Below are 57551 nucleotides of genomic sequence, written 5' to 3' on the forward strand. Positions count from 1 at the left end.
TCATCTCGGCGTCCGTGTCGCTCGGATACGACGTACATCAGGCGAAGGTTGAGGGGCTGTTGATCGAAGCCGCAAAAGCCGCGGGCCTGAAAGAGCCCTTCGTGCGCGTGATGGAGCTGGGCGACTTTTCTGTGAGCTATCGTGTGGCCGGGTTGCTGGAGGAGGTGAAGCAGCTCGTGAGCAAACGTTCCGATCTACATATCGAAACGCTGAATACGCTGCACCAGGCAGGGATCGAGATCCTGTCGCCATCCGCCATGATGCAGCGCCCGTTGAAAGACGGGCAGCGAATCATGCCGCAGCAGGACGTGGTCGCTCCTCCCTCGATGAAGCGGGATGACTCGCCTGAGGAGAGAATCTTCGACAAGGCCGAAGAAGCGGAGGCGTTGGAGAAGCTTGCGTTCGAGCGCACGCGCTTGGCGAAGGAGAAGGAGACTTTGCAGTCTCAGCTGTCCACTGCGAGCGAGCAAGAGAAGTCGACGATCGATCGAGAAATCCAGAAGTTGGATACGGAAATCGATCGCTTGGAAGCTCATCGCAAAGCGGTCGAAGGAGACGAGCAGCCGAGCTCCTAGGTTTGCTCGTCAAGGACGAGCGGTCCAGAGCTGCTCATTCCTGTGTGGTATCCGCCTCTTCGTTCGGGTCGGTCGACTCCTCGTAGGTATAGGCTTCCGCTTCGGCTTCGTATCGAAGGATGTTGTCCATCATCGCGTGAGCCGGTTCCAGTTCGTCGTCCCAGGACAGAGCGTATAGCAGTTCGTTTTTCGCTTCCTCGTAGTTTTGGTTGAAGAAGTAGACGTAGCCCAGAACGAAGTGAGCTTTGAAGTCCCGCGGGTAGCGCTCCACCCATTCCTCGAGTTCGTTCGCATGTCGGGCGAAGGAGTCGCTGTCGGAGTAGATCTCGGAGAGACTCAGTCGGAGGTCCACCCATCCGGGAATGATTTCCATGCCTTTCTTGAGATCGTCGAATGCTTCTCGATAGTCGCCGATCGCGATGTAGGCCTGAGCTCGCGCGAGATAGAGCAAGCCATTGTCTGGATCGGCGATAATGGCCCGCTTGAAGTGCATAATGGAGTCGTAATATCGGTTCTGGGCGAAGGAGACATAGGCTTGGGAAATAGGGGTCTTCGAATAGAAGATATCCACTGGAGAACCGCCTGCCAGAAACTCGTCATAAGCCCAGTCCGGGAAGTGACGGTTGCGGTAGTCGCCAAGGTCGATGAAGAAGAAAAGGCTATCGGACTGGCCGATTCTGTAGTAGGAACGAGGATACGTGAACCATCGGCCTGAGACGTAGTAGTGGCCGCAATCGTTTCCGTGAACATGGCCGTCGCCGTTCACCACGAGCCAACTGGATCCGTCGTAGACGTGGCCGCAGGTCTCAGAGTGGTAGTGGCGTTGTGGGAAGTCGTTCCAGCGCCCGTCGTAGAAATAGTGGCCGCAGTGCTCGTGGTGGTGGTGGTAGCGCGGGCGGTTGTGCCAATATCCATCATAGAAGTAGTGGCCGCAACCGATGTGATGACGATGGCGGCTTCCCGAGTAGGAGAGCCAGATGCCGCCATCTTGAAAGTGGCCGCAGCCGGGTCCATGGATATGGCCGAGGGTGAAGGAAATCCAGATCCCGTTCACCAATGAATGCCCGCAATGGGCGTGGTGGCGATGAGTGCGAGGAAAGTCGTGCCATCGTCCGTCGAAGTAGTGGTGACCGCAACCGTGGCCGTGACGGTGGTGAAAGCTCTTCTTGGAATTGTGGTCGTGATGATGCGAAAAGTGCCGCCGGGCTCGATCGTAGCGTTCGCGAGAGGAATGACGCGCTTCGTCGCGTCGGTCGCGGTAGTGCTTGCGGGCAGTTTCGGAGTCGTAACGGAAGAGCTGGCGTCCGTAGTGGGATGTATCCACCACGGTGTGACGATAGCCTCTTCGGACCTCGTCTAGACTGGCTCGATGGTCATCTCGTCCCCTCCAGGAGCGCGTATCATGATCGCGATCGCGTTGGTGATCCCGATGGTGATGATTTTCCCGGTCCCGATGCCCGTCCCGGTCCCGATGTTCATCTCGGTGTCCGTCGTGATCCCGTCGATCGGGGCGGTTGATCTCGACCGGGTGTCGATTGGGTATTGGGGGGCCTGCGACCACTGCATTGCGGCGGGACTCAACCGATGGTCCGGAGATGCGTGGACGCTGGTTGCCGTTGTTGAATTGCGGCTGGCGCTCGTGGTTCTGGTTGCGATGGTCTTGGCGGTTTTGATCGAACCGCCGGTTTTGCGGGAAAGTCGGACCGCTAAGCTGGCGTGAGCTGGGGCGCGTCTGCTCGGCTGGCGGACTGGGTCTCTGGATTCGCTGAACGGTCGGCGTCTGCTGGTTGGAGGGAACGCCATGCCGCGTGATTTGGTGAGGTTGAGGGATTCTCGTCGGCGCGCTGACGTTTGCTGGCTGTCGAGATTGCGGCGTCTGAACCTGGGGTCGAGGGGGGAGCGTTCGATGCGGTTGGCTAGGAGGCGAAGGTGGACGCGGCTGAGCGCGCTCGACAGCGGGGCGGGAAGACGGAGTCTGCCGTGGCGGCTGGGACTGGGTAGTGGCGCGAGTGTGCGAGGACGGTCGCTGCACATCGGTACGGGTTTGCCCTTGGTTGTGTCGTTCCGGTCGGGCGTCGAGCGGCGCGGAGGGAGTCGCCGCTAGCAGAAGTCCAAGCGCCCATACGCTAGCGGTTTTGAGCATCTTGCTCAGTGGGTAGATTCGCTCTTGCTTCATGGCGGGGTCCTTGGGTTGAAGTGGGCTCGATTTTCGGGCAGGTCGACTTGGGCGCGAATGCGGGCCGCGTGACCTTGGGACGAGCGTGTTCAGCTAAGTATTCATTTGTTTTAGGAAGATTGCGAACGGTTTGCGTCGTCGGACGCGGAAAGCTGCGTCGAAGTCGTCTTCAAGTAAGTACGTTTGAACTGCAGCACCTGGTTTGCTAGTTGTTGGACGAATTCGGCGTCTACCGTTTTTCCGTAGCGTTGCGAGGCGAGCTGTCGGCGCAGGGTTTCGATGCTTGCGGAATCGCTCGTTTGGTTGCGAGCCAGGGACTCCGTCTGAGCCAGCAAGCGTCCGGCGCGAGCTCTAAGCCGAAGTTCAGCGCTTTGGGGAGCTTTGTTTTTTACGTTTCGCAGGAACGTGATGAAGGGATGGATCAATGCCAAGCCCAGCAGGAGCAGGATCCAGGCGTGACTTGGGCGCAGACGTCCCGGCTGCTTGGCTGGCTCGTGCGCGAGGGAAGGCTCGACCGGGGCGGGACGCTGCTCTATCGTCGCCTCCGTTCGCTGACTGTTTGGGAGCGAAACGGGCGCTGGGTCTCGCCCTGAATCGGAGCCCGACGCCCTTTCTTGGGGATCCTGGCTGGATTGCGTGACTGCCTCGGGGCGCGTTTCCTGCGGTTCTTCTGGGGCGACGGGGTTCGTGGACGCGACGGGAGAAGTCGTCGATGGTTTGGCTTGGCTCATGCCCTCCTTGATCGAAGCGAGCTGACTTAGCTGATCGAGTTCGGAGCTCTGCTCGCTCGACAGGGAAGGTTCGGGCGATTCGTTGAGCCTTGGCGCTGCGGCGTCCTCGCTCGTCGCTGGCGCCTTCGATAGTTCGTCCCGATGCAAGGATTCGGCCGTTTCGAGCTGGGCCAGTGTTTGCCGGTTTTCGACCTGGTCGCCTTGAGCGTCGCGATTGAGCTGCGCCTCGAAAACGGGAGGCGTGGGATCGAAGCGTATCCATCGATTGGATTCGTCTAGGTACTCAACCCAGGCGTGAGCGTTGAGCTGACGGAAAACGTAGCGTCGCTTGTCGGGCTCGTATTCGCTGCTTGCGAAGCCGGTAACCACTCGCGCAGGTATTCCGCGCGATCGGGCGAGCATAACGAACGCCGCAGCATAGTTCTCGCACAGGCCGGGACTTTCGCTTTGCAGCCAACGTACCACGATGTGCCCGGAGCCAGGACGGATGTCCGTCTCGTATGCGTAGGGATGGGTTTGCGAAAAGTAGCGGGCGGCGTTTCGAGCGAAGATCTGGCGCGAGGCGTCGCCATTTGCGAGCCGCTTGCTGAGTCGTTTCAGAAAGGCGCGGTCCCTGGCGGCGATAGGGAGCTCGGTGAACGCGGCCTGCTGCTGTTCGCTAAGCTGGCAGGGCAGGCGCTCCTGACTCGTCACGGTGAAATCGGCGCCGCGTACTTTATAGCTGATCGGCTGATCCGAGCGGGGAGCGGCGATGGTGCGGCGCTCGGGATTTGCTCGCAGGACGTCGTGGTCGATGATCCGGGCGGATTGGAAGGACTCGGGAAGCGGCAGAGAGGAAAGGCGTTGCGGCACAGCGGTGAGGGTGAGGCTGGCTGAGGCGTCGCGACTGGTCTGGAAGGCGTTCATCCTTACGAAGGCGCCGGATTGAGAGGCAGTCGTTTCTGTATTGGAGAGATCGTTACGCTGAGATAGGCCATTGCTTGTGATTGTATCGAGAAAGTCGAGACGGAGGTAGAGACGCTGGGGCAGGGTACGGGCGGAGTCGATCGTTGCGGTAAGCAGTGGAGCGCTGCTGGTGATCTGTTGCGTATTGCTATGTTGGAGGTCCATCGACCGTCCTTCGTAAAAAGGCTGCGCCGATTCGGTCCCGGCCCAAGTGTCGTCGTTACTTGCTGAGGCCGGAGACGATGGCGTCGAGCGGATGGCATCGACCACCTGATCGATGACGCTTGGGCGGCTCTCGTCTTGGCCTCGGCTTGGCGGCGTATCGTAGCTTCCGGGACTCTCCAAGGTGGTGTGCAGTCCAGCCTTTTCCTGAGGAACATCCGTTTTGTATTCGCTTGTTTCCGACGGGCGTGAGGGGCTGATGGTGATCAGGGAATTGATATCGTCGTTTCGGTAGCGAGCTCCCGAGGCTAGGGGGCTGTCGACTTGGGGAACCTTGAAGCGGATTCCCGAGCCCTCCGCGGAACCTGACGCAGGCGCGGGCTGGTCGACCTGGCTGGATTTGGCCCTCGCGGGCTCCGTGCGGGCCACGGTTTGCTGAAGGTCCTCTCGGGTTGAGCTTGGTGCCTGGTTTTGGGACCCGAACGATGGGAATCTCTCCTCTATGAAGCGTGTATCCAAATCTCCACTATGAGAAAGCTCTCGCGCTGACTGCGCCATCTGTCGAACATGAAATGGGGCGTTTCGAGCGAGGTCGCCCCAGAACGGCGTTTTCAGGAGAACCATGAAGAGAAGCGCGCCGAATAGAACGGCCAGCGCGGCGAAGGGAATGGAGCTTCGCAGAAAGGACCCGTAGGACGGCGAGGGCGTAGACTCTGGCGATTCGTGAAGGGAGCTGTAGTTCTCCCCATGCAGCCCTTTCGAACGTTGGTGCGACTCGATGGCGAAACCAAGGATCGGCAGAGCTCCGAGCAAGGTGGCGAGCGGTGCGGATTCGATTTGGAAGCTGGCGAAGATCGCCAGAAGCAGGGCGAATGGAAACTCGATGGCTTCCGCCTGGTCGCTCGTCGCCTTTCGGCGGCTGCGCAGTATTTCGATGAATGCGATGAAGGGAGCGAGCTCAAGTATCTCGCGATAGGGAGGGATGAACTCGTAGCTGATGATCAGATTTCGAAAGAACAGAAGGGTGGCGATGACGACGAAGATGGTGATGGCTCTGCCAGCGCCCAGTCGCGCGCTGAGCGAGGCCGCGAGCGTCGAGGTGGAAACGATGATCGCCCATGGGATCCAGTGGTACTCGTAAAGCGAATACGGCCAGAGCGGGATGAGGAAGAAGAGGTAGAGGCCGACGATGAAACCCCAACGCGCGTAGGCGCTAGCGGTCGCTCGCGCTTTGGAGCGACTGTATGAAAGCGCTTTCAGAAACGAGAAGAGAATTGCCGTGGAGAAGGCGAGAACGGCATTGCTGCTGATGATGGCGAAGGAGATGGTGGCCGAGCTGAGTATCAGCCAGCTCGAAAGTTCCGCATTCGAAAGCGGGGTGGGTCGGTTTAGAATGCGCTTCATCTATCGGGCGTGGGCGAGGTCCTTGCTGAGGCGTTTTATGACGATGCCCAGAGTCGGATCGGGAAGCACCGAAAGAAAGCGCTGGCCTTCCTCGTCGGGAGGTTGGGGAGCGGTATCGGACAGCTGCGCGAGCGCCAGGGCGTCGTAGACCTTGATCGAGTCAGCGGGGTTCGAGAGCGGGAAGTAGCTGTCGTCGATCGCCAGGCCGATGAGGCGTCTTTGCTTGAGTAGGTCTGGCAGGATAGCGACCAGGCGGGAGAGAGCTCGCTCGAATGCGACATCGGTTCTCCAGACTGCGCGAGCGGTGGTGAAGCGAAGCTCGAAGCGCGGCTCTTTCTGGGCCTTGCTTTCGATCACCATCGGCTTGTCCGCTTTGGCGGTGAGCTTCCAGTTGATGAGCCGTCGCGGATCGCCTGTCTGGTAGTCGCGAATGAGGGCGCTGTCGGTGTCGTCGGGATGGCGGCTCTGTTGACCTGACTGCGGCTCCTTGCGAGTGGGTTGATAGCGAAGCACCGCTTGGAGGGAAGTCGGCAAGGCCCGAGGCCAAACGAGGATCGGGTCGCTGACGCGTTCGAGGAGTCGGGTGGCATGGTAGAAGCCGAAGGGGAAAAAGCAGTGAAGCGTCGCGAGACAGAGCCGATTTTCGCCGCGTTTTTGGAAGGTGAATCTCGACGGTAGCGTGACGGTGGCTTGGGGCAGGATCGCTCCTTTGTAGTGGATCTTGTGGATACGGTGGTCCTCCGGTTCCTTCACGTCCAAGGTCGGGTAGAAGATCGGGAAGATGCGGCTCCGATTGCTGAGGGAGACCTGGATTGGCGTTTCCTCCCCGCAGCGAGCTCGGTCGCTGGGCAGGGAGATGCGTGTATCGAGATTTTTGAGACCGCGTTTGGCGAGCAGCCGGGCGAAGAGGCAGACTGAAAGCAGCAGGCAGGCCAGGATGGCCAGTATGTCGACGCGAACGATGAGGAAGCCGAAAAGGGCCAACCAGCCCAGCTGCCAGACGAATCGTCCAGCGTCGGTTGTCTCCAGCGCGACTTTGGCGGTTGCGGGCACGGCTCAGTCCTTCAGATGCGGGGCGGGTTGGGCGTTGAGGATTTCTTCGATCAGGTGGGCGGCGTTTTGCCAGCCGTACTCGAAATCGTAGCGCTCGCGCAGGCGCAGCCGGTGGGCGAGGCAGGGAACGGCGAATCGGCGGATGTCGTTTGGTTCCACGAAGCTGCGACCGTCGACCAGCGCCGCCGCTTGCAGAGCGGCTTTGAAGGCAAGGGCGCCGCGCGGACTGATGCCCACCTCGATCTGCGGATGCTGACGGGTTCGGGTCACGATGGAGTGGATGTAGTCGTAGATCGACTCCTCCATGAACACTTCGCGCGCTTGGGATTGCAGGTCCGCGATATCGCCCTTTTCCGCGACTGATTGGATTTCCATGTCGTCGTAGTGCAGGGCTCCGTGGCGCAGCATGTCGCGCTCGCTTTGGTCGTCGGGGTATCCCAGCGAAATGCGCATGAGAAAGCGGTCCAGCTGGGCGCTGGGCAGCGGAAAGGTGCTCTCGAAGTCGACCGGGTTTTGGGTGGCGATGACCATGAAGGGCCGATCGATCGGATGCGAGACGCCATCGCTAGTGACCAGCCCGCGCTCCATGGCTTCCAGCAGAGCCGACTGGGCTTTGGGCGAGGCCCGATTGATTTCGTCGGCTAGCACGATGTTGGCGAAGACAGGTCCAGGAAGAAACTCGAACTGGGAGCGATCCTTCTGGTAGACGGATACGCCCACGATGTCGGAGGGAATGATATCCGAGGTGAACTGGACGCGGTTGAAATCGCAGTGGATGGCTCGCGACAGGGCGTAGGCCAAGGTGGTTTTTCCCACCCCTGGCACGTCTTCGATCAGCAGGTGCCCGCCAGCGATGAGGCAGGTCAGGGTGGCGTCGATGGCGGCGGGCTTTCCGTGGATGTGTTCAGCCAGAGCGTCTCGGATGGCGTTGATGCGTTGCTGCGGCATGGCGGTGAGGGCAGGGTGGCTGAAGAAGCGGCCGGAGTCGAGGTCAAGGCGTCCTTCTGCGGTCGGCGGAAGGCCATCTGCCGTGCTGTCCGGCTACTGCAGGGCGGTGAAGAATCGCTCGAAGCGCGGCTGGTACTTGTCGAGAATGTCGAACGACAGGAGCACCGCTCGAGCCTCTCCAATGATTGACTCCCGATCGGCGAATCCGAATGCGCGCGAATCGTGGCTGTTGTCGCGATTGTCGCCCATAATGAAATATTTGCCCTCGGGCACCACGATCTTCGAAAATGAGCGAGCGCGAGCTGGCAGCTCGGGGGTGGCCATCACCGCGTGGGCTCGGTCGGGCAGCTGTTCCTGAGCGAAGGCGGAGCGGCTTTTCAGCGGCTCGGGCATGCTGTGGATCGCTGGATCGGAGAGCGGAGCGTAGGCGATGCTACGCCCGTTTAGAAGCAGCCGGTTTTGTCGCATTTCGATCTCGTCGCCCGGAACGCCGATAACGCGTTTCACGAGGCGCGTTTCGTCTTCCGGAGAAAACAGCACCACGATGTCGCCCCGCTGCGGATCGGCCCAGCGATCGAGCCGCTTAAGGGTCAGGGGGACGCGCAGGTCGTAGGCTAGCTTGTTCACGAACACCAGATCGCCTTCCAAAATGGTGGGGTTCATCGAGCCGCTCGGCACCCAGTTCCAGTCTGCGAAGCTCGATTTGATGGGGATGACGACGAAGAGAATGAAGGCGATGGCGCCGCGCCATTCTCGCCAGTGTCGATGCAGGGCTGATCGAAGTGCGGAACTCATGAGGCGTTAGGGTTGAGCGGTGATGTCGCATTCTACAACCCGGGCCTTGCCGACTTGTTCCCATATAAAAAGAGGCGAGCGGAGGATTCATCCTCCGCTCGCCAAGCGACCCGTCCTCGACGGATCGTTTCCCCTCCTATTTTTTCTCAGAAATCGATTTGCGTTCAGCTGGCTTCGGCGAGCTGCTCCTCGCTCGGCTCCGGCAGGGAAAACTCCTTGCCGAATGCGGCGTGCAGCTTCTTGCGAGCCCGGTGGGTATGGCTGAGCACGGTGCCGCGGGGCATGCCGGTGCGGGCCGAAATCTCCTTGGCGGTGTAGCCTTCGATGTAGTTGAGGTACACGCATTGGCGTTCGACTGGTGTGAGGATGCTCAGCACGGAGTCGAGATCGTGCGACGTGCCAAAGCTCTCGCTGGCTCCGATCGAGTAGTCGTGAGACTCGAGAGCCTCGAAGCGCACGATCTTGGCTCGCCGGCTGGAGTCGATGAAGAGGTTGCGAATGGCCCGAAAGAGCAAACCGCGATCCTTTACCTGCTGGTACTTGATCTTGAGCTTCATCCAGGCCTGCTGGGCGAGGTCCTCCGCGTCGTGCATGTCGCGGGTGAAGGAATAGGCGTAGTTGCGACCCTGCTGGATCAGCTCGCTGTCAGTCAAAGGATGTGAGGTGGTGTTCATGATCAGTGTCGGTTTGGTTGGATTTAGGCTGTCGCTGAGTAAAGGAACGACCGGTCGGTCGGATTGATTGATAAAAAAATGTAGTTACGCAAGAAGAGAGTGGCCGGGGCTGAGGTTTATTCCCGAAACGGAGCGGAATCGATCCCACGGCTTTGGCCTGGCGGCGGTCGCGCTATCAGTCTTCTAGGGCGTGTAGAGCCAGCTGCTGCGATTTCGGCGACCGCCTTCCGGCAACTAACATTTGCAACGTTGCAAATGTTAGTTGCTCCAGCGTGGCCTGCTGCGGATCCCGAGAGGGGGGATGGGGAGCGAGGAGGCGAGGGACTTTTTGGTGGGAGGGTGTGGGAGCGAGCTGAAGCGTTGAGGGACAAAAAAGCCGCCGCGAGGAGTGTATCGCGGCGGCGGGGGAGTAAATCGGGTACTTTTCGGAAGCGCTGGGCTTTGCTGGTTAGCTCTTGGCGAGACCTTTCAGCGTTTCCGCGGTGAGGGTGGCTGGGTGGCCGGTCCAGATGACGGTGCCTTGGGGGTTCATCACCACGGCGTGGGGAATGGCGCGAACTTTGAAATGTTTCATCAAACGGGCTTCGGTGTCGATGGCGCTCGGGTAGTTTATGTTGGCTCGCTTGAAGCCGCGCACGGTGGCTTCGTCTTCGTTTGACAGGGCCATGACCACGAAATCCTCGCCCAGCTCTTTGCTCAGCTCGTTCATGTGCGGGATGCTTCTAACGCAGGGGCCGCACCAGGTGGCCCAGAAGTCGATCACCACGTATTTGTTTTCCAGATCGGGCTGCTCCGAGAGCCATTTTTCGACTTGGATTTTAGGGCCTTGTTTTCCGACGAATTCGTCCGCTTCGATGGCGGGCGAGATCGCGACGATAAGGGCGGTGGCGAAGAAGGTGAGTAGTCGTTTTGCGGTGAGCATAGGTTTTGCGGGGTCGATATTTTGAAGTTGGGCTCAGAGTCAGGTGACTGGGGCGAAGCGGAAAAGGTTCCGAGTTCGCGTTCAATGCAAGGTGGCGCCGATGGCCTGAGCGACCTGCTTTCGGGCGGTGTCGATGGGCCAGAATTCGCGGAAATTTTGGCTCTCGATCATGGCTGCTTCGAAGAGCAGAAACACGATGCGCGAGAGGTGGAGCTGCTCTTCGGGGTCCTTCTCCGGGAAGATCTGCTCCACGCGCTGGAGGATGAAGTCCACCATGCCCTGCTTGTGGTTCTTGATTTCCGCTCGCATGGGGCTGTCCGCGTCAGGCGTTTCCGTTAGAGTGTTGATGAACGGGCAGCCGCGAAAATCGGATTTGCGCATCCACTCTTCGAGAGAGGTGAAGAGCGCCAGCAGTTGCTCTTTTGGCGTGGTGCCGGGGCGAGCGATCTCCTCCTGGCGCCAGCGCGACCAGTCGTTGTGACGCCGCTTCAGCCAGGCCAAGCCAAGCTCCTCCTTCGATTTGAAGTGACAGTAGAAGGTGCCTTTGGCGATGCCAGCTTCGTCGATGATCTGCTTGATGCCGGTGGCGTTGTACCCTTGGCAAAAGAAGAGTTTGGCGGCGACGTCGATGATCTGATCTTTTTTACTTTCGCTACAGTTGCGGTTCATACGGGTGGAGACAGGGGAACGCTGTTTTTGACCATCCAATCGGTCAAGTGGATAGCGTCCATAAGGCAAATCACGAACAAGACCGGTCCACGACTGCGGTCACGCCACCGCTTTCGCTTTGACCTCGAGGCGTGGCGACCGACGATGTCGCCCGTAAGTTGCTGACTATGGGAGAGGAAGAAAAAGCGAGTCGGGTGTGGATCGTGGTGGCGTTCGCAACGCTTTACGTAATCTGGGGCTCGACCTACCTGGCGATCAAGGTGGCGATCGAAACCATGCCGCCCTTCCTCATGGCGACGGCTCGCTTCGTTTTGGCCGGAGCGGTGCTCTACGCGATCGCGCGGCTCACCGGGGCCCGCCGACCGAGTCGTGAAAACTGGAAGCACGCCGCGATCGTGGGTTCGATGCTGATGGCGGGAGGAAACGGCGTGGTCAGTCTCGCCGAACGCTGGATCGACTCGGGCTTGGCGGCGCTGATCATTGGTAGCAGCCCCATTCTGATGACACTGTTCGGCTGGTGGGCGAATCTGGAGAGACGCCCTGATCTTGGCGTTTGGGCCAGCTTGCTGGGTGGATTTACAGGCGTGGCGTTTCTGGTGGCCTCCAGTTCTGGCGTGGAATCGGAGGGCGGCTTGTTAGGCTCTCTGCTCGTGGTGCTCGCTATGATCTCGTGGACTTTGGGCTGCGTTTTTTCAAAGCGCCATCCGCAACGGATCAACCTTTGGCTGCAATCGGGCATGCAGATGTTTTGCGGCGGGCTGACCTGCTTGCTGATCGGGGCGCTCCTGGGCGAGTTTGACGGATTTTATGTATCCGAAATTTCGATGCGCTCGTGGATGGCGTTCGGCTACTTGATCGTGTTCGGCTCCTTTGCCGGGTTCACTTCCTACGTTTATGTATTGAAGCACTGCGCTCCATCTGCGGTGGCCTCGCACGCTTACGTCAACCCAGCGGTGGCGGTTTTCCTTGGCTGGCTGATTCTGGGAGAGACCATGAGCGCTAGCGGCATCGCTGGCTCGATCCTTATTTTAGCTTCGGTTTACGCCTTGCTGAAACGCAAGGCGAAGGAAGCCCCTGTCGAACGGCTGGCGACGTCACCTGAGCGGAGTGAAATATGACGGGAATTTCTTTTGAAGGGGCCTGCACTTTATCATTGGCTGGTGCGAAATGAGTTACGAGCGACACTTCGAGTATCCGCTTTCAGCGAGCAGCCGACTGACGGGAAGTCTCGCCTTAGGCGATCTGGAGACAGGCCAACGCTGCTATCGGGAGGGGCGGTTGTCAGTGGACGGCGGACGCTCGTTGCCAATCTCGCTGACCCATAGCCCGGCGACGGAGCGGCTGATGTACGGGGGCGAGGTCGAATGTATCGAACATTTGAGGACGTCGCTTCGGGAGATGGGAGTTGAGCTGCCTGGATCGGGGGGTCGCTGGCTGCCCGGGCCGTTGCTCTTGGGGAGCGAACGGACTCGGGTGACGCAGGCGGGCGTGCTGGATTGCATGCGCTCGCCGGCCTTCGAGGAGGCTCTAGCGAACCGTCAGGAGGGCGAGGTCGTGGTCCTGCCTGTCCTGCGCGAGGGCATGAAGTACGGGCTGCAGGAAGCGGTGTGCGACGTTTTGGGGGCGCATTGCGACGAAGTAGTAGTCGATGCTCATCATGTGCCGGACGAGTCGGTGCCATATCTGGGACGTCGAATGGAGTTGAGCGTCTTCAAGGATGCGGACCTGACGCTGGCTCAGCGCGAGAAGGTGAAGGTGGCCATTCTTGGCGACAGCGTGGCCAGCGGCACGGTGATCATTGGCTTGATCGAGGTGATCAAGCAGCGCTTTCCCAATGTGGAGCGGATCGAACTGGTGGCTCCGTTGGCGGCCGTGTATGGGCTGGCCCGCATCGCGGCCTTTGGGAACGAAGCGGTGCCGCTGCGGGCCCATGTGTTCGAGTCGCTGCTCAACGCATTGCCGCCGGAATACTATTTTTCGCCGTTCTTTCCTGAGGAGGAAATGCACATGGCGAAGAGGGCGTATTCAAACTATCGCGACTGGTGGGGTGTGGACAAGGCAGGGAAGCCCATCGCTGAAACGGCGTGCGCGGGCTACGGCTGGTCGGAAGCGTTTTTCAACCCGCGCAAGCAGATCGCTATGATCGACGAACAGCTGCGGGAGCGACATGGGATGGGGCTGGCTGAGGTTTTGGGGCGATACTAAAGAGGTTTTTGCTTGAGGGTGGGATGTGTTGAACGCGTCCGGAGGCCACGTTCCACCTGGTTAGCCTTCGATGCGGATGATGGAGACTGGGCAGTGGTCGGCAGCTTCCTTGAGGGCTTCGCGATCTTCCTCGAAGCCTTGGCCGATCTCGAAAGGATCGTCCGTATCCACAATCTGGTGCAGCTGGGCGAGCCCTTCTTCGTCCATCTTCCAGTAGTTGGGAGCGACCTCGGCGCAGAAGGCGCAGCCAATGCAGTCGCGTCGCTTGTGTTTGATGGTGAGCATCGCTGGAATAGAGATTTGAAATTTGAGATTTCAAATGCGGGCGGAGCCCGCATGGCTGAGGTGGAGGAAGAACTTGTCGTTTTGGCGGACCTTGGCGTCGACTTTGATTGAGAAGACTTGGCCGGATTTGACTTCGTCCACTGTAGTTGAATCGTCGAGACGCAACTCGGGAAGGGTGCCGGAGACCACGCCGGAGGTGTCGCCGATGATGAGGAATTCCTGGCCGGATTTGATGGGGCCGGTGGCGGTGATTTCCGCTACGCCGATTTTGGCGTAGTAGTGGGTCACGCGGCCGGCTTGGATTTTCTGGCGGGTGGACTTGTTGCCGTAGGCGGCGGACCAGCCTTGCTCGCGTCCGAGGTAGTAGCCGGAGGAGAGGCCGCGGTTGTAGACTTTCTCCAGATCCTGCTGGAGCTCAGAAACCAGCTCGGGAGTGAAGGTGGAGGCTTGAATGGCGTCGATGCCTTTGCGGTAGGCGGCGACGACGGTGGCGACGTATTCCGGGGCCCGTCCGCGGCCTTCGAGTTTCAGGGTGTGCACACCGGCTTCGAGGACTTGGTCGAGAAAGTCGATGGTGCAGATGTCGTTTGGCGACATGATGAAGTTGTTGTCCACCATCAGTTCCTTGCCGGATTCTTGATCGATGACCTTATATTCCTTGCGACAGTTTTGGGTGCAAGCCCCGCGGTTGGCGGAGGCGTTGTCGGTGTAGAGCGACATGCCGCAGCGGCCGGAGACCGCTATGCAAAGGGCGCCGTGGGCGAAGGCTTCGATTTCCACCGGACGCCCGGATGGGCCGCGTAGATCGTCGGCTTGGATCTGCTGGTGGATCTTGCGGATCATGGAGAGATTGAGCTCTCGGGCCAGCACGATGCGGTCGCAGAACTGGGCGTAGAATTTGAAGGACTGGTAGTTGGATACGGATAGCTGGGTGGAAAGGTGAACCTCCAGCCCGAGCTCGCGAGCTTTCAGGATGCAGGCCATGTCGGAGGCGATGACCGCGTCGACCTTTTGTTTGGCCGCTTCCTCCAGCAGGGCGAAGCAGAGCTTCAAGTCGTGATCGTAGAGAAGGGTATTGAGGGTGAGGTAGCCGCGGACGCCGGCATCGTGGCAGCGGGACATGATCTCCTCAAGGTCCTTGAGGTGAAAGGAGCGTCGCGAACGGGCCCGCATGTTGAGCTGGGCCAGGCCGAAGTAGACCGAGTCCGCTCCCGCGTCGATGGCGGCTTGCAGAGAGGCGTAGCAGCCGGCCGGTGCCAGTAGCTCGACGGGGCGGGGCGTCTGGGCGGCTTTGGGCTCGGAGGAGGTTTGTGGCTCGTTGGCGATGCTCTGGCTGCTCATGGTGACGATCGTTCTTTGGTTCGCTCGGAGAAAAACGGAGAGTTCTGTGTGTTTTTTTAGGAGCGAGTCAAGAAGGGGGTCGGAGAATGCGGGAAGCCCGGTCCGCTTTCGCCGGTTTTTCACCGATACTCCTTGGTGCTCTCGACCGATTGCCTGCCGTTTGCCCAAAGTTTTCACTACAACGTTGTAGTGAAAACTTTTTCCGTAGTGGGAAAATGGGTGTGCTAAGCGGTGTAGGTTTGTTCGAGCAGGCTGAGGAGCTGGGCGGCCATTTGGTTGCAGGGGGTGGGGATGCCGTGTTTTTGCCCGAGTCGGGCGATGACCCCGTTGCGGGCTTGCCATTCCATGGGTCGCTTGGCGGCGAGGTCGGCGTGCAGAGAGTTCATCGCTCCGGGCGGAGCGGCTGCGGCGGAGGCGATGACCTGTTCCGCGATGCTAGCCTCATCGAGTTCGGCTCCTTCGGCCCGGCCGACGGCGACGCATTCGGCGATGAGGGAGCGCATGATGGCGGCCGCTTCCGGTTTCGCGGCGACGTTTGCCGGCTGGTCGACGAGGGCGGAAATGGCTCCGGCGGCGTTGATGCAAAGCTTTTTCCAGGCTGCGGTGGTCCAGTCGCAGGTGATGTCGATGGTGACGGCGGGGTGATTGAAAAGCTGGGAGAATGCTTCGGCGGCTGGGACGTTGGGGGCGCTCATGAAAACGTCGCCGTGGCGAATGAACTTACCCGGAGCGGGGCGCTCGGCGGGGCAATCGATGATGACGGGCAAGGTGCGTTCGGGAGGGAAGGAAGGCTGGAGGTTGTCGAGGTGCTCGACGCCGTTTTGCACTACGGCGAGTTGTGTTTCCGGGCCGGTGAGGGCGGGCAGCCAGGCGGCTGCTTGGGGAACTTGGTAGGTTTTGGTGGCGAGGATGATCCAGTCGACGGGGGCAAGGGCGTCGGGGCTGGTGGCGATGGTGGGAGAGAAGGATTTGGTTTCGCTTTGATGGGTGATGGAGAGGCAATCGATGGGAGTGCGGACGCAGAGGGTGACTTGGTTGTCGGGATTTTCGAGCAGGAGGCTGGCGAGGGTGCCGCCGATGGCTCCAGGACCGATGAGGGCGATGGTGTGCATGGTGAGCGATGTCGGAAGGATAGGATCTTGTTGCCCACAGATGGCACGGATTTGCTCAGATTTGGTGGGACTGGACTTGCTTGGGTGTGAAAAAGCTCGGCGGGCGGGCCGAGCTTGTGGGGAGGGGGAGTGACGAAGGAGTGGTTGAATCAGCCGGGGGGCCAGGCCATTTGGCGGCCGGCGAGCAGATGGATGTGCAGATGGGGAACGGCTTCGCCGCCGTGGGGGCCGTGATTGATGACCGTTCGGAAACCGTCGGACCAGTCGAGCTTCTTGGCGAGTTGGCCGACGACCAGCATCATGTGGCCGAGCAGCTCGGCGTCGTCGGGAGTGGCTTCGCCGATGCGGGGTATGAGCTTTTTAGGAATGAGCAGAAGGTGCGTGGGGGCCTTGGGATCAATATCGTGGATGGCGATGCATTGGTCGTCCTCGTACTCGATTTTGCCCGGGATCTCGCGGTCGATGATTTTTTGGAAGATGGTTTTTTCCATGGAATTTAAAATCTGAGATTTGGTATTTCAGATCGGGTCGTAGCGTCTAGTAGATGACGAGGTTGAGGTGGCTGGAGGGGCGGGCGCGGGAGTGGCAGAAGGCGCGGGCGAAATCGATGGCGTCTTGGTACTCCTGCTTGCGGCGTGCGGTCCAGCGTTTGCCTTTGGGGCAGATGGCTTCTTTCAGTCCGGTGAGCACCAAGAGGGGGCGGCGAAAGCGGCAGGTTTTTTTGAGGGCTTCGAGGAGCTGGGCTCGCAGGGTGAGAATGGAAAAGCCTTCGGGGTCGCGGGCGGGAATGAGGCCGATGGCGAAGGCGTCCGGATCGTCCGCCATCTGATCGGCGAGCCGTTGGGCGGCAGCGAGAAAGGCGGCTGGGTCGTCTTGGCGGTCGGGAAGAGTGGCTTCGATGGATTCCTTGATCTGCCGGGCGTAGTAGAGGTCGTCCCCTATGGAGTCCGCGAAGAGGGCACAGATGATCTGTATCTTGGAGTAGTCTGTGCGGGTCGCGGGCATTTTTAGAGTGGGTGGTTGGCTGATGGTCGGGTGACGTTTTGTGGCTGCTACTCCTACAGGATTTTGGGGGTGTTGAGGTCGGAGATTTCGTCGAGGAATTCGTCGAGGTTTTTGAAGTCCTTGTAAACGGAGGCGAAGCGGATGTAGGCGATGGGGTCGATGGACTTGAGGTTTTCCATGACTTTCTCGCCGATGGCGTTGGAAGGGATTTCCATGCCGTGCTCGGCCTCGAGGGCGTCGATCATGTCCTCGACCAGGATGTTGATCTGTTCCGCGTCGACGGGTCGCTTTTGGCAAGCGCGGCGCAGCGAGTAGATGATTTTTGCTTTGTCGAAATCTTCGCGGCGTCCGTCACGCTTGGTCACGTAGAGGCACTCGCGCAGGATCTGCTCGGTGGTGGAATAGCGGTGGCCGCAATCGAGGCATTCGCGCCGTCGACGGATGGTCGAGCCGTCTTTGCTGACGCGCGAGTCGATGACCTTGTCGGCGGAGGATGCGCATCTGGGACACCGCATGTTCGTTCAGAGAGTAAGAAAGTTTTTGAGAATATCCATCCCGTTTTCAGTGGCGATGGACTCGGGATGAAATTGCACGCCCCAGATGGGAAGCTCGCGGTGGCGCAGGCCCATGATCTCGCCTTCGGCGGTTTCGGCGGTGATTTCCAGGCAGTCGGGAAAGCTCTCGCGCTCGACCAGCAGCGAGTGGTAGCGGGTGGTTTTTATGTCCTGCGGGATGCCGCGGAAGAGGTCTTCGCCATGGTGCTTGATGGGCGAGGTCTTGCCGTGCATGAGGCGATCGGCACGCACTACTTTTCCTCCGAAGTGCTGGCCGATGGACTGGTGGCCGAGGCAGACGCCGAAGATGGGAACCTTGCCTGCGAAGGCGTCGATGATGGCGATGGAGGCGCCTGCTTCGCTGGGCGAGCAGGGACCGGGGGAGATCAGCACGCGCTCGGGATTGAGAGCGAGGGCTTCTTCCGGGGTGATCTTGTCGTTTCGATAGACGCGCTGCTCGACGCCGAGGGTACCGAAGTACTGGACGAGGTTGAAGGTGAAGGAGTCGTAGTTGTCGATGACAAGCAGCATGTTGCGTGAAGTTATTCGAGGTTAAATAGATAGGTCCTCATGGGGTCAAGCTCGGCGCGGCGGGTGTGAATAAGTGGGTGGAATGGTGAATAATGAATGGTGAGTGGGGAATTGGGTTTGGAGGCGTAAGGGGTGGCGTCTTCGGTCAAATTTGGGATTGTGGGGCGAGGCGCTTGGGCTAGGGTGGCGGCGATTTTTATGAGCGAGCACTTTGAGTTGTTGAAAACGGATGAGCAGACGGACGCTCGCCGCGGTCGGTTGAAGACGTTGCATGGAACGATCGAGACGCCGATTTTCATGCCGGTGGGCACCCAGGCCACGGTGAAGGGGCTGACTCCGACGCAGATCCGTGAGGAGGTGGGCGCTCAGATCATTTTGGGAAACACCTACCATCTCAACCTGCGTCCGGGGTCGGAACTGATTCGCGAGGCGGGCGGGCTGCATCGCTTCATGGGCTGGGATGGACCGATCTTGACCGATAGCGGAGGGTTCCAGGCGTTTAGTTTGGCCAAGCTCAGCAAGCTTACGGACGAGGGCGTGGCGTTTCAGTCGCACCTCGATGGGGCGAAGGTGTTTTTGGGTCCCAAAGAGGTGATGTCCATCCAGGCCAATCTCGGCTCGGACATCGCCATGGTGATCGATGAATGTCCTCCGTATCCATGTCCCAAGGACGCGTGCGAGAAGGCCATCGAGCGCACCACGCGGTGGGCCAAGGCCTGTAAGCAGATAGCGTCCGACAACGGTTTTCTGGAGAGCGGTCACCACGTGTTCGCTATCGCTCAAGGCTCCGAATACGAAGACCTGCGTCGCCGCTCGGCGGAGGAGTTGGCGGAGCTGGATTTTCCCGGCTACGCCATCGGAGGGGTGAGCGTGGGCGAACCGGAACCGGAAATGATCAAGCAAGTGCGAGCGACGGCCCCGTTTCTGCCAGCCGACAAACCGCGCTACACCATGGGGCTGGGAACGCCGCCGCAAATGCTCAAGATGATCGCGGCGGGCGTGGACATGTTCGACTGCGTACTGCCCAGCCGGGTCGCTCGCAACGGAGCGTTTTTCACGCCGGATGGCATGATGACGGTACGCAATGCACGCTTCGCCAAGGATCTCGGCCCCTTGGTCGAAGGCATGGACAACTACACCTGCCGCAATTTCTCCCGGGCGTATCTGCGGCATCTGATCATGGCCAAGGAGATGCTCGGCTGCACGCTGCTGACGATCCACAATTTGCGCTTTTATCTCGATCTGATGAAGCAGGCTCGGGCTCACATCGAGGCGGGCGATTTCAAGAGCTGGAGCGAAGCGTGGATCGAGCGCTATAAAGCGGGCGAAAGCGAGTAGCTAGGTTTTGGTTGTATTGAGAAAGGCGCGACGGGGATGAATGAACGACTCGACTCGAAACTCCGTACCAATATGCGGCTGTCTGTGGTGGAGGGGCTCTTCGCCATGCCGATCTGCTTTTTCGCCCTGCCGGGAAACTTTCTTCTAGCCAGCCTTTCCACCGAAGCGCTCGGGTTGAACGAGGCGGTGTACGGGATCATCGCTTCGCTGCCTGCGTGGGCGAACGTGGCGCAGCTCTTCGCGTTGCCTTGGCTGTCTCGGCGCTTGTCGGCCAAGACGATCTGCTTATCCTTTTCCTGGATACACATCTTTTGTTGGACTGCGATCGGCTACAGCTTGCCGAAGATGGCGGGCGATGGGCCGTGGCATTCCCCGACACTGGTCGTTGGGCTTTTCGCGGCGGGAGCCTTGGCTTTCGCATTGGTGAACGTGAGCTGGACGTCGTGGGTGCAGGAGTGGCTGCCGAACCGCTCGAGGGGCAAATATCTAGGGCGACGAAATCGCATGCTGCAGGCGAGCACGGTCGGTTTTCTGATCGCCGCGTCGGCGTTTCTTGGATACTGGCGAGAGAGCCCTGTTTTCGGGTTTCAGATGCTGATTTTCGCAAGCGTGGCGATGCGGGCGGTTTCCATTGTATTGCAGGTGCGGATACTGCCAACCAAGTGCATCGTCGATGAGCGAGCGGTATCGTTGCGGGACCAGTTTTCCTCCATTCTAGCCAACAAGCCGCTGATGCGCTTCGTGATGTTCGGAGCGACCTTCGGTTTCACCGCGAATTTCTTCGGCCCGTTCTTCCCGGTCTTTTTCTACAAGGTGCTGGGAATGAGCGTAGATGAGGTGGCGAGGCTGGTGATCGTTTCCACCGCTACTGGGGCGATTTCCATGCCGCGCTGGGGTGCGATCTGCGATCGCTTCGGGTGCCGTCCGACTTTGCTGCTATCGTTGACGGTTTGGATGGGCGTTGGCTACGGCTATTTTCTGGTGACGCCTGATCGGGTGTGGGTGTTGTACGTCGTTTGGGCGATTGGTGGCATGGCCGGCGCTGGCTTTTTGTTCGGCACCTTCAATATGATCCTAAAGCTCATTCCCGTAGACGGAAAGACAGCGGCGATCAGTTTCAATCTGGCGGCCAGCTCGCTGGCGGCGGCGGTGGCCCCGATCCTGGGCGGACTGGTTTTCGCTTGGGTGGATCGAACGTTTGCCGATCGCTTGTACTCGTTTCACGTGATTTCCTGTATCCATCATACGCTTACGCTTCTGACTGGGACCATTCTGCTGGGCGTTGCGGAACCGAAGGCCGCGACCTTGACGCAGGCTATCGGGGCGATGCGACCGATGCGTCAGATCGGCGGTCTGCTCGGGGTGTCGTTTCTGGCCAACTACAGCTTTTTCCGCCGCAAGGAGGGGGACGAGTGAGGCCTTTCCTTGCAGTTGACAGGGGAGCGGGAATCGCAAGGGTTTGGGTGAACGTTTAATCCAACGATCGAGCGACCTAGCAAAAACGAAAATGAGAATACTCGTAACCGGAGGAGCCGGCTTCTTAGGGAGTCATTTGTGCGAACGCCTTTTGAGCGAAGGCCACGAAGTGATCTGCCTCGATAACCTCTTCACGGGGCGCAAGCGAAACATCGCCCACTTGCTCGAGAATCCGTATTTCGAATTCGTGCGGCACGACGTGATCGATTCCTTCAAGTTCGAAGTCGACCAGATCTACAATCTGGCGTGTCCGGCTTCGCCGCCGCACTACCAGTACAACGCCATCAAGACCATCAAGACCTCGGTCATGGGGGCCATCAACTGCCTGGGGCTGGCCAAGCGCGTGAGAGCCCGCGTGTTTCAGGCGTCAACCTCGGAGGTGTACGGCGACCCGCTGGTGCATCCCCAGCCGGAGAGCTACTGGGGGCACGTCAACCCCATCGGAGCGCGCTCCTGCTACGACGAAGGCAAGCGCTGCGCCGAAACCTTGTTTTTCGACTACCATCGCCAGAATGGCGTCGATATCCGCATCGTGCGCATCTTCAACACCTACGGACCGCGCATGCTGCCGAACGACGGTCGGGTCGTTTCCAATTTCATCGTGCAAGCCCTCAAAGGCGAGGACATCACCGTCTACGGCGACGGCTCGCAGACGCGCTCCTTCTGCTACTACAGCGATCTGATCGAAGGTTTCATACGTCTCATGAACAAGGACGAGGTCATCGGACCGATCAACATCGGCAATCCGGGCGAGTTCACCATGCTGGAGCTCGCGCAGGAGGTGCTCGGTTTGGTGGATTCGAAATCGAAGATCGTGCATCTTGATCTTCCCTCGGACGACCCGAAGCAGCGCCAGCCGGACATCTCCGAAGCCAAAGCCAAGCTCGGCTGGGAGCCGACGGTGTCTCTGCGCGAGGGGCTGAAGGAAACGATCGACTATTTTCGAAACGAAATTCAGCTCTGAACCGAACTCCCTCTGGGGCGCGAAGCGAAGACGTTCATCGCCCGCGCGCCGAACCTTTTCATTGCCAGCCTGTCCGCTTTCCTCTAGCGGGACAGGCTTTCACTTTTACCTAAGCTCCAATGCTCTCTTCAATTTTCAAGAAATTCGCAGGTCGCTCCAACAAGAAGTGGCTCAAAGCGTGCGAACCCCTCGTCGCCAAAATCAATGAGCTCGAAGTCTCCTACCAGTCGCTAAGTGACGACGAATTGAAGGCCCACACCCAAGCGTTTCGCGAGCGCGTCGACAACGGCGAGACCTTGGAGGATCTGCTCCCGGAGGCCTTCGCCACCGTTAAGAACGCCGCCCGCCGCCTGATGGGCACAACCGCCATGGTTTGCGGCCGCGAGCAGACTTGGGACATGATCCACTACGACGTGCAGCTCATCGGCGGCATGGCTCTGCATCAGGGACGCATCGCGGAAATGGCCACTGGCGAGGGTAAGACGCTGGTTTCCACCTTGCCCATCTACCTCAATGCCATGGCGAGCCGCAATGTGCAGCTGGTGACGGTCAACGAATACCTGGCTCAGCGCGACTCCGAGTGGATGGGGCATCTCTTCAAGTATTTGGGCCTGACCGTCGGGTGTATCAAAAACCAGATGCCGCCCCCGGTGAAGCGTGAGATGTACGCTTGCGACGTCACCTACGGCACCTCTTCGGAATTCGGTTTCGACTACCTGCGCGACAACGGCATGGCTCACACCAAGGAAGAGCAGGTGCAGCGCGACCATTTTTATGTGATCATCGACGAAGTGGACTCCATCCTGGTGGACGAGGCCCGCACGCCGCTGATCATCTCCGGCCCTGCCCCCATCCAGCGCGAGCAGCCCTACACCAAGATGAAGGCGGGCATCGAGCGCCTGGTGAACGCTCAGAACAAGTATTGCAACACCCTCATTTCAGAGGTGAAGGCGGATCTTGAAAAGGAGAACGCCGACCACTGGGACCTGGGACTGAAGATGCTGCAGGTGAAGCTCGGCATGCCCAAGAATAAGCAGCTGCTGCGGCTTCTGGAGCAGGGAGAGTATCGCAAGTTGCTCGACAAGACTGACTTGGAAATGCATAGCGACATGAACAAGGAGAAGCTCTTCAGCCTCAAGGAAGACCTTTTCTTTGTCATCGACGAGAAGCAGCGTTCCGCGGATCTGACCGAAAAAGGTCGCTCCGAGCTGCGTCCTGACGACCCGGACGCCTTCATGCTGCCCGATTTGGCGACTCGTTTCAGCGAGTTGGACAAGGATGACTCGCTCAGCGCTGAAGAGAAGGACGCCATCAAGCTCAAGGAGCAGGAAAAGCTCGAAGTGGTGGGCGAAGACATTCACGCCATTTCTCAGCTGCTGCGGGCCTACGCCCTTTACGAAAAGGATGTGGAATACGTGGTGCAGGAAGGAAAGGTGGTCATCGTCGACGAGAATACCGGTCGCGTGATGCCGGGACGTCGCTGGGGCGACGGGCTGCATCAAGCGGTGGAGGCCAAGGAAAACGTCACCATCGAGCGCGAGACGCGCACCTACGCCACCATCACGGTGCAAAACTATTTCCGACTCTACGATAAGCTCGCCGGCATGACCGGCACCGCCGAAACCGAGGCGACCGAGTTTCATGATATCTACAAGCTCGGCGTGGCGGTTATCCCGACCAACAAGCCCTGCATTCGCATCGACGAGAACGATGTCATCTACAAGTCCCGCCGAGAGAAGTACAACGCGGTGGTGGACGAGGTGGAAGCCGCCCATAAGAAGGGTCAGCCTGTGCTGGTGGGCACGGTGTCGGTGGAAGCTTCCGAGCTCGTCGGACGCATGCTGCGCCGCAAGAACATCCCGCACAACGTGTTGAACGCAAAGTTTCACCAGCAGGAAGCGGAGATCGTCGCCCGGGCAGGGATCAAAGGCGCCGTGACCATCGCCACCAACATGGCAGGCCGTGGTACCGACATCAAGCTGGGCGAAGGCGTGAAGGAGGTGGGCGGCTTGCTGGTGCTCGGCACCGAGCGCCACGAATCGCGTCGCATCGACCGCCAGCTGCGCGGCCGCTGCTCTCGTCAAGGCGACCCGGGCCGTTCGAAGTTCTACATCTCGCTGGAAGACGACTTGATGCGTCTTTTCGCCAATTCCGGTTTCATGGCCAAGGTGCTGCACGGCTCCATGGTCGAAGGCGAGCCGTTGGAGCACGCCTTGCTGAATCGTTCCATCGAGACCGCTCAAAAGAAGGTAGAGGAGAGCAACTACTCCGTGCGCAAGCGCCTCCTCCAGTACGACGACGTGCTGAACAAGCAGCGAGAGATCATTTATGGGATCCGCAACGACGCGCTGCATAGCGACGCCCCATTGGACGCCATCTTTGATCTGATCGAGGAAGAGGTGGCGGAGCGTTTGGAGGAAAGCGGATCGGATCTCTCCGTATTCGTGACCTGGGTGAATTCGCATTTTCCCATTGGCCTCGCTGAAGAGGACCTAGCCGGCAAGGGCTTCGAAGAGCAAAGCGGCGTCGTCCTGGACAAGATTCGGGAAGCCTACCGCATCAAGAAGACCGCGGAAAACGAGGACGCCTTGGCCCACCTCGAGCGCTTCGTGCTGCTCAGCGCCATCGATGGCCGCTGGCAGGAGCACCTGACGGAAATGGAGGACCTGCGCCGCAACGTGGGCCTGCGCAGCTACGGACAGAAGGATCCGCTCAACGAGTACAAGAACGAGGCCTACACCTACTTCGAGGAGCTCATGAAGAACGTGCGTCTTCAGGTCTGCTCGCGTCTCTTCCGCACCGCCACCAACGTGGCGGCCATCGAAAACGTGAAGATGATGCTCGCCCGCCAGGCGGTGGCCGAGGGAGGAGGCGCTGGTTCCTCGCCGTCTCTTGGCGTCTCAGCTGGGGCCAAAGCGAAGAAGGAGGTCAAGCTCCCCAAGGTCTCGGTGAAGCGAAATCTGCCAAAGGTCGGCCGAAACGATCCCTGTCCTTGCGGGAGCGGCAAGAAGTTCAAGCAGTGCTGCGGCCGATGACGCCTTAGCAGGTCGTATCGTTCCTTCCGCCGGATTTCTTCGAGGTTTTCGTCCCACTTTGCGGGATCTGCAGCGATCTGGCGCATGAGGGATTGCAGGCCGTTTTAGACGCGCGCCAAATTTCCTTTCAACCCCGTTTGCCAAACGATGGGGGATTTGCCTCCATGGCGGTGAGCAATTCCCCGATCTCGTTTGTGAAAAAGAAGCCATTTCTCCCCGAATTTGTACAAATTTCCGACTTTTGCTGTATCAGTTGTCGCAGGCTGCCGATTGGGATTCTCGAAGCTGAATTTTAGAATAAACTCGGCGAATTTGACACTTGATGCATCCGTAATCGTCTCTAGTCTCGTAACGTTTCGTATTATCTCCCCACTCATTAGAAAATCATGAACATAAAGGTGCCTTCATACTTAAAACGCTTGGCGACCTTGGCTCTTGCCTCTGCCCCGTTCGCGGGTCCGCAACTTCAGGCGGAAGAAGTCTATTCTCAGATCGTCGGAGCTATTGCGTTGGATATCCCCGCTGATTCCGACGTGGTCGTCTCATTTCCTTTCAAGCAATCATCGAGCTATGGGGGCCGCGTTCACAGCGTTTCTGGCGCCGAGCTCGATGTCGGAGACGGGGTTTCGATCCTTTCTTCTGGCGACTTCGATGCCGTCGGTGGCCAAGCGACGCACTATGTGCTCGTGGAAGACGGTAGTCTCGAGGGGCGTCACTTCGATATCGTATCCAACACCGACCAGAAGATCACCCTGGATACCTCGGAGAACCTGAGCGGCCTCGACCAGGCCATCATCACGGTTCGCGAGCATTGGACGCTTGGCGAAGCGTTCCCCAACGGGATCGGCTCCAACGCCGTCTTCGAGGCGAGCGGTCCTCAGGTTCAGTTGCTGGTGCCCGAGGAGGTGAAGGTTGGCGGCGGCTTCGACGTGGCAAGTCTCTATTACTTCTACCAAGGCGCGTGGCGAGCGGTCGGCGAAAAGCTGGATCTCGAAGCGAACGGCGCCAACTCGAACGATGACGTGATTGCCCCAGGGGCGTCGGTCATGGTGCGCAACAACAGCATGGACGACATTCGCACGTACTTCTTCGGCGAAGTGGTCACCTCCCCAATCGCCATTCCGATCGAGTCCTCCTCTTCGGACGTCGTCGACAACTACGTCAGCGTCTCTCGTCCGCTCGGATTGACTCTGGCCGAGTTCGGTCTCTCCGCTGGCGGCGCCTTCACGGCTTCCACCAGTTTGGCGGAAGTTGATCGAGGGGACCTGCTGCTGGTTTACTCCTACACCGAGAGCGGCAAGAACAAGACCGCTGACCAGTACTTTTTGTACAACAACGAGTGGTACCTCGCCGGAGGCGATGGAACGCCAGTGAGCGATACCGTCATCAAGGCAGGCCAGGGCGTGGTCATTCGAAAGAAGGCCGGCGAAGATGGCGTTAACTACTGGACAAACAACTGGAGCCTCGACTCATGAAAACTTTAGCAGCACTTACAATCGGCACAGGGCTTCTTGCCAGCTCCGCGTTCGGAGCCGTCTCATTCAATCTTTACGTTGACGCGATCGCGGAAAGCGATGGTTCGACGTTGATAAGCGATGAAGGCTTGCTCGTTCTGGTGGTAGATACCGGGAGCGATGGATTCTCTCTTCCCAGCGCAGGCAGTCTGGTGAACGGCAACGATGAGATCGTTACCTACTGGGACTTGGCGGAGGAAGGCGTGGGCGATGCCTACATTTCCTTGGCGTCGGACCTCGTTGAGTGGCAAGCTGGCTGGACTGAAGGCAGCGACCTCGCTCTTTTCTGGTTCCCCGATCTGAGCAAGGACAACATGACGCCTACTGCGGACACGGCCTATGGCGTGTTTTCGGATGCGGCTGGTTTGACTAGCGGCGATGGCTGGGAACTGCCCTCGGACGGAGAGATCATGCACCGCTTGGCGATGTTCACCACTGCGGCGACCAAGTTCTCCTCCCTCGCGTCGCTTCCAGCGGATGTTGGCGTGACCTCCTACGCGGTGAGCAATCCGCCGTCGACGACGGCACCATCGGTGCCAAGCGTCGATGTGGTCAATGGGGGTGGCAAAAGCACTTTGACCTGGACCTCCACCGGAACGACGGGTGGATACATCGTTCAGCGTAAGAAAGGCGATGGCGCCTGGGAAACGATCGGTTTCGCCTCTGCTGGTACCACCAGCTACGAGGACACCGACGTGAAGCCGGGTCGCGAATACGATTATCGTCTCTATTCCGTAGGAGCCTTCGCCGTCGCTCTGCAGGACGAGCTGCCGGTAATCACCTCCGAACGCTCCATTTTCGCTAACATCTCTTCCCGTGCCTCCGTGAACAACGATGACGGGATCCGTGCTTACGAGCTCCTCAACGTTGGCGCTCAGCTTCAGGGCAACGATCCTACCAAGCGCATCATGGCGCTGGGATTCGGTCCGTACAACAATGAGAAGAACGACCGTACCACCTGGGTGTCGGATACCTTCCTCGAGTATGAATTTGGAGGCGACATCATCGCTTACAATGACAACTGGATGCAAGATCCGGAGAACGCTGGTCAAGTTGACCCCGACGCGGAAGCGATCCTCGCTACCATGGGCGCTGTGGGAGCTCCCGTCTTCTTCCAGGACGATCCGGATAACAACTACGTTTCTCGCGACTCGGCTATTTTGGAAGATGTACCCGTCAACACACCGGTTCTGTTCAGAGCGACCTCGCTCGATGACAGTGGATTCATCGCGGTGGGACTGTTCGATGGCGAGTACGAAGCTCCCATTCATGACAATCGCATCGTGAACCTATCCACTCGTGGGTACCTCGAAGAAGACGGTATCTTCAACGGTGGTGTGATCATCACGGGAACCGTTCCCAAGGAAGTGCTCGTTGTCGCGGCGGGCCCATACCTGCGAGACGGACGTGGCGCTAACGCGAACTTCGTGCTCCAGAACCCTCAACTGCGTGTTCAGAGAACCGCGGTCCCTGGCAACCCGATCATTCTCTACAACGACCAGTGGGATGTTCAGGACGGAGTGGCAGATCCGGACAACGGATTGCTGGCAGTGGAAACGGATATGGATCGTTTGACGGCGGTTCTCGAAGCCAAGAACTTCGATACCACCCACATGAGTCTGGACGCTGCGGCCTTGCTCACGCTGGAGCCTGGAAACTACCTGTTCCGCGTTTTCGCTGAAGACGATGGAACGAGCCGACCGGATGGCTTCGCTCAGATCGCCCTTTGGGAGATCGAGATGGACTAGTTCGCTTCCTAAGAAACTCTTTTAAACAGAACGCCCGCTCCGCTTGGAGCGGGCGTTCTTTTGTGTAATCGTGTTTCGGCTGGTGGCATCTAAGAGGTCCAGCTGGAGTGACTAAGCCTCGTCTGAGGCTAGAGTGTGAGGTCTTGGGGAGGGGCGAATGCCGGCTTGCCGCTAGCGGCTCATTTGCGAATCAGTCGACAAAGCGAATAAGGGAAGCGGAGTTGACCTTAACGGGTTGTCTCTCTCCTTGGATGGACAAGGTCGATCGAAGAGCTGAGCCGCTTTCAAGGTAGATGGTGATCTCGCCTTCATCGATCTCGATCTCATAGGTGGAGCCGCTTTCATTCGCTTCGAGGCGTTGCGCGATGGGGCTGAAGAGTTCGACTTTCAACAAGGCGGGGCTCGTTCGAGGGGTACTGCTTTGGATATGGTTGGGAGCGGAGATTGTCGTTTCCAATCCGTCCGATTCGATGCGTAGCTCCACGCTGGTTGAGTAGGAAGGATTGAGCTGGGCGCTCCGGTCGTTAGTCCAGGTTGCCAGAAAGTGTTTGGAGGCTTCCTGTCGCAGCGTTTTCAAGTGCTGGTCTATGGTCGTTTTCGAAACTCGGACCCCGAATCCATCGCTTTGCGAATGCTCGCTCGAAAGAGATGTTAGAATCGCCTCGCCGACTTCCGCAGTGAAGTGGCTGGTATCGTACCAGTAGTTCCAAGCGGTCGTGTAGTTGTTGAACGCGGTGAAATCGTGGTATGGCATCTCTTCGGCAAGGGCTTGTTTGAATGATTCTACGATGCGTCGATCCCTAGCGTAGTAGGTTTTCAAATACCGAGGAGATACGAACGCGTCGAACTCGATTCCTTCGCTGCGACAGAGTTCGCGCATCTCTTTCAAAGCCGACACGGCAAAATCGATTCGCGGTATCTGATGAAGTAGGTGCAGCCCATGGGGCGGTAGCTGGCGAAGGCGTTTCTGCCAGCTCTCCTGCGAAGCGGAGGCAGGCAGCTCGACCCCTTGATTGAAGAACCGCTTTATGATCCAGTCGTATTTCTTGCGCTCTACCTCGCCTCGTAAGATGGAGAGCTCGTCGAAGGTGACCGGTTTGAAAAGATAGAATTGGTAGAACCGTATCCAGTCAGTGGTAGACAGGGGGTAGGGGTGGAAATTGTATAGCGCCTCGTCGTTTCGGAAACGATAGATATCCGCGTCGTCGATACCGACGAGGACGCGCTTTATCTGAACCCCATTGGCAAGCAGCGCCTTGAGATTGTGCAAGTGCTCGTAAGGAGCGCCGCCAGGGTAGGTGAGCTTATACCACTTGCCTCCGAGTTTCTCGTTGAGGGAATTGGTGCCAAAGCCATGGAACACCCTCGAGGAGCCGAAGATGACGCTATCGTAGTCCTCCTTGTTTTCGATCAGATGCGCGACTCTGAGGAAGGCGGCGTTCACTCTTGGATGAGGCGTCTCGATATCGTAGGCGGTGGTGTAATCCCTCTTCAGCGTTCCCCAACGATCGATCCCTAGGTTGATCGCCGGTAGGAGCGAAAGTCCGACTCCGGTGGAGAGGGCGAGGACGCAGATAAAGGTGAGAGGACGTTTCAAGGGCTCAGAAGTTGAAATAGATAAAGCTGCTTCCTTTGTTCGCTAGCATGAAGGTGATCGCGATTCCGAGCGTCAGTCCAATGACGACCGCAGCTGAAAGAAAGACGCTGGGAGAGCGACGATCTAGGTAGGCAAGTTTCGCTCCGAGCGAGTGCGAGCTTGGAAGCAGAAAGGTCAGCGCGGCGACGGCGAAGAAAGCTTCGAGAGGAATGAGCTCGGTCGTATTGGTGATGAAATTGGAATGGTAGAGGAAATAGACGGATTGGGAAGCGAGTTCGCTGTGGAAGGAAACGGAAGAGCCGGAATCCTCCAGACCGATCATTTTTGCGATCATCGTTAGAGCTGTGGCGACGTCGGGCGAGCGGAAGAAGACCCAAGTCAGACAGAGAAATCCGAATGTCAGTGGCCATGCTAGAAGGCCGGGTAGAGGCGTTTTCGCCTTTTCCCATGCTTTGTTTACAAGGACTGCCAAGCCGTGGGCGACGCCCCATATAATGAACGTCCAACCCGCTCCATGCCAAAGTCCGCTCAAAGCGAAGACGATGAGGATGTTTATCGAAGCTCGCGAGAATCCGTTTCGGTTTCCTCCCAGCGGGATGTAGAGGTACTTGAAGAACCACCGAGATAGAGTGATGTGCCAATGCTTCCAGAATTTCGAAATCGATAGCGATTTATAGGGAGAATCGAAATTGATTGGGAGATCGATATTGAAAAGCCTGGCGCTTCCGCGGGCGATGTCCGTGTATCCAGAAAAGTCGTAATAGATTTGAAAGGTGAAACCAATGGCGCAGATCCAGGCGTCTGTGGCGCTGAGGCTTAAAGCATTGTTGTATCCACTATCGACGACGAGCGAAAGGGAGTCTGCCAATACCGATTTCTTGAATAGTCCGATGCCGATCAAGGCCATCCCATGGCTCACTGAATGAAGAGTGATCCTAGCCTTTGCGAAGCCTCGAAGCTGAGGAGAAATTTCCGAATGGTGGACGATGGGACCCGCTATCAGCTGAGGAAAGAAACTGACGAACAGCGCGTAGTGCAGGAGACTTTCTTCCGCGGATCCGCTTTTGTAGGTGTCTATCAAATACGCGATTTGCTGAAAGGTGAAAAAGCTGATCGCCAGTGGGAGCACGGCCGATGCTAAGGAAAAGCTTGGCGAAGCTTGGCTCGATACGATTTGCAAAGCGAAGTCGACGTACTTGTAGAAGAACAGCGGGAGCAGGTTGGCTATGATGCCGAGGCAAAGCGCGGCCTTTCTGGATCGCGGTCCAAAATTTCCAGCTATGAAGTATTTCGCTGCGGCGAAATTGAAAAGAATCGTTCCGACCAGAAGGGCGAGGTAGGGCGGGTTCCAGTAGGCGTAGAAAACGAGGGAGGCGAGCAGGAGCCAGGAAAGGGCAAAAGTCCTTTGGGGATGACGCTTCGCTAGAACGAACCCGAAGAAGCAAATCGGGAGGAAAACGAAAAGGTAGAGCGGCGTGTTGAAAAGCATCTCGTTGCGGCGCGATCAAAGTCCCTTGGCGAAGGTGGATTCCTCTTTCAGCTCGAAGAGCGCCTGCGTTTCCCGCTCGTCCAGCTTCCGGTTCGCAGTCTCTTCCTCATGGGTGTAGTTGTATGTTGGCGACAACGGGGGAAGGTGGTAGCTGCTCAGTCTAACGTTGATCTGCTCAGGCAACTCCAGCTGCAGGGTCGACAGTATGGTTTTTATGCTGTCGCTGGGATTCTCGCAGAGGTTTTTATGAGACACCATGTGAATGTCGCCACTGCCATTCGCAAGGGCGCTTCTAACCGAGGATACGTAGCGACGGTAGCGAGCGATGAATCGGTCCAGCGGGACTTGGCGCTTCTTGTAGGAGAGGTACAGCAGTTTGGGATCCTTGTGGATCAGAAAAACCGGGCAACCAGGCGCTTTTGCCATAATCGACTCAAGCGCGTAGCAGTAGGCTGGGGTTTTATCCAGGATTTGTTGTCCGCTCTTGATTGCGGGACTGCATTGGGAAAGTCGTAGATAGAATTCGCTCCAGGAGTCGGTGTCGCACGCCCACTCTCTTTGCTCGCTCGTCAGTCCCCATTGGCCGCTCTCCAAAGGCATGCAGAGCCATTCGTAAAACGGTTTCACGCGGTGAAAGTTGCGTGGTGATTCTTCGGAAAGAAGGATGCCGCATTCGAAACCGCTATTCAAGCAGGGAGCATTCTCCTTTAGCAGGTTTGCCAAAAAGGTGGTTCCGGAGTGCTCCATTCCGGTGACGATGACGAAGGGCTGTCGCGTTTGGCTCACTTGCTCCTATTGGATCGTTCGAGGACTGTTCCGAAGCTCGATTCCCGTGGCGGCGAATCTCACCGAAACCCTATCCCCGCGTTTCAGCGTGGCCTTGTCTGGGTAGGGTTGATGAAACCCGCATTCCCCGGTGGGGTGCAGTCCCTTCGACCTGATATCTTCTCGGAGGGAGCGAGGGGTGAAGGCGCAGATGGGCTGATCGTTGATCAGCAGTTGCAGTTCGACCGGAGAGTCGGTCTTCTGGAAGGCGGCCCAGCCCGCGAATTCGCGTTCATTTGCGAGGTCTAGATAGCCGTAGTAGTTCACGGCGCTTGTATTCACCAGATAGTCCTTGGGACTGGGGCTTATCGATTCGATGGCGGCGCTTCGCATCTCCGCGCTGCAAGACGCTGCGATTCCGGAAAACGCGACCAGCTGGTCGACAAAGGCTTCCTTTTCCCTCAACGCTTTTTCATAGGAAACGAAAAGAGCAGGCGGGCTGTGCTTGGTCAGGAAGGCCAAAATCTTTTGGTAGTCGCTCAGGGCGCTTTGCATGGTTTTGAGCGTGTCGACGCCCATGGATAGCGCGTTGCGATTGGCGATAGCGAGGATGTCTCGAAAGACCACGAGGTAGATGGGATTTCGTGTTAAGCGATGAAGCTCCTCGATGGTGTCGTTGGTGGTCGGACGCTTGAATGCCCAAAGATCGTGCAGGTTGTTGTATTCGTTTATCAATGACCGGGCAGATTCGAAGTCGTGATCCTCCAGGGCTTTGCTTAGCGGGATGTCCTCGTAAATGGGAGGTCGGCTGTCCTTTCCGGTGAATATCCCCAGGGCGTTGATGGCTTTGGAGCAAAGCGAGGTGCCGCCTCTGCCTACGCCTAGGACGATCAAGGTTCGCGGACCGGAGGGAAGCGGGGTCTCGTTGCGCACGATGCCCTTGTTGATGAGGTGCTCAGTGGGTTCCATAGAGAGATGGACTCGAGATATAGCTAAAGTCTTCGCGGTCTCTGGTGAGGTTTGGATTGTAGTAGGGGTCGCGAGTGATCACCGCGGACCACTTTTGGCGCATGTAGGCGATTTCGTTTTCGAACTGACTTTTATCCTTCGCGTCGGCAGTTGGGTCGCCTCGCGATTCGGATTCTTTGTGGTAGAGCAAGGCGAATGGGGTGGCGATGACGCGTTTCCCGATCGCTCCCGTGCGCAGGCAAAAGTCGACGTCGTTGTAGGAGATAGGTAGGTTGACTTCGTCGAAACCGCCCAGGCTTCGCCAAAGATCCTTGGAGAAGACCATACATGCTCCGGTCACGGCGGAATAGCCGCTTACGAGATGAGCTCGGTGGATATGGCCGTCGTCGTCGCGATGGAGATATTTGAAGGCGTGAGCGGCGACTCCGCCGATGCCCATGATCACTCCGCCATGCTGTACATGATCATGTGGATACAAGAGCTTGGCCCCGACTACGCCGATTTCATTTCGGCAAGCGTGGCTCATCATCTCGCTTAGCCAGTTTTCGGAAATGACTTCGATGTCATTGTTGAGCAGGCAAACGTAGTCGCTTTGGCAGGTCTCGATCGTCCGATTGTTGATGCGAGAAAAATTGAAGGCGCCGTCCACGGCGACGACTCGGACATTGCTGAGCTGCACGAGATCCTTGAGGTAGTCGAGTGTTTCCGGATCTCGGCTTTCATTGTCCGCGATTAAGATTTCGTAGTTCGGATAATCGGTCTTTTGTATGATCGATTGGATACAACTTTCGAGGAGCTCCTTCCGATCGCGCGTGGGGATGATGATCGATACGGATGGAGCGGGCTTGGGAATCGGGTAGTTAACTTTCCAGTCGAAGCCATCCACGCTCTCTAGGTTCGCGGCGACTCCGACGCGTTCGAGGTGGGACTCGATCGCTCTCTTCTGGGCCGCGTTCGCGTAGTCCTTGTGATCCAGGTCGTGAGCGGTGGAGCCTTCGATGTTTCGCCAATGATATAGGATGTCGGGAATATGGAGGATTTCCGAAGGGTCGATTTTCTCGATCACTCTCAGAGCGAGGTCCCAATCCTGAGCTCCCTCGTATCCGACCCGGAACCCGCCTACGGCTTCGAAAACGTCGCGTCGATAGACGCCAAGGTGGCTGATCATGTTGCAGCCTAGGAACAGTTCGTAATTCCAGTCGCATTTGAAGTGAGGCCCGTGGCGTAGGCCGTTTTCGTCGATCTTGTCCTCGTCGGAATAGATGAGCTTGGCAGCGGGAACTTCTCTGATCGCCTCGACCAGTCGAGCCAAGGCGTGCGGAGCCAGCTCGTCGTCGTGATCGAGCAGAGCGATGTAGTCGCCGCTGGACAAGGTGAACGCCGAATTCGTGGCTTGTGAAATGTGTCCGTTGCTTTCGCGAAAGATGCAACGGATCCGTTGGTCGGTCCGCTGGTACTGCTCGATAACGGATCGTACGTGGGGAGCGTCGGAACAGTCGTCGGCGATGCAAAGTTCCCAATTCGGGTAGGCCTGTTCCAAGACGGAGTCGATGCAGCGACGTAACCATTTTTCCGCTACATTGTAGACGGGCAGCAAGATGGAGATGAGCGGGCCGTCGGCGCTTCGGTCGAAGTTGGCGAGATAGCTGGCGATCGCCTCCTGATGGCTTTGCACGAATTTGTAGTACTCCTTGTGATACGACGGGTGGCCTTCAGGAGGAAGTTTTCGCTGGTCGCTTGTTGCTGAAGCGCTCGGGCTCGGCTCGCTCCGCGGAGATGCAGTGATGGAGTTGGCCTTGCGAAAGGGATCCACGAAAGCCCGTCTGAGCGATCGTAGCGGCGAGGTGAGTTTCCAGGAGGCGGTGGATTTGATTCTCTGTACGCGCTCGCTCTGGTTCGCCAGGGATTGGCAAAGCTCGTCCACCTTTGCCTCCAGCCTTCGAATGGCGTGATTCGCGTCTCTCAGTTCATCGCTTGCGCCCGCAAGCCGCGACTCGAGGCGCTCTCGTTGAAGGCGCAGCTCCTGCAGCTCGGCTTTGAAATTCTCCTGCCGGTAGGCGACTCCTTTGCGGTCTCGGGAAGGGGCATTGAGGATCCGTTGGTAGAAGTCCAACAATTGCTGATAGTTCTTCGCGCGATCGAAGCGGTCGGCGACATAGGACCTAGCGTTTTCGCCGAGGGAGCGGGCCAGTTCGGGATCCTCGAAGATCCGTTTAGCCTGATCGGCGATTTCGCGAGGATCGCTTCGGTCGAGAAAGAGGCAGTACGGCTCGCTGGGATCGTTGTCCAGCTGGTAGATTCTTGGAAGGATGCACGGACGACCGGACGCCAGGAAGTCTGGTATCTTGCACGGGAACCGGTCCCGGTTGAACTGATTGTTCTGTCCGGGCTGGATCAATACGTCCGCGATCGCGAGGAGCTCTGGCACCTTTTCGATATTGATCGTTCCGATGTCAGTGCAGATTTCCTCGAGCGGAAAGGCGAAACTCTTTTCGAAGTCAGAACAGCTTGTGCCCGCTTTTATGATACGTGTGGGAATTCCCTCCTGGTTCAGCAGTCTGACGGCGAGGTAGAGATCGCGAATGTCAGCGCGATTGCTCGATGTAATTCCCCCTGGATACACGATGACTTTGCTCGTTTGATCCAGTCCCAGCCGTTTCTTGACGAACGATGCGTCTTCCGGTTTTCCCAGCGGTGGAAGCTTGAGAATAGGAGAAATCCATTGCATGGGTTTCGGCACCGGCACCAGATCGGCTAGAGAGGGAACGAGCACTGAAACACCATCAGCGGACGAAAGAAAGTTAAGGAATTCGATCGGATGGCAAAGTCGCTGATTCCATGGGCGATTCGGTTCGTCCAAGCTCAGTTGCTGGAGTGTGGCAAGGTCTCTTTGGTAAGCGCTCTCTAGAATCGAGACCTCATTGTCCTCAAGGTGAATGATGAGTCGAGCTGAGGGGAACCGGCTTTGGTAAACTTGGACCACGCGGCGAACGTTCTCTCGGGGCGTCCAGGCGTGAACGATGTCGGCGGGCTTGGCGTTGGGGAAAAGCTCGGCTCCATCCAGCAGCTGCTCGTAATTGTAGTGAGCGAAGAGAAAGCTGGATCGGTCCACGCCTTGCTCTTCGGGGCCCGCTTCGGTCACCACGGAGCTGGCATGTCCGTGGATACAGAGCTCGTTGGCGAACGGGACGATGTGCACCATGCTGTTCGACCGGAGGTGGCTGTAGTTGACGAAGAGAATGTTCAAGGGACTGCGAGAGTTTTGTGAAACGCGGCCGTTGCTGCGAAGCCTCTTTGGTTAGCTGACCGAAGGGGGATGTCCACCGTAATTCGCCATGTTGTAACCTGCCCGAATCGGGAAATGGGTGGACAAGGAGCGTTTGGCCGCTAGTCAAAGGTTCTTCTAGGTTGGTGGGCGCCATCCCCAGAGTAAACCACGTATCGCATGCCCCAGTTATCTATCATCATTCCAGTTTTCAACGAAGTGTCGACGCTATCGACCGTGATCGACTCCGTGAGATCGGCGAAGTTGCCCGATATCCAGATCGTAGTGGTGGACGACTTTTCGACCGATGGCACCCGCGAGCTCCTGCAGGGACCGTTGGGTGACGAGATCGATCTGGTGGTGGAGCACGTGAAAAACCGGGGCAAAGGCGCGGCGCTTCGTACCGGGATCAAGGCCGCTACCGGAGACTATGTGGTCTTTCAGGACGCCGATTTGGAATACGATCCGAAGGACTTGCTGCGCATGCTGGAGATTTTGAAGACGGGCGCGGTGGACGTGGTCTACGGATCCCGTTTTCTCAACCCGAACATCCGCCAGATCAGCCCCTTCTGGCACCGAGTGGTGAATCGAGGTCTGACGGCGTATTCAAATTTTTATACGGGGTTGAAACTCACCGACATGGAAACGTGCTACAAGATGTTTCCTCGCGAGATCCTGCAGAGCATCGAACTCACCGAAGATCGTTTTGGCGTTGAACCGGAGCTGACGGCGAAGGCGGCGGCCAAGGGACTGCGTTTTCAGGAGATCCCCATCGAATACAATCGACGAACCTTTGATGAAGGGAAGAAGATCGGGGCTCGCGACGGGGTTCGGGCCTTGTACGTGATTAGCAAATACGGATTCGTCGGATCGGACTCCTAAGCATTACCAAAGGGCGATCGAGCGCAGGCGCCGTCGATACAGGTCGGCCACACGGGTCGGCGAGCAAAGCCCGGTGATGTCCTTTTTCGCCTGCTTGCCCAGCTTCGCCGCGTAGTCGGAATCATCGATCAGGCGTCGCATATGTTTCGCCGCGTCCAGCGGGTCCGGATCCGCCCAGATCTGTCCCCCTTTGTAAGGACCGTGGCTCTTTTCCAGCGGGATGAGCTTGTAGTCGACCGGACAGCCGTTCGATTCGGTGACGAATTCCGCGGTGGCGGACCAGTTGGTCGAAATCACCGGTCTCTCCAGATACATGCTTTCCGCCACGGTCAGGCCGAAGCCTTCGGACCGATGCAGCGAGATGTAGGCGTCGCAGGCTTTCATCAATCCGTAGGTCATTTCGCGCGAGAGCGTGCGATCGATCAGGTAGTAATTGGGCACGTCCTTGAGTAGCTCAAGCAGCTCCTGGTAGGACTCCTGATTGTTGCCTTTGGAGTGGATCTTGATGACCAAGGCGGCGTCGTTCAAACGATCCGTGCCACAGAACGCCGCTTTGAAGGCTTCGATAGCTGCACGTGGGTTCTTGCGCTCCTGATAGCTGTTCAAATCATAAGCGAAGGTGTAGAGAAACTTGTCCTTGGGCAGGCCAAGCTCCTGTCGGTAGTCCCGATCTGGTATGGTAAAGTGGATACAATGGGGGACGGTCAGCACTGGAATCGGCGCTTTCATAGCGACGGCCTCACGCACGAAGTTGGAAGGCGTCCAGACTTCGTCGAAATACTGGAAGTGCTTGGTCCAATGGTCTGGGAAATCCGGCAGCTCCCACGCCCAGTAGGCGATGTTATATCTGTCCCGGCGAAAGGACTTCCCGTGATAGTGATCGATATCCGGGCTTTGCGGGGCGTCGAGGTGGAAGATGTTTACCGGATGCGGGTTCTTGTCGCTTAGCTCGTCCGCGTAGGTCTGGTCGCCTTGCGAAGCCAGGCAGTTGACCTTGAGGTTTACCAGCGAGTAGGGCAGTCCGCTTTCCTTGGCGGCTTTGGCGGCCAGGCGTGCAGATTCCCCGATGCCTAGTTCAGCCTTGAACCAGCCGACGATGTTGACGCCCAGATGAGCGTGGCGCAGCACGTACTCGGTATTGAGTGGATTCGCTCCGTCTTTGGCGAAGTTGAAAACGTCCTCGCCATTGATGTGGATACTGTGGATGGCGAAACGCTTATTCAGGCGCTGGGCTCGGAATTTCGAAAGGTGTTTCCTTACGGGTCGTGGAATGATGGATACGCTGGAAAGCTTGCGTCCCAAGTAGGCGTAGGTGTTGCTTCGCTCTACGCCGAGAAGCTTGATCTGAATCTGCGTATTGTCCTGGGCGCGGGCTGGGATGTTGTCGAATTCCAAGGAAAACGCTCCCTCGTCCACTGGAAACTTTGAGCTGATGGCGGCGTCGTTGACTTTGATGGCGATGCCGAGCCTGCCCGCTTCTTCCTTCATGATAGGGTTGGCTTCGTGGAGCTGCCCTTTGAGGGTGATGGAAGAGACGAGCGCTCCTCGCGGAATGGTCAGGGTGGCTGTCTCGCGTATCCACGCTCCGGCGACTGAGGTGGAGTCGGTGTAGAGGCCGCTGAATTCGTATCGATCTTTCAAGGGAGTGGCGTGGGTGTTGCGTTCTTCGTTTTTTATTTGTTCGTCGTTCCATCCGTCGAGGATGGATTTCCAGTGGCGCTCGTTTCGCTCTTGTTCGCAGTAGGCGTTGTAGAGGCCGGCGGGGGCGGGGCCTTTTTTCAGCATGAGAAATCGGCTCAGGGCATCGCGCAGCAGTTTGGCGTCGAGAGCTCGGGGGTGCGGGACCTGTCGAGCCTCGGCGAGGTAGCGGTCCGGCCAGGAGGAGGCTGCGAGGCTGGCGAGCTGGTCGCTCCATCGCTTCTGCAGCAAGCGGCTGTTCCACTCGTCGTTTGCATTCGGATCGCGCCGGGTGGCGCTCACATGGTGCAGCACCACGCTGCGATTCGCGACCAGAACCTTGTAGCCGAGCTTGGCCAGTCGGAGGCAGAGGTCGACATCCTCGCCCCCGTTCACAAACGCTTCGTCGAAGCCGCCGAGGCGCAGGTAGAGGTCGCGCGGAATGGCGCAGCAGGCTCCGGTGACGATTGGCGAGCGCGAGTAGGCGGGGACCCGAAAGAATCCGCGGTTTTCCTCGCGACGATGGCTGATGGTGCCTTTGGGGGAAACGAAGGTTCCAGCATGGTCGATCTCGCCGGTGGCCACGCTGCGTTGCACGTTTCCCACCATGCCGACCTTCTTGTGGCGCGAGAACGCTTCCAGCATGGGCTCCAGCCAGCCCGCTTGGAAGACGAGGTCGTTGTTGACCAGAAACAGCAGTTCCCCGCTGGCGTGCATGGCGCCGACATTGTTGGAGTGGGCGAAGCCTTGGTTGCCGGCGTTTTCCAGCACGGTGGTCCGGTCGTCCCTCAAATCTCTTAGGCCTTGGGTGGTGGCTTCGTCGCAGCCGTCGTTGACCAGCGCGATCTCGTAGTCCTGCTGCCCCACCGTTTCCCGCAGGGTCCGCAGACACTCCTGCGTCAGGTCGAGATGGTTGTAGACGGGAATAATGAAGGACAGCTTCATCCGGCGAAGGGGAGGTCGGGGCGCGGATCAATAGTGAGGCGGGCGCTCGTCTGCGGAGAATTCGTCGGAGTCGGAGCGGTTCGATTCCTCCAAGCGGTTCTCCAGGTGCACGATCTTGCGCTGCAGCTTATCGATCTCGCCGCGCATCGCGTAGATGGTCTTGTCCTGCTCCTCGAGGTGTCGCTCGAGGAAGGCGAGTTTAATTTGGAAATCTTCGTTCGATAAGTTGCTCATTTCAAATGCTTAAGAAGCGTCAAACGGCTATCGCCGCCAAACAAAAATCTTAAATGCGCCTGTTCCGAAGCCGATACTAGAATTGCGGAACCCACGCAGTTTGCAGTCCGCTTTTCCGGAATAAATTCAAATGACTCAATCGGAATCTCCAGACTTCGAGTTCGATCCTACGGACTTGGAAGTCGAGGGCGAAGACGCCCCGACTCCCGAGCAAGGGGGAGATGTGTCCGATGAGAGCGAATCGAACGAACCCGACTATTCGAGCGAAGTCTCTGAAGACAAGTCGCTTAGGGAGGATTCGAGCGAAGATGATCCATCGGACGACGAGCTGTCGGGATTTGATATCGATTCCTTGCCTGATGCGTTTTCCCCATCGGAACCATCCGCGAGCGACGACGGAGCGGATTCCTCTCGGGATCCGGCAGACAGGCCGACATCGTCCGAAACGGTCGCCAATTCCCAGACCGAGGATGAATCGGTTGGGGCGGTCGAGAAGATGCCAAAGGAGCCGCCGGAACGTTCCATGAGAGATCTTGGACCCGATGACTTGGGTGCGGACGTTTTTTCCGAAATGTTCGAAGACGAGGAGGCGGTCAGTTTCGATGACGTACTGGATGACTTGATGGAGCAGGTCGAGGCTTTCGAAGCAGGTGGCGTGATCGACATGGACGAGCAGGAGGGCGATGGCGACTCGCGAGCGTCCGAAACGCCTGACATCTTTAAGTTGGACGATCCCGACGATTCCCTGCAGCGCTCGGTCGATCCGAACGCCGAAGCCCCGTCCAGAGCGAAAAAGCCTCAAGCTCCACCGCCCGTCGAGGTCGAGCAGTCGAAGCCCCTTGCGGATACGCCTTCCCCGGACCCTCGGTCGATCGCAGCCAGCGAGCCGCCCGCGCCGTCGGAGACTTCCCAATCGTCGCCCCCTGCGGAAGCGAAGGCGGACGTCGAGCCGCCGCGACCCGTTTCCCCTGACCTCGAGATTCCAGCTGATCCGGAACTAAGCGGTCCGAAGGCCCCGCAGGCCTCGTCGCAGGTGACTCCTTCGTCCGCTCCCGCGCCTGAACCCGTCGAATCGCAGGCGGCGGAGAGCGAACCCGTTTCGCCGCGCCGCGCTACTGAAACCAAAGGCGCGACTGGCGCCGCGGCGTCGCCCCCGCCATCCCCTGACATGGAGATTCCAGCTGATCCGGTGCAGGCTGAGGAGCCTCCTGTCGAGCAGACGTCCGAGAAGGAGCCCCGCGAAGAGCAGGTTCCGGAAGAGACCGCTCAGCCTTCGGGATCTCAGGCCGACTCGCCCGATCGCGGGCAGCCGAACTCAGAACGGGCTCCGGCGGAAGGCCGCGAACGGGTTTTCTATCAGGCCGAGCCGGAAGCGCCTGCCAACGAGCAGGAAAATGACACGTCAGCGGAGGAACCGGTTTCCGAAGGAACCGAGCCTGTTGCCGAAACCCCGTCAGAGGGCCCGCTGGAGCAGGAGTCCGAAGCCGATGCGAGCGTCAAAGACGAGGAATTTCAGGTAGATCAAACTGAGGCTGTGGCCTCCGAACTCAGCGATTCACGGAGCGCGGAATTCGAGGCCGAAGCAGCGGAGACGGAGCAGGATCTGTCCGACAGCGTGGAAGCCCTTTTCGAAGAAGCCGACGAGGAACCGGTCGAGCTGGAGAACGCGGCAGCGGGTGAGGACGAGGCTCCTGAAGCCGTCGAGCAGACCAACGCGTTGGATGAAGAGGAGAGCGTCGCCTCCGAACTCGAGGAGATCGCGGAGGAAACACCCGCTTCTGAAACGCCCGATGACCCGCAATCCGAGAATCCTTCGGCAGAAGCTGAAGAGGACGAGGATGCCGATTTGTCGGATATCGAAGCGATTTTCGAGGAGGAGGATATCGAGAATCCAGATGCGGTTTCCGACGATGGGTCGGCGCCTGTCGAGCAGGAGGAAACCGAGCAAGCGGACCAGCTAGAAGCGGAGGAGGAAATCGAGCAGGACAGCGTTGCCGATGCCGCGGTGGAAGATGGATTTGGCGAGGAAGAGGACGAGGATGCCGATTTGTCGGATATCGAAGCGATCTTTGAGGATGAGGCTGAAGAAGACTCGACTCCGGAGGAGATGGTCGATGAAAGCGCTGCCGCCGCTTCTGAGGAGACGGTTTCCGACGCGGAGCAAGAGGGGAATACGGAGACGGTTTCCCAGGATGCCCAGTTGGAATCGGATGAAGAGGAAACGAGTGACCAAGGGGAAGAGCTCGATACCGAGCTGTCTGAGGATTTAGACGCCGAAGAGGAGGATCTTTCGGATATCGCGGCCGCTTTTGAGGAAGCTGAGGATGAGTCTTCGGCAGAGCCGGAGGGGGCTTCGGAAGCGCTCGATGAGGCGGAGCAGGATGACGACGAGGAGGAGATCGCTCTGCCCGACGACCAGGAACTGACTGATGAGGTTGCCGACGAGGCTCCCTCGGATCCAGCTGCTCCCGGCCTGGAGATTTTGGACGACGACGACGAAGAGGAGACGCTGGATGACGACGAGGAAGAAATCGCCGCTATGCCATCGCCCCTGGATTTGATGTCTGAGGCATCCGGAGATTCCGACGAGGACGAGCCGGAAGAGACCATCGAGGACGATGACGAGGAGGAGGCGAAGGCGGTAGCCATGCCGACGGCCGAGGATTTGCTCAAACGGGCAGGCAGCTTGCTCAATGGCGACAAGCCGATCGATGGAGCGAACGAGCTTTTGGACGACTTGGACGACGAGGAGGAGATCACTGCCATGCCGTCGCCGCAGGATCTCATGGCCGAGGCCGCCCCCGAAGGCTCCGAAGACATTTCCGACGCTCCTGAAGCTGAGGATGGCATCATCGAGGATGATGAAGAAGGACTGGTCGCCATGCCGGATCCGTCTAGCTTGATGGAGTCCGCATCGGAGGGCGAGTCGGAGCAGCAGGAGGAAAAGAAGTCTGGCGACGTCGCCGACCGAGCAGGCGATTTGCCCCCGCCGCCTCCGGCTCCGGTGGAAATCATCGATGACGATCCGTTGGACGAGGACGAGATCGCCGACTCGGAAGAGTCGGGATCGGAAATGATCGAGGACGACGAGGATCCGGAGGCGATCCTAGCGAAAGTCACCGGACAGACTATCCAAGCGGATGGCGACGAGATTGCGGATCCGTTCGACTCGGAGATTTCGATCGACGATTTCGATGATGACGGAGCTTTGGAAGACGCCCTTTCGGCGAGCGAGGACGCTGGCGAGCTGGACGCTCTGGCGAGCGACGCTGGCGAAAAGGCGCCGACCAAGGTGGTGGAGAAGGTTATCGAAATGCCCAAGCCAAGTTTGCTTTGGCGCCTAACTCACTCTTTGACGGTCGCCGCGGGTCTGGTCCTGATCGGCGCCGCCTGGTTGCTGACCTCTTGGAAGCAGGAGATCACCGAATACCTCGACGGTCGCGACCTCGATGGATCGGCGTTGATCCAGCAGATCAAGAGCATCGGAAGCCACGCTTTGGAGGAATTCGACGAAAACGGTCTCTATCGCATGCAGTGGGTGGACAGTGAAATCCGCCGCGTCGCCCACAATGAAATTCGCCTGCATGCCCTGGTGGGAGCGCAGCTTCGCGAAAACCTATACTTGCCGGTGCATGAGTCGGAGATCGACGGCAAGCAGGGCTACGATGAGGAGGAGCTCCTGAACGCTCTGACCTATGCCCAGCAGAATTTTCCCGAGCAGATCGGAAACTTCCCCGAGAAGCCTTGGCGGGCGCTCTATCGCATGTCAGCGTCGCGAAACGAAGTGCTGCCGCTGCGCATCACCTACAGCCTGACGCGCGATTCCGAGAAGTCGGATTGGGAGCTGGCGGGCATCAAGGTGAAGGGCCACAAGAAGGAGCTCGAGTGGCCGCAGGGCAAGCCGGCCTATGCCTACGGAGATCATGCCTACGACGTGGATTCGGACCAGTTCAGGCGCCTGTTGGCGAAGTACCAGGAATCCTCGAGCCAGTTCGTGGCCAGCATCGACTCCTTGAAGGGCAGCTATGAGGAAAAACTGGCCTCGCTGCAGCGAGAGAACGACAAACGGCGCGAGCGCGTGATGATGGCCCTTTCCCCCGGAAACTTTTATGACGGTCTGGCCATCGTGGGCGAGGATGCCGCGGTCTCGCAGGGCGTCACCATTGTGATCACCGAGACGCGGGAGCGTGGCTCGCTGGTGAAGGGAGTCTTTCAGGTCCGCGAGGAGGGAGGTTCCGTTTCCAAGATGTTTGTGGGTTCGGTCGATTTCGAGACCTTGCCCAGCGGTCGTGAGCAAGGCGTTCTCAACCTGCGCACAGTGGCGGTTCAGGAAGCGGAAGCGCCCGAAACCGAGGCTAGATTCTTCAAGCCGGAGAGCGTTTCCAGCATTCGCCTCAAGACGGACGGATTCCGGATCGAGGGCGATACTCGAGATTTTTCGCTGCGTTTGACGCGTCACATGTAGCTTTGGGATCGCCAGAGCGATGCGAGGCGCCTTGGTTTAGGCCCGATGAGCTCGACGTCTCTTAATCCGGAATTCTCGAAAGCATTGGATGCCAAGGTAGGCTCGGCCCGCTCCGCCAGAATGGCATGGGAGCGTGCTGCGGAGAAGGCGGTATCGGCCGGACTTTCCGAGGCCAACGCGCTGCGGCTGCTCGCTCTCTTCAGCAGTCCCCGCCACATGGAGCATCTCGTGCAAGGCGCGGCGCGGGCGGGCTCCTCTCCGGACCAGACCCTGGAAGCGTTTTTCCAGCGCGTGGACGAGCTGCCCTTTTCGGTGGAGGATTGGTTCGCCGCCTTCGAAGTCGTGCTGGCGAGGCTCATTCGAGACTCCCGCAGCGTGAAGCCCGAGGTCATCGCAGGTTACCTCAGTTGCTGCGCGGAATTTGCTGGAAACAACGAAGCAGGGCAGAGCCTGCGCGAGATCGTCAGCGAAATGATCGAGCGCTACGGTTTCGACGGATAACGCCGACTGCGGCCTTGCGTAGCGTTCGGTAGGGGAGACGGGATAGGCAGCTCAGGGCTGCGATGAGCGTTTGGGCTCACCGTGTGGCTCGGTTTTGAGGGATCGACGCGTAATCCGCTAGACAGGCTCAGAGCGAGCGGAAAGGGGCGATGCAACAGTCCATAGCCGTTGTTTCGGCCTGGAAGTCATCAACCTCAACCGCGAGTTAGCAATACCATGATCAATCGAAGCCGCCCTCTCTCCCGAATCCTTGCCGCGTTATCCATTTTCAGTTTCCTAGCAGCAGGGGCGACGCTCGCTTGCGACGAGAAGGGGGAGGACGTTGCCGTCGAGCTCGCTGACAGCGACTGCGGCAGCGCTTGCGTGATGGTTTTTGGCACAGTGGGCGAACCGTTTCATGTCGATCTGGCAGGAGGGAAACAGGCCCGCGGAGCCCAGTATGTGAGTGGTCCGAATGCCCTCGGGGAGCCTTGCGAGCTGCCCGAGGGTATCGCTTTCGACGAAACGTCCTTGTCCTTGGAGGGCGTGCCCTCGCGGCCTGGGTTTCACGAGTTCGTCCTGCTGGAAACCAAGCGCGGCATCACGACCGAACGAGTGGTGCTCATCGACATCCAAGCCCCGGTAGAGGCTCGGAGCTTGCAGAGCTACGCTTCCTATTTTCTGGGCGGCATCCGCTAGCCCATGCGAGCTCCTCTCTCGGCAGCTCGAGGATCAGGCGTTTCGCTGCACTCGAAGGCGCTTGCGCAAAGCGCCGCGACAGTGGCGTTTCGCTTCTTCCTGCAAGCGGCTTCTCATGGTATGGCGCCGAGCTCCTAGTGGAAAGGAGCTAGGGTTGCTGGGTGAAAGCGATACGATCGCGTAAAAATGAATGGCATTCATCGTTTACGTGCGACTTTTAGAAACGCGGCATGCGAAATGCTCTAGTGGATACGCACGCCTGAAGCGCTTGGTATCGGCGATAGACTATTGTCGAGGCCTTCTTGCGGAACCGCTTTTACTGATATCGATTTGTCACAGATTCTGCGCGTAAAAGAATCTCTTCACTAAATTATTAGTGGACAAATCGGTCCCGTGTATTAGTTTATTCGTTACATGGAGATTCCTTCTGGTTCTTCTAAAATAAAGCAGAACGGCGAAGTCGCCAGCCGTGTTAAGACATACGTTTTGGATACGAATGTTCTCATTCACGACCCCCACTGCCTTTATAAATTCGACGACAACAATCTGGTTATTCCCATCGAGGTTTTGGAGGAACTGGATTCTATCAAGATGGAGCAATCCTCTGAGCGAGGGCGAAACGCCCGGCGCGTGCACAGGATGCTAAGGGAGCTTCTCCCTGACTCGCGCTCCATGGCGGAGGGGGTGAAGCTCGATACGGGCGGCACGCTGACGGTTGTCATCAATAAATACCTACAAGGCGGTTCTTTCGAGCTCCCGCCTAATCTGGCCCAGTTGAGGTCGGTGCTGGACTTCGACAAGAAGGACAATCGAATCATCGCCGCGGCCCTGTTCGTGCAGGAGAATCTTCCTCCCCCGACCATTCTTGTATCCAAAGATGTGAACGTGCAGCTCAAAGCTCGAGCTGTCGGCTTGGAGGCTGAGGACTATCTCAACGACAAGGCTCCTGAGGAGCCGGAGTATCAGTCCTATCGAAGGATAGATGTATCCAAATATGAGTTACAAAGATTCGCTTCCGAAGGGGAGTTCGAGCTGGCGGAGGAAGTGGGCTCGAAGCTTTTCGTGAACGAGTACGTTCTTTTGGCCTCGGTTGAGGGCAAGACGATGCCCGCGCGCCATTATGGTGACGGTGTATTGAGAAAGTTGATATTCCCGGAGTATGTCAAGGCGCCCGGCGGAGTTCCCATCCGCCCGAGGAATCTAGAGCAGCGTTTCTTCATGGACGCCTTGCTGGACGATTCCGTGTCTTTGATTACATGCTATGGAAAGGCTGGTACCGGTAAGACCCTTCTTTCCACGGTGTGCGCCATCTATCAGACCACGGCGTCGCACGACTGCAAGTATGATGGAGTATCGATTTCTCGCCCCGTCATCGGTGTGGGCAAGGAGATCGGGTTCCTTCCGGGAACCTTGGAAGAAAAGATGAATCCTTGGTTGCAGCCCTATTACGATGCCCTCGAGGTGCTCGTGCCGGCGAACAAGCCCAAGGATCCTCAATTCGAGAACAAGCGGCAGCGTCGCAAGGGCAAGGAGAAGGAGGATGCGACGGGCCCTGCCAAGGCTCCGAAGCCATACGAGAAGCTGCTGGAAAGCGGCCTGGTGGAAATCGAGGCTCTTTGCTTCATTCGCGGCCGCTCGATCTCACGTCGTTTCTTCATCCTGGACGAAGCTCAGCAGCTCACGCCACATGAGGTGAAGACGGTGATCACTCGAATCTCCGAGGGGTCGAAGATCGTCTTGATCGGCGATCCCGCCCAGATCGATAATCCCTATGTGGATTCTCGCAGCAACGGGCTGGTCTACTGCTCGAATCGCATGAAGGGCCAGGCGATCGCCGCCCATGTGCAACTGACCAAGGGAGAGCGCTCCTTGCTTGCGGAACTCGCGGCGGATTTGCTCTAGACCGTTTCGGGCCAAAAGACGTTTTCTTTTACTCTGAAGCTCCGCAGGGCCCTGCGGGGCTTTTCCTTTGCGTCCAGCGAGAGCGCGTGGCGCTACGACTCGCGCTTGAGGCGCTGCTGGGTGCGAGCCTTGAGCTGGTTGATCGGCAGTTGGATCTTTTTGAGCACCCGCTTTTTCATACGGTCGGTGAAAAGGATGCCATTGAGGTGGTCGACTTCGTGCTGGATGCATCGCCCCAGCAGACCGTTGCATTCGATGATGTGGGGCGCTCCGTCGATGTCTTGGTATTCGCAGCGGATCCAGTCCGGGCGATCGACATCGCCTCGGATGTCGGGGAAGGAGAGGCAGCCCTCCTCGTAGGTGGTTTCCGGCGACTCGATGGGAGTCACCTTCGGGTTGCATAGGCCCATGGGCATGAAGAGCTCCATCGGGGGCGTCGCTCCGTCCAGCGTGTATTCGAAATCCGGATCCGCTCCTTGCAGGTCGACGACGCAGAACTGCAGCGCCTTTCCGATCTGCTGGGCGGCTAGGCCGATACCCTCCGCCTCGTACATGGTGTCGACCATGTCTTCGAATAGCTCGGCCAGCTCGTCGTCGAAGGAGGTGACGGGCTCGCCGCTTTGGTGGAGGACTTTTTCCCCGTATTGAACTATTTGTAGAACCATGGGTCTTCGTTTTTGACCTAGCCAACACTTGCGCCAATTCTAGTTCAATTCCTTTCTTCGCTGCCCGTTTTCATGTCTAAACAAGATAAATCCGTCAAAGCGATGCCGATAAGCGCCTGGCTGCTCGTCATTTGCGGCTGCATAGTCATCGCGTTTGGCTGGATGGTGCCGTCGCGCTTCAAGTCGGTGCCTTTCGGCGTGGTCAGGCAGGCTGGGGTGGAGGGGAGCTCCCTGGCGGATATCGCCCGCGAGCAGTTTATGGACGGAAACTTCTCGGCAGCTCGCTCGTTGGCGGAGGCGGCTAGCTCCTTAGGCGACAAGAAGGCCGCTTTGACGCTTTCGCAGGTGACGATGGAGTTGGAGGCCAGCGCGCAGCTGGCTCGCTGGGGGGCTTGGGACCCGTTTCTCGAAGCGGCGTTGGATGCGGTGCCCTTGGAGGCTTATTCCTCCGAGCCGGGCTTGCTTGGCATATTGATAGCCGAAGCCTGCCGCCAGCCCGTCGCGGCTCTGTTGGAGAATTCCCGCAATCCCTTGGTCGGCTCCTTGCTGGAGAGCGGAGCGTTTACCACCTACAAGCGTTTGTTTCCTGTATCCAGTTCTTCGGGACGCCCATTGGAGGTGACTTTGCTGGGGTTGGGCTTGCTGGCGCAAGGGGACCATTTCTCCAGCGAGTTTAGACAGGAACTGCGCGATTTGTTGATGCAGGCCAAGGCGACTGGCGATGTCGGCGCTCTGGAGGACGTCTATCTTGATAGCTTGTCTCTAATGCGGATTTTCGATTGGGGACAATTCTCGGAGGTCGCCTCGCGCCTGCGCTCCAGCCAGGACCTACAGCGCTTGCGCTATCTGCTGCACCGCCGCTCGGAGAACCAGGCCTTGGTATTCGCGATGACGCTCGCGAGCGAACGTCCGGCGGAACTGTTCGACTATTTGGAAGCTTATGGTGACGAAGGCTTCGAGCGTTTGCGCTTCGCGCTGGGGACCGGCGTGGGTGGCTACCGTCTGGCCCTGCGCGAGCAACTGCCCATCGAGCTGGCTAAGCTCGAATCGGCGGGCTCGTATGTGGAAACCCTGCAGAACGCCATGGCGCCATACAGTCTGCGGCAGCCGCGCCTGTCGTTGGCCATCAAATACGGATGCTTCTTCGTGGGCTCGTTTATCGCCCTGTTCGGCCTGAGCAGATTCGGCCAGTTCTACAAGGAACGCGCCTCGCCCGCTCTCGCCTTCACGCAACGCTTCTTCGGCGCCTCGGCCTCCGTGCTGGTGTTCGCCGTACTGAGCGAACCCTACCTCGCGAACGCTGGAGCGTTCGAGGGATACTCCTTTCGGTTTGTCATGCCCGTTCTCGCCAACGTGGATGGCGAACTTCAAGTCGTCGAAACCACTCCTACTATATCTATGGAACCAGCAACCCTACTCTCGATAGCGTTCTTCCTCCTTCTGCAGGTGCTCGTCTTTTTGATCTGCCTGCTCAAGGTGAGGGAAATCGAACGCCGCGAACTCGACCCTCTCGTGAAGCTGAAGCTGATGGAAAACGAGGAAAACCTGTTCGATAGCGGGCTTTATGTCGGCATCGCGGGCACCTGTATTTCCTTGGTCATGCAGGTTATCCATCTGGTGGAGGCGAACTTGCTCGCGGCATATTCCTCCAACCTGTTTGGCATCCTCTGCGTGGCGATCGTCAAGATTCGCTTGGTGCGTCCCTACAAGACCAAGCTGATCATGGCAGGCCAGAGCCAAATCGCTAAGCTGGTGAAGGAGTAGGGGAAAAGTAAATACGATCTCATGAATAAGACGCTACTGCTCATTCTTTGCGACTTTCTTCTACTGACGATTCTCTCCATGTGGAAGATGGAGGAGGAGGCTCCCCCTCCGAATGAAAGCTCGTCCGATAGTCCGGAGGAAGCGAGTGTGGCGGCCATGGCCATGATGGAGCAGGATCTGTTGGATACGCTGCAGTATTCGCTCGAAGAGGAGCAGGCGGAGCAGGCCTCGCTTTCTGAGGACTTGGCGGAAAAGGCGGCCGAGCTCGAACGCCAGCAGCGGGAACTGGCGGAAAGGGAAAGTCGTATCCAGAATCTGGAAAGTACGCTCACCGACGCGGAACGGCGGGAGCAAGAGCTACAGCGACAGCGCGAGCGGCTTGCCGAAGAGAAAAGCAGCTTGGAGCAAACGGTGGCCAGCGTGCAGGAAAACTACCAGCAGGTGTCTCGGCGCTTGGAGCAAACCGAGTCGGAGGCGCTGCAGAGCCAGGCTCAAGCGCGTTTGCTGCAGGAGGAGCTACAGCAGAAACTCAAGGAAATCGAATCCAAGGAGCAGGCCTTGGCCAAGACGGCTCAAGAGCTGAACTCGACCAAGCAGCAGGTGCAGGAGCTGGACATGAAGGTGAAGATGAGCCAGCAGGAGAACGCGTTTCTGCAGGAGTCGGTGACGGAGCTAAAGGGAGCGGTTGTGGAGGAGCGCTCGGAGCGGCAACGTCTCCAGGAGCAGGCAGGCGTGCTAGCTCAGGGCGTCAGCGATCTGGCGGCGAGCTCTCAGGATATCCGACAGGAGATCCGGTCCAGCTTCGAGATCAACGCGAATCAGCTTTTCAGCGATTTCGTGAACAACCAGGTGGTGGCCCAGATCGACGCGGTGAAGTATAGCCGTAACCGATACGTGAATACGAGAGATCGAGTTTCGACGGTGCTCGTTTCCGATGGCGAGCAAGTGTACGCTCTGATGCATGTGGAGAGCGGACCGTTCGATCTCGGTACCAACCCCGCATTTATTCGCTCGATGCAGCTGACGCTGAATCGAAGAGGCTCCAGCGTCACTCCGTCTCACATGAACTTTCTCGCTTTGGATCCACGCGTGGTGGCGATGCCCTTGAGCAAGTCTCAGGTGGAGAGCTTGGGCAGCAAGCCTTACCTCACGGCCCTGAACCCGTTCAAGTTCCCCGAAGCGGTGCTGGTGAACCGACAGGGCGACTACTATGGCGAGGTCGAGTTCAAGCTTGATTCCGACACGCCGGGCTTCGTGAAGATGCAAAACAAGATCTTCAGCTCCTTGTTCGGAGAATTCTCGCCCTCGACCGGTGACATCGTTCTCTCCAAGACCGGCGAGTTGCTCGGCATCATGGTGAACAAGCGCTATTGCGCTCTGGTGAACAACTTCGTGAGCGCCGCGAGGTACGAGGCTCAGGGAGCGGTGGACGAAGACGCTCTACGCAGGGTTCTGCGCATCCTCAACAACACTGTGGACTCCTTTCCTCGGGAGCTTCGTTAGCCTCGCTTTTCCCAGAGCTCGCTGAAGACGAGCCCACCCAAGGCTTCGGTCCGATGCCGTCGGATCGCCCAGGGCGTGAAGTCGACGGCGGGAAGCCAGCTCGTGGTCAGGCCAGCGGTGACGCGGAAGCTGAAATACAGGCATTTCACGAAAAATCGCTGCCAATGTCGGTGGGCTGAGAAGTCGCTATAGGCGAGAAGTCCTCCAGCGCGGGTAGCGGATCGGATCCGAGACAGAAGCGCGTCGCACTGCTCTTGCTCGAAACAGTCGAGAACGAAATGCAGGCCGACGAAGTCGAAACCGTCGGCGGGAAGGGAACTCTTCAGGACGTTTGAAGTTGCAAAGTGGATACGGTCGAGGTGATTTCGACATCGTTTGCGAGCTAGCTCGATCATCTTTTCGCTGGTATCGATGCTGGTGATACGAATGCCAGTATTGGTCTCTAGCAGAGCGTGGGAGAAGCGGCCGTCGCCGTCACCGATCAGGAGAGCCTCCTCGCAGGGACCGATTTCGGGAAGCCAGGCATGCCTCATGCGCTCAAGGGCGTCTCCGAAGTAGAAGTGCTCCAGGCTCTCGTAGGGTCTTGCGATGAGGTCGAAGGACCGTTTCATGGAACGAGTAGAAAAGGCAGTGGCGCAAGCAGGCAGATGTCCGCTAGGGCCCGCGATGCGATCGGGCCAAACGAAGAACGAAAACGATGCACGAAACCTAGCAAAAGCAGGGAGGCCAGCGCGCTGAGACCAAATGACCACTGATCGGGATGGAGGATCAGTCCGAGCGCGGCGCTGAGGGCGGTGATGGGTATGAGAAACCGGTTTGCCGGTTTCGCGTAGGAGTGGCGTTTTTCCCAGCTTCGGATGAGCAAGCAGTTGCACGCGTATAGCAGGGCCGTTGTCGCGAGAACGTGGATACTAAGCGCGTTGAAAGACCAGACATCCTTCACGAAGAGGGCCGCGCTGGCGCTAACCAGAGCGGCGACGAGGAATCCTTTGATGACGCCGTAGGCGGGGAGGGAGCGACCCTTCTGGGCGAAGGTCGTGTAGAGGAGCGCAGCGGCCACAAGGGCAGTTCCTCTGGTCCATTCGGTAGGTTCGAGACGCGCCCAGGCCAAGGCCAGCGAGAGCAGCAGGACGGCGCTCCAGACCGCGACGTAGGGCTTTGCGAAGCGACGCATATAGCGATGCTGGGCGCTGGGGGCCTGCGGATTGAGCAGGGAGTCGAACCATCGGTCGGCCGCGTATCCAAGCCACACCGACGAAAAGACTAACGCCCGGTGATGCCAGTGGATGACCCCGCCGAGGGTCTGAGCCAGCATGGCTTGCCAGACCACGGCCACCAATGGGGCGTCGAGGGAGAGGAGCGTGAGCCATTTCAGCGAAGCGAGCATGCGAGGCTACGACCATGGCCGCGGACGGGATTCGGGCAAAGAAAAAGCGCCCGTTGCCGGGCGCTTGAAGAAAGGGGGGGAGGCGGGCCGAGCCGACCTACGCTTCCTTGAAGAGATGTACGTCGCGTTGAGGGAAGGGGATGGTGATGTCTTCCTCGTCGAAGCGCAGTTTGATCTGTTCGTTGAACTTGAAGTAGAGGGGCCAGTAGTCCTCCACCTTGACCCACGGGCGAAAGGCGAAGTTGACGCTGCTGTCGGCCATTTCCAGCACGCCCACGAAAGGAGCGGGTTCGGCCAGCACTTTCGGTTCTTTGGAGATGATGTCTTCCAGCACCTGTTTCACCTTGCGAATGTCATCCCCATAGCTCACGCCGGGAACGAGATCGAGACGGCGAATGCCTTTTTTAGTATAGTTTTCGATCACTCCGCTAGTCGCCACCGAGTTTGGGATGATTTGCGTGCGGTGGTCGAGCGTCACCACGGTGGTGGTGAAAATGCCGATGTCCTCCACTACGCCCTCGGCTCCGCCGGCGACCACATAGTCGCCCACGCGAAACGGTTTGAAGAGGATGATCAGCACGCCGGCGGCGAAGTTGGACAGGGATCCTTGCAGCGCCAGGCCGACGGCCAGTCCCGCGGCGCCGATCACCGCCACCAGGGAGGTGGTTTGAATGCCGATGCGGCTGAGGGCGGCGATGATGACGAAGGTGATGAGCAAGGCGTGCACTAGACCGGTGGCGAAACCGATTAGCGACGCGTCGATCTTTCGTCCTTCCATCAGCTTGCGGAGACCGCCGGTGACGAGACCCGCCACGAAGCGCCCCACGATGAAGATGACGATCGCTGCAATGATGTTGAGTCCGTAGAGGGAGACGAGCTCCGCGGCTTTGTGGCCGATTTGTTCAAGGTCGATCCCGAGGAAGGTGGATACGACGTCTTCGCTTTCCGCAGCGCTGCTGGCTGCGGCGTCAGTTGATTCTGCCATGTTGGTCCTAGTAGAAGGTTGGAGGAGATTGGAGGAGTTCCCTTGGGAGGGAATGTCCCTAGAATCTGCTCTGCTTTTATGCTCGGCAATTCCAATTTTCTCTCGGTGGATCTTTGTAACGGAAAGCGCTGCGGGATTGGGCTGGATTTTTCGATCGCAACCGCAAGCGTAACCCCATCTCTATGGCCGCACAGACGAAATCGACCCAGCCGGACGTGCTAGTGGTGATGGCCACCCAATGGCGCGGCAGCGCCCTCGGCGTGGCAGGGGATCCGAATGCCCGCACGCCGCACCTTGACGCCTTGGCCAGGCAGAGCGTCTACCTCCGACAAGCGGTGACGCCGCATCCGTTCGGCGTTTTCGCTCGCGCCGCTTTCCTGACTGGAAAATCCTGCCCAGCCAACGGGGTGCGCGACTACTTCGATCCCCTGCCTAGCCGGAGCGAGACGCTGGCTCGCGCCTTCGCCCGGTCGGGCTACCAGAGCGCGTTTTTCGGCAAGTGGCAGCTCTATCGGCGCGATCCTGCGGCGCCCGTGGTGGGAGAGGCTCACGCCCGCATCGTGGTGCCGGAGGACTGCCGCGGAGGCTTTGACTATTGGGAAGGCTTCGAATCGGGTTTCCTGCTAAACGACCCTCTGCTTCACGGCACGGATCTCCCCGAACCGACGCGGTTTTCCGGCTACCAAAGCGACGTGCTGGTCGAGCGCATGGTTGAGTTTCTTGGCCGCCGAGACGAGGCGAAACCCTTGTTCGCCTGGCTCAGCCTCGACGCCCCGCACCCTCCTTACGCGTCGCCAGCGTCTGGGATCGATCGCTACCCCGAAGAGGGCTTGCGCCTTTTAGGCGAAACGACGCTCGACCCGGAGCAGCGAAGGATCGCATTGCGAGAGCTTTCCGGATACTACGCTCACGTCGAAGCAACCGATAGGTCGATCGCCCGATTGATCGCGACGCTCAAGGAAAGAGGCCAGTGGGAGAACACTGTGTTTGTCTTCACCTCGGCCCACGGAGACATGCATGGCTCCCACGGGCATTTTCGGAAGGGGTGGCCGCATGAGCAGTCGGTGCGAGTGCCGTTGATGGTTTCCTGGCCGCAGGCCTTGCCGGCTCGCTGCGACGACCGGACCTTGATCAGCCTCTTGGATCTGGGGCCGACCTTGTTGGGGCTGTCTGGGGCGGACTCGAGCTGGAAAGCCGAGGGGCTCGACCTGTCGGATTGCCTCAAGGGCGGCGCCGCCGGACCGATCCAGCAGGAGCTCTCCATGCCTAGCGTGCCGCCATTCGAAAAGCAATGCCCGTATCCCTGGCGAGCCCATCGCAACGAGGAGCGAACGACGGTGTTTCCCGAAGGGGCGAAGAGCTTCGTCATCCATCACCTCGACGAAGACCGCTGGGAGAACGCCGAGCTGCGGTGAGATCCGTGCCTCCTGCCGCGGCGTGGAAACCATGATCTCCCGTCCGGTTGGAGCCTCGAGAAGCAGGGCAGCCAAGCTCTAGGCAAAATGTTCCTCGGCTGTCCGTCAGTGAACCTTAGAAGAAAATAGAAATTTTTAAGAGTCTAATGGTCAGTCTCTTATGATGGTTTGGTAGCTCGTGGGCATGGCCTTTGCTCTGTGCCACGCATGATTGATGAACTCATGCAACGCGAGAACTACGTGCTAGCGAAGAAGCTGCTGGACGTTTCGCATGCGAAGCATCAGGCCCTGGCCGGCAATTTGGCCAACGTGGAGACGCCTGGCTACAAGCGGCAGGACATCTCCACCAGTTTCGAGTCGCAGCTTCGCCGTGTGGCGGCGACCAACGACGTGGAGCAGATCCGCCAGCTCGATGCGAAGATCGTCACCGATCTCAATTCCCCGAGCGTGCGTGCGGACGGCAACAACGTGCAGCTCGATCAGGAACTGCTCAAGATGAAGGAGAACGCGGTGCACTACGAATTTCTCGCGGAATACACCTCAGGTTCTCTGAGGCGCCTGCAAACCGCCATTTCCGGCCGCATATCGTAACCCTAGAAGAGGAGATACCGAGCGATGAACATAATGCCAGGACTTGAATCCACTTCCTCTGCTCTGCAGGCGGAGAAGTTGCGCATGGACATCATTGGGCAGAACATCGCCAATGCCCACACCACCTCCGGACCGGACGGCAAGCCCTACGCCCGTCAGATGGTTCAGTTCGAGTCGGAGCTGCTCAAGGTTGGGGAACGTCAGGACGGCACGCCGGCCATGCTCCAAGGGGTGAAGGTCAAGGATATCGTCTCCGACAAGACACCCGGGCAGCTGATCTACAACCCGGGCCATCCGGACGCCGATGAAAAGGGCATGGTCCGCCTCCCCAACGTCAATCTCACCCACGAGATGGTGGACCTCATCACCGCCTCCCGCTCCTACGAAGCCAATCTGCAGGTCGTTCGCACCTCCAAGCAAATGGCTCAGCAAGCCCTCAAGATCGGCAAGTAATCCTTTCTCTCATTTCCTACACCACTAGCGCCAGACTCCCATGATTGACTCAGTTTCCCACTTAGCAGCTCAGCAAGTTTTCAAGCAAAACGCCATCGAGCACGCCAAGCTAAAGAGCGTGGAATTCCCGCAAGGAGCGCCAGGGATCCAGCAGCCCAGCGAAACGAAGTCCTTCGACAATGTAGTGGGAAAATTTATACAGGAGGTCGACCAGAAGCACAAGGCCTCCGCCGCAGAGGCAAATCGAGTGCTGCTCGGCGAGACGGACAACATCCACCAGTCCATGATCGCCGCCCAGGAAGCGGGGCTTGCCTTCAATCTCATGGTGGAAGTCCGAAACAAGCTGATGAACTCCTACCAGGAGCTCATGAAGATGCCAGTGTAAGCTCCTAGCGAATACAACCCCCAATAACCTCCATGCTTACACAATTTAAGGAAATCTGGTCTTCCCTCGGCGCCAACCAGCGCATCTCTCTCATCTTGGCTGGCGGCCTCGTGGTACTCGCCATGATCGGCATGATGATCTGGGCGGCTCAGCCTGACATGCAGCTGCTCTACGGAAAGCTTTCCCCGGAGGAAGCGGGCAAGATCATCGCCAAGCTCGAGCAGAAGAGCATCCCTTTCGAAACGGGTAGCGGGGGAAACTCCATCTATGTGGAGTCGTCCCAGGTGCATCGCCTGCGCATGGAGCTGGCTACCGAAGGCATCCCGGCGGGGGGCAGCGGCCCTGGCTTCGAGCTCTTCGACGAAGGCAGCTTCGGCATCAGCGACTTCGTGCAGCGCACCAATTTTCTCCGCGCCGTGCAAGGCGAGCTCGCCCGCACCATCTCCCAGTTTGACGGAGTGGAGTCCGCTCGCGTGATGGTGGTGATGCCGGAAAACCGCCTCCTTTCCTCCCGCGAAGGGCGCGACCGCCCGACCGCATCCGTGTTTGTCAACGCTTCCGGGTCGCTGAGCTCCAGCGCCGTCAACTCCATCCGCCATCTGGTGGCCAACGCCATCCAGCGCCTCGATGTCAACGACGTGGTCGTGGTCGATAGCATGGGAACTGTATTGAGCGAATCACTACGCAGCGACGGCATCGGAAGCGGCATCAGCAACGACGTCATTCGCTACCGCAAGTCGCTCGAGTCCTATTTCACCGGCAAAGTGCAGACCATGCTCGATCGCGTGCTCGGTCCAAACCAGTCCGAAGTGCGCGTGGCGGTGGATGTCGAGACCGCTTCGGTGCAGACCACGGAAAAGATCTTCGATCCG

General features: G+C 58.5%; 48 protein-coding genes (2 of these 48 only partly in view). 22 read left to right on the forward strand and 26 right to left on the reverse strand.

Annotated features, from left to right (window positions below):
- On the forward strand, positions 1-575 hold the 3' portion of the coding sequence (locus QEH54_RS05610) for a mechanosensitive ion channel domain-containing protein (protein ID WP_309017660.1). Its footprint begins 490 nt before the window's first position; 575 of the gene's 1065 nt are visible here — the last part of the coding sequence; its start codon lies off the left edge, out of view; its stop codon occupies positions 573-575.
- 34 nt (positions 576-609) lie between these two features.
- Here QEH54_RS05610 and QEH54_RS05615 read toward each other — a convergent pair whose 3' ends face one another.
- Positions 610-1902: a hypothetical protein gene (locus QEH54_RS05615; protein WP_309017661.1), complete on the reverse strand. Its 1293-nt coding sequence runs from the start codon at positions 1900-1902 to the stop codon at positions 610-612.
- A 75-nt stretch (positions 1903-1977) separates the two neighbouring features.
- On the opposite strand from QEH54_RS05615, the gene QEH54_RS05620 reads away from it, so the two are divergent.
- Complete coding sequence (locus QEH54_RS05620) at positions 1978-2295, forward strand: hypothetical protein (protein WP_309017662.1); 318 nt, start codon at positions 1978-1980, stop codon at positions 2293-2295.
- Between the two features lie 566 nt (positions 2296-2861).
- On the opposite strand, the gene QEH54_RS05625 is transcribed toward QEH54_RS05620, so the two are convergent.
- The 7 genes from QEH54_RS05625 to QEH54_RS05655 form a co-directional block, all read right to left on the reverse strand.
- A complete protein-coding gene (locus tag QEH54_RS05625) occupies positions 2862-5993 on the reverse strand; it encodes a transglutaminase domain-containing protein (protein ID WP_309017663.1) in 3132 nt (1043 codons plus the stop codon).
- The gene (locus QEH54_RS05630) at positions 5994-7046 is read right to left on the reverse strand and encodes a DUF58 domain-containing protein (RefSeq protein ID WP_309017664.1); all 1053 of its coding nucleotides are present in this window, start codon (positions 7044-7046) and stop codon (positions 5994-5996) included. It abuts the gene before it with no gap.
- 3 nt (positions 7047-7049) lie between these two features.
- The gene (locus QEH54_RS05635; RefSeq protein WP_309017665.1) at positions 7050-7994 is read right to left on the reverse strand and encodes an AAA family ATPase; all 945 of its coding nucleotides are present in this window, start codon (positions 7992-7994) and stop codon (positions 7050-7052) included.
- A 93-nt stretch (positions 7995-8087) separates the two neighbouring features.
- Positions 8088-8789: a signal peptidase I gene (lepB, locus tag QEH54_RS05640; protein ID WP_309017666.1), complete on the reverse strand. Its 702-nt coding sequence runs from the start codon at positions 8787-8789 to the stop codon at positions 8088-8090.
- A 164-nt stretch (positions 8790-8953) separates the two neighbouring features.
- Positions 8954-9463, reverse strand: coding sequence for an RNA polymerase sigma factor (locus QEH54_RS05645; protein ID WP_309017667.1), 510 nt, complete (start codon positions 9461-9463; stop codon positions 8954-8956).
- A 448-nt stretch (positions 9464-9911) separates the two neighbouring features.
- Entirely contained in the window at positions 9912-10385 is a 474-nt protein-coding gene (locus QEH54_RS05650) for a TlpA family protein disulfide reductase (protein ID WP_309017668.1), read from the reverse strand.
- 81 nt (positions 10386-10466) lie between these two features.
- Positions 10467-11054, reverse strand: a complete 588-nt coding sequence (locus QEH54_RS05655; RefSeq protein ID WP_309017669.1) for a TetR/AcrR family transcriptional regulator — start codon at positions 11052-11054, stop codon at positions 10467-10469.
- Between the two features lie 167 nt (positions 11055-11221).
- On the opposite strand from QEH54_RS05655, the gene QEH54_RS05660 reads away from it, so the two are divergent.
- On the forward strand, positions 11222-12172 hold the full coding sequence (locus QEH54_RS05660; RefSeq protein ID WP_309017670.1) for an EamA family transporter: 951 nt from the start codon (positions 11222-11224) through the stop codon (positions 12170-12172).
- A 49-nt stretch (positions 12173-12221) separates the two neighbouring features.
- Entirely contained in the window at positions 12222-13259 is a 1038-nt protein-coding gene (locus QEH54_RS05665; protein ID WP_309017671.1) for a phosphoribosyltransferase, read from the forward strand.
- A gap of 60 nt (positions 13260-13319) precedes the next feature.
- On the opposite strand, the gene QEH54_RS05670 is transcribed toward QEH54_RS05665, so the two are convergent.
- The 7 genes from QEH54_RS05670 to QEH54_RS05700 form a co-directional block, all read right to left on the reverse strand.
- Positions 13320-13544: a ferredoxin gene (locus QEH54_RS05670; RefSeq protein ID WP_309017672.1), complete on the reverse strand. Its 225-nt coding sequence runs from the start codon at positions 13542-13544 to the stop codon at positions 13320-13322.
- Positions 13545-13574: 30 nt separating this feature from the next.
- Complete coding sequence (locus QEH54_RS05675; RefSeq protein WP_309017673.1) at positions 13575-14885, reverse strand: peptidase U32 family protein; 1311 nt, start codon at positions 14883-14885, stop codon at positions 13575-13577.
- A gap of 224 nt (positions 14886-15109) precedes the next feature.
- Positions 15110-15997, reverse strand: a complete 888-nt coding sequence (locus QEH54_RS05680; protein ID WP_309017674.1) for a 2-dehydropantoate 2-reductase — start codon at positions 15995-15997, stop codon at positions 15110-15112.
- A gap of 149 nt (positions 15998-16146) precedes the next feature.
- Positions 16147-16488, reverse strand: a complete 342-nt coding sequence (locus QEH54_RS05685) for a histidine triad nucleotide-binding protein (RefSeq protein WP_309017675.1) — start codon at positions 16486-16488, stop codon at positions 16147-16149.
- 46 nt (positions 16489-16534) lie between these two features.
- Positions 16535-17002, reverse strand: a complete 468-nt coding sequence (locus QEH54_RS05690) for a hypothetical protein (RefSeq protein ID WP_309017676.1) — start codon at positions 17000-17002, stop codon at positions 16535-16537.
- 53 nt (positions 17003-17055) lie between these two features.
- A complete protein-coding gene (gene nrdR / locus QEH54_RS05695) occupies positions 17056-17517 on the reverse strand; it encodes a transcriptional regulator NrdR (RefSeq protein ID WP_309017677.1) in 462 nt (153 codons plus the stop codon).
- Positions 17518-17523: 6 nt separating this feature from the next.
- Positions 17524-18087 (reverse strand): aminodeoxychorismate/anthranilate synthase component II, encoded by a 564-nt coding sequence (locus tag QEH54_RS05700; RefSeq protein ID WP_309017678.1) that lies wholly within the window; start codon positions 18085-18087, stop codon positions 17524-17526.
- Positions 18088-18285: 198 nt separating this feature from the next.
- Here QEH54_RS05700 and tgt point away from each other — a divergent pair, with 198 nt between their 5' ends.
- The 6 genes from tgt (at position 18286) to QEH54_RS05730 (ending at position 28162) form a co-directional block, all read left to right on the forward strand.
- Entirely contained in the window at positions 18286-19425 is a 1140-nt protein-coding gene (gene tgt, locus QEH54_RS05705) for a tRNA guanosine(34) transglycosylase Tgt (protein ID WP_309017679.1), read from the forward strand.
- A 36-nt stretch (positions 19426-19461) separates the two neighbouring features.
- A complete protein-coding gene (locus QEH54_RS05710) occupies positions 19462-20841 on the forward strand; it encodes an MFS transporter (protein WP_309017680.1) in 1380 nt (459 codons plus the stop codon).
- A gap of 91 nt (positions 20842-20932) precedes the next feature.
- The gene (locus QEH54_RS05715; protein ID WP_309017681.1) at positions 20933-21865 is read left to right on the forward strand and encodes an SDR family oxidoreductase; all 933 of its coding nucleotides are present in this window, start codon (positions 20933-20935) and stop codon (positions 21863-21865) included.
- 119 nt (positions 21866-21984) lie between these two features.
- Positions 21985-24900 carry a preprotein translocase subunit SecA gene (secA, locus tag QEH54_RS05720; protein ID WP_309017682.1) on the forward strand — a complete coding sequence of 972 codons (2916 nt, stop codon included), beginning with the start codon at positions 21985-21987 and terminating at the stop codon, positions 24898-24900.
- Positions 24901-25286: 386 nt separating this feature from the next.
- Positions 25287-26375, forward strand: a complete 1089-nt coding sequence (locus QEH54_RS05725) for a TIGR02597 family protein (protein ID WP_309017683.1) — start codon at positions 25287-25289, stop codon at positions 26373-26375.
- Positions 26372-28162 (forward strand): fibronectin type III domain-containing protein, encoded by a 1791-nt coding sequence (locus QEH54_RS05730; RefSeq protein ID WP_309017684.1) that lies wholly within the window; start codon positions 26372-26374, stop codon positions 28160-28162. The genes QEH54_RS05725 and QEH54_RS05730 overlap by 4 nt, the downstream gene beginning before the upstream one ends.
- A gap of 190 nt (positions 28163-28352) precedes the next feature.
- On the opposite strand, the gene QEH54_RS05735 is transcribed toward QEH54_RS05730, so the two are convergent.
- The 5 genes from QEH54_RS05735 to QEH54_RS05755 are packed head-to-tail and all read right to left on the reverse strand — an operon-like array spanning position 28353 to position 36229.
- A complete protein-coding gene (locus QEH54_RS05735; RefSeq protein WP_309017685.1) occupies positions 28353-29759 on the reverse strand; it encodes a hypothetical protein in 1407 nt (468 codons plus the stop codon).
- A 4-nt stretch (positions 29760-29763) separates the two neighbouring features.
- Entirely contained in the window at positions 29764-31248 is a 1485-nt protein-coding gene (locus QEH54_RS05740) for an MBOAT family O-acyltransferase (RefSeq protein ID WP_309017686.1), read from the reverse strand.
- 15 nt (positions 31249-31263) lie between these two features.
- A complete protein-coding gene (locus QEH54_RS05745; protein WP_309017687.1) occupies positions 31264-32034 on the reverse strand; it encodes a sulfotransferase in 771 nt (256 codons plus the stop codon).
- Positions 32035-32040: 6 nt separating this feature from the next.
- A complete protein-coding gene (locus QEH54_RS05750; RefSeq protein WP_309017688.1) occupies positions 32041-32982 on the reverse strand; it encodes a hypothetical protein in 942 nt (313 codons plus the stop codon).
- On the reverse strand, positions 32969-36229 hold the full coding sequence (locus QEH54_RS05755) for a glycosyltransferase (protein ID WP_309017689.1): 3261 nt from the start codon (positions 36227-36229) through the stop codon (positions 32969-32971). The genes QEH54_RS05750 and QEH54_RS05755 overlap by 14 nt, the downstream gene beginning before the upstream one ends.
- A gap of 198 nt (positions 36230-36427) precedes the next feature.
- Here QEH54_RS05755 and QEH54_RS05760 point away from each other — a divergent pair, with 198 nt between their 5' ends.
- Entirely contained in the window at positions 36428-37129 is a 702-nt protein-coding gene (locus QEH54_RS05760; RefSeq protein WP_309017690.1) for a glycosyltransferase family 2 protein, read from the forward strand.
- Between the two features lie 3 nt (positions 37130-37132).
- Here QEH54_RS05760 and QEH54_RS05765 read toward each other — a convergent pair whose 3' ends face one another.
- On the reverse strand, positions 37133-39751 hold the full coding sequence (locus tag QEH54_RS05765; protein WP_309017691.1) for a glycosyltransferase: 2619 nt from the start codon (positions 39749-39751) through the stop codon (positions 37133-37135).
- A gap of 27 nt (positions 39752-39778) precedes the next feature.
- Positions 39779-39985, reverse strand: coding sequence for a SlyX family protein (locus QEH54_RS05770; protein WP_309017692.1), 207 nt, complete (start codon positions 39983-39985; stop codon positions 39779-39781).
- Positions 39986-40115: 130 nt separating this feature from the next.
- On the opposite strand from QEH54_RS05770, the gene QEH54_RS05775 reads away from it, so the two are divergent.
- From QEH54_RS05775 to QEH54_RS05790, 4 genes are all read left to right on the forward strand, one after another.
- Entirely contained in the window at positions 40116-44450 is a 4335-nt protein-coding gene (locus QEH54_RS05775) for a hypothetical protein (RefSeq protein WP_309017693.1), read from the forward strand.
- Between the two features lie 45 nt (positions 44451-44495).
- Positions 44496-44951: a hypothetical protein gene (locus QEH54_RS05780; protein ID WP_309017694.1), complete on the forward strand. Its 456-nt coding sequence runs from the start codon at positions 44496-44498 to the stop codon at positions 44949-44951.
- A gap of 216 nt (positions 44952-45167) precedes the next feature.
- Positions 45168-45629, forward strand: a complete 462-nt coding sequence (locus QEH54_RS05785) for a hypothetical protein (RefSeq protein ID WP_309017695.1) — start codon at positions 45168-45170, stop codon at positions 45627-45629.
- Positions 45630-46043: 414 nt separating this feature from the next.
- Positions 46044-47531: a PhoH family protein gene (locus QEH54_RS05790; RefSeq protein ID WP_309017696.1), complete on the forward strand. Its 1488-nt coding sequence runs from the start codon at positions 46044-46046 to the stop codon at positions 47529-47531.
- A gap of 92 nt (positions 47532-47623) precedes the next feature.
- Here the strand turns inward: QEH54_RS05790 and def are convergent, their stop codons facing one another.
- Positions 47624-48196, reverse strand: coding sequence for a peptide deformylase (gene def / locus QEH54_RS05795; RefSeq protein ID WP_309017697.1), 573 nt, complete (start codon positions 48194-48196; stop codon positions 47624-47626).
- Positions 48197-48268: 72 nt separating this feature from the next.
- Here def and QEH54_RS05800 point away from each other — a divergent pair, with 72 nt between their 5' ends.
- Both QEH54_RS05800 and QEH54_RS05805 read left to right on the forward strand, forming a co-directional pair.
- Entirely contained in the window at positions 48269-49960 is a 1692-nt protein-coding gene (locus QEH54_RS05800; RefSeq protein ID WP_309017698.1) for a hypothetical protein, read from the forward strand.
- A 21-nt stretch (positions 49961-49981) separates the two neighbouring features.
- A complete protein-coding gene (locus QEH54_RS05805) occupies positions 49982-51463 on the forward strand; it encodes a hypothetical protein (protein WP_309017699.1) in 1482 nt (493 codons plus the stop codon).
- On the opposite strand, the gene QEH54_RS05810 is transcribed toward QEH54_RS05805, so the two are convergent.
- From QEH54_RS05810 to QEH54_RS05820, 3 genes are all read right to left on the reverse strand, one after another.
- Complete coding sequence (locus QEH54_RS05810; RefSeq protein ID WP_309017700.1) at positions 51460-52074, reverse strand: class I SAM-dependent methyltransferase; 615 nt, start codon at positions 52072-52074, stop codon at positions 51460-51462. The two genes, QEH54_RS05805 and QEH54_RS05810, sit on opposite strands and share 4 nt — an antisense overlap.
- Positions 52071-52850, reverse strand: coding sequence for a hypothetical protein (locus QEH54_RS05815; RefSeq protein WP_309017701.1), 780 nt, complete (start codon positions 52848-52850; stop codon positions 52071-52073). The genes QEH54_RS05810 and QEH54_RS05815 overlap by 4 nt, the downstream gene beginning before the upstream one ends.
- 97 nt (positions 52851-52947) lie before the next feature.
- Positions 52948-53835: a mechanosensitive ion channel domain-containing protein gene (locus tag QEH54_RS05820; RefSeq protein ID WP_309017702.1), complete on the reverse strand. Its 888-nt coding sequence runs from the start codon at positions 53833-53835 to the stop codon at positions 52948-52950.
- A 182-nt stretch (positions 53836-54017) separates the two neighbouring features.
- On the opposite strand from QEH54_RS05820, the gene QEH54_RS05825 reads away from it, so the two are divergent.
- From QEH54_RS05825 to fliF, 5 genes are all read left to right on the forward strand, one after another.
- Positions 54018-55250, forward strand: a complete 1233-nt coding sequence (locus QEH54_RS05825) for a sulfatase-like hydrolase/transferase (protein ID WP_309017703.1) — start codon at positions 54018-54020, stop codon at positions 55248-55250.
- Positions 55251-55457: 207 nt separating this feature from the next.
- Entirely contained in the window at positions 55458-55841 is a 384-nt protein-coding gene (flgB, locus tag QEH54_RS05830; protein WP_309017704.1) for a flagellar basal body rod protein FlgB, read from the forward strand.
- 24 nt (positions 55842-55865) lie between these two features.
- Positions 55866-56294, forward strand: a complete 429-nt coding sequence (gene flgC / locus QEH54_RS05835; RefSeq protein ID WP_309017705.1) for a flagellar basal body rod protein FlgC — start codon at positions 55866-55868, stop codon at positions 56292-56294.
- Between the two features lie 40 nt (positions 56295-56334).
- On the forward strand, positions 56335-56679 hold the full coding sequence (fliE, locus tag QEH54_RS05840; protein ID WP_309017706.1) for a flagellar hook-basal body complex protein FliE: 345 nt from the start codon (positions 56335-56337) through the stop codon (positions 56677-56679).
- A 32-nt stretch (positions 56680-56711) separates the two neighbouring features.
- A protein-coding gene (fliF, locus tag QEH54_RS05845) for a flagellar basal-body MS-ring/collar protein FliF (protein ID WP_309017707.1) crosses the window boundary here: on the forward strand, positions 56712-57551 show its 5' portion. The gene runs 735 nt beyond the window's last position; only the first 840 of its 1575 coding nucleotides appear in the window; its start codon is at positions 56712-56714; its stop codon lies beyond the right edge, outside the window.

This window comes from Pelagicoccus sp. SDUM812003, assembly GCF_031127815.1.
In the GTDB taxonomy this organism is placed as follows: Bacteria; Verrucomicrobiota; Verrucomicrobiia; order Opitutales; family Opitutaceae; genus Pelagicoccus.

What these genes read in the sequence shown, in the direction of transcription:
- QEH54_RS05620 (WP_309017662.1), top strand. Translation starts at nt 1,978, where the DNA reads ATGATCGCGATCGCGTTGGTGATCCCGATGGTGATGATTTTCCCGGTC.
- QEH54_RS05625 (WP_309017663.1), bottom strand. Translation starts at nt 5,993, where the DNA reads ATGAAGCGCATTCTAAACCGACCCACCCCGCTTTCGAATGCGGAACTT.
- QEH54_RS05635 (WP_309017665.1), bottom strand. Translation starts at nt 7,994, where the DNA reads ATGCCGCAGCAACGCATCAACGCCATCCGAGACGCTCTGGCTGAACAC.
- lepB (WP_309017666.1), bottom strand. Translation starts at nt 8,789, where the DNA reads ATGAGTTCCGCACTTCGATCAGCCCTGCATCGACACTGGCGAGAATGG.
- QEH54_RS05645 (WP_309017667.1), bottom strand. Translation starts at nt 9,463, where the DNA reads ATGAACACCACCTCACATCCTTTGACTGACAGCGAGCTGATCCAGCAG.
- QEH54_RS05650 (WP_309017668.1), bottom strand. Translation starts at nt 10,385, where the DNA reads ATGCTCACCGCAAAACGACTACTCACCTTCTTCGCCACCGCCCTTATC.
- QEH54_RS05655 (WP_309017669.1), bottom strand. Translation starts at nt 11,054, where the DNA reads ATGAACCGCAACTGTAGCGAAAGTAAAAAAGATCAGATCATCGACGTC.
- QEH54_RS05660 (WP_309017670.1), top strand. Translation starts at nt 11,222, where the DNA reads ATGGGAGAGGAAGAAAAAGCGAGTCGGGTGTGGATCGTGGTGGCGTTC.
- QEH54_RS05665 (WP_309017671.1), top strand. Translation starts at nt 12,222, where the DNA reads ATGAGTTACGAGCGACACTTCGAGTATCCGCTTTCAGCGAGCAGCCGA.
- QEH54_RS05670 (WP_309017672.1), bottom strand. Translation starts at nt 13,544, where the DNA reads ATGCTCACCATCAAACACAAGCGACGCGACTGCATTGGCTGCGCCTTC.
- QEH54_RS05675 (WP_309017673.1), bottom strand. Translation starts at nt 14,885, where the DNA reads ATGAGCAGCCAGAGCATCGCCAACGAGCCACAAACCTCCTCCGAGCCC.
- QEH54_RS05680 (WP_309017674.1), bottom strand. Translation starts at nt 15,997, where the DNA reads ATGCACACCATCGCCCTCATCGGTCCTGGAGCCATCGGCGGCACCCTC.
- QEH54_RS05685 (WP_309017675.1), bottom strand. Translation starts at nt 16,488, where the DNA reads ATGGAAAAAACCATCTTCCAAAAAATCATCGACCGCGAGATCCCGGGC.
- QEH54_RS05690 (WP_309017676.1), bottom strand. Translation starts at nt 17,002, where the DNA reads ATGCCCGCGACCCGCACAGACTACTCCAAGATACAGATCATCTGTGCC.
- nrdR (WP_309017677.1), bottom strand. Translation starts at nt 17,517, where the DNA reads ATGCGGTGTCCCAGATGCGCATCCTCCGCCGACAAGGTCATCGACTCG.
- QEH54_RS05700 (WP_309017678.1), bottom strand. Translation starts at nt 18,087, where the DNA reads ATGCTGCTTGTCATCGACAACTACGACTCCTTCACCTTCAACCTCGTC.
- tgt (WP_309017679.1), top strand. Translation starts at nt 18,286, where the DNA reads ATGAGCGAGCACTTTGAGTTGTTGAAAACGGATGAGCAGACGGACGCT.
- QEH54_RS05710 (WP_309017680.1), top strand. Translation starts at nt 19,462, where the DNA reads ATGAATGAACGACTCGACTCGAAACTCCGTACCAATATGCGGCTGTCT.
- QEH54_RS05715 (WP_309017681.1), top strand. Translation starts at nt 20,933, where the DNA reads ATGAGAATACTCGTAACCGGAGGAGCCGGCTTCTTAGGGAGTCATTTG.
- secA (WP_309017682.1), top strand. Translation starts at nt 21,985, where the DNA reads ATGCTCTCTTCAATTTTCAAGAAATTCGCAGGTCGCTCCAACAAGAAG.
- QEH54_RS05725 (WP_309017683.1), top strand. Translation starts at nt 25,287, where the DNA reads ATGAACATAAAGGTGCCTTCATACTTAAAACGCTTGGCGACCTTGGCT.
- QEH54_RS05730 (WP_309017684.1), top strand. Translation starts at nt 26,372, where the DNA reads ATGAAAACTTTAGCAGCACTTACAATCGGCACAGGGCTTCTTGCCAGC.
- QEH54_RS05740 (WP_309017686.1), bottom strand. Translation starts at nt 31,248, where the DNA reads ATGCTTTTCAACACGCCGCTCTACCTTTTCGTTTTCCTCCCGATTTGC.
- QEH54_RS05750 (WP_309017688.1), bottom strand. Translation starts at nt 32,982, where the DNA reads ATGGAACCCACTGAGCACCTCATCAACAAGGGCATCGTGCGCAACGAG.
- QEH54_RS05760 (WP_309017690.1), top strand. Translation starts at nt 36,428, where the DNA reads ATGCCCCAGTTATCTATCATCATTCCAGTTTTCAACGAAGTGTCGACG.
- QEH54_RS05765 (WP_309017691.1), bottom strand. Translation starts at nt 39,751, where the DNA reads ATGAAGCTGTCCTTCATTATTCCCGTCTACAACCATCTCGACCTGACG.
- QEH54_RS05770 (WP_309017692.1), bottom strand. Translation starts at nt 39,985, where the DNA reads ATGAGCAACTTATCGAACGAAGATTTCCAAATTAAACTCGCCTTCCTC.
- QEH54_RS05775 (WP_309017693.1), top strand. Translation starts at nt 40,116, where the DNA reads ATGACTCAATCGGAATCTCCAGACTTCGAGTTCGATCCTACGGACTTG.
- QEH54_RS05780 (WP_309017694.1), top strand. Translation starts at nt 44,496, where the DNA reads ATGAGCTCGACGTCTCTTAATCCGGAATTCTCGAAAGCATTGGATGCC.
- QEH54_RS05785 (WP_309017695.1), top strand. Translation starts at nt 45,168, where the DNA reads ATGATCAATCGAAGCCGCCCTCTCTCCCGAATCCTTGCCGCGTTATCC.
- QEH54_RS05790 (WP_309017696.1), top strand. Translation starts at nt 46,044, where the DNA reads ATGGAGATTCCTTCTGGTTCTTCTAAAATAAAGCAGAACGGCGAAGTC.
- def (WP_309017697.1), bottom strand. Translation starts at nt 48,196, where the DNA reads ATGGTTCTACAAATAGTTCAATACGGGGAAAAAGTCCTCCACCAAAGC.
- QEH54_RS05800 (WP_309017698.1), top strand. Translation starts at nt 48,269, where the DNA reads ATGTCTAAACAAGATAAATCCGTCAAAGCGATGCCGATAAGCGCCTGG.
- QEH54_RS05805 (WP_309017699.1), top strand. Translation starts at nt 49,982, where the DNA reads ATGAATAAGACGCTACTGCTCATTCTTTGCGACTTTCTTCTACTGACG.
- QEH54_RS05810 (WP_309017700.1), bottom strand. Translation starts at nt 52,074, where the DNA reads ATGAAACGGTCCTTCGACCTCATCGCAAGACCCTACGAGAGCCTGGAG.
- QEH54_RS05815 (WP_309017701.1), bottom strand. Translation starts at nt 52,850, where the DNA reads ATGCTCGCTTCGCTGAAATGGCTCACGCTCCTCTCCCTCGACGCCCCA.
- QEH54_RS05820 (WP_309017702.1), bottom strand. Translation starts at nt 53,835, where the DNA reads ATGGCAGAATCAACTGACGCCGCAGCCAGCAGCGCTGCGGAAAGCGAA.
- QEH54_RS05825 (WP_309017703.1), top strand. Translation starts at nt 54,018, where the DNA reads ATGGCCGCACAGACGAAATCGACCCAGCCGGACGTGCTAGTGGTGATG.
- flgB (WP_309017704.1), top strand. Translation starts at nt 55,458, where the DNA reads ATGATTGATGAACTCATGCAACGCGAGAACTACGTGCTAGCGAAGAAG.
- flgC (WP_309017705.1), top strand. Translation starts at nt 55,866, where the DNA reads ATGAACATAATGCCAGGACTTGAATCCACTTCCTCTGCTCTGCAGGCG.
- fliE (WP_309017706.1), top strand. Translation starts at nt 56,335, where the DNA reads ATGATTGACTCAGTTTCCCACTTAGCAGCTCAGCAAGTTTTCAAGCAA.